This window comes from Blastococcus goldschmidtiae (assembly GCF_031845325.1).
Classification (GTDB): Bacteria; Actinomycetota; Actinomycetes; order Mycobacteriales; family Geodermatophilaceae; genus Blastococcus; species Blastococcus goldschmidtiae.
The window spans coordinates 56,457-112,114 of record NZ_JAVREI010000013.1 but is presented as its reverse complement, the minus strand read 5'-3'; the positions used below and the strand labels follow the sequence as shown (position 1 = coordinate 112,114).

Genomic DNA, 55,658 nt, shown 5'->3' with positions numbered 1-55,658 from the left:
AGCCGGTAGACGCCCGCGAAGGGCACGGCCGGCTTGGCCCGCCGATCGGTGAGCAGTTCGAGGCGGCCCCCCGCTCCTCCGGCCAGGACGAGGACGAGGATCCGGGGAAGCGCCATGTCCGGCCCCGTACCCGGCGGTCCCGCCCGCCACGCCCCGTCCCGACACGCGGCGGCGGGAATCGGCTCCCGGGCGCAGGCCTTCCTGTCTGTCGTGCCCGAGTCCCGCCGTCTGCCGAGGACCGCCGCCTTCTGGTCGGTGGCCGTCCTCCTGGTCCTCATGCTGGCTGCGTCGGGCGTGCCGTCCCCGCTGTACCGGGTCTACCAGGAGGAGTTCGGCTTCGGCCCCGGGGTGCTGACGACGGTGTTCGGCATCTACGCCTTCGCGCTGCTGGCCTCGCTGCTCGTGGTGGGCGGCCTGTCCGACCACGTGGGCCGGCGTCCGGTGCTGATCGCGGCGTTCCTCCTCGAGGCCGTCGCGATGGTGCTGTTCCTCGCCGCCGACGGCGTGGGGTGGCTGCTGGCCGCGCGGGTGGTCCAGGGTCTGGCCACCGGTGCCCTGACCAGCACGCTCGGCGCCGCCCTGTTGGACCTGCAGCGCCCCGAGCGACCGCACGGCGCCTTCATCAACAGCGCCTCCCCGGGCCTGGGTCTCTCGATCGGGGCGGTGGCAGCCGGGCTGCTGGTCCAGTTCGTCGCCGCACCGGACACGTGGGTGTTCGGCGTGCTCACCGTGGTCTTCGTGCTGGCCGCCCTCGGCGTGCTGTGGCTCCCGGAGACCTCGGCCCGGCGGCCCGGCGCCGCGGCGTCGCTGCGCCCGCGGGTGCACGTGCCGGCTGCGCACCGCCGGGCGTACGTCGTCGCGCTGCCGCTGCTGGTCGCCTGCTGGGCGCTCGGCGGCCTCTACGCCTCGCTCGGCCCGTCGCTGGTCGCCGACGTCTTCGCCATCGACAACCACCTGGTCGGCGGGCTGCTCATCATGGCGCTCAACGGCACCGGCATCGTCGGCTCGCTCGCGCTGCGCACCTCCCCGCCCGAGCGGGCGATGCTCGTCGGCGCGCTGGTGTTCACGGGAGGGGTGAGCGGCACGCTCGCCGCCCTGGCCACCACGTCGGCCCCCCTGCTGTTCGCCGCGGCGGTCGGCACCGGTTTCGGCTTCGGCGCCGCGTTCCTCGGCGCCGTCGCCACGATCACGCACGGCATCGAGCCGGGTCACCGGGCCGGCCTGATGGCCGCGATCTTCGTCGTCGGGTACCTGGCGTTCAGCCTGCCGGCGATCGCCGCGGGCGTCGCCGCCGGGTACGCCGGCCTGACGCGGACGACCACCGTCTACGGGATCGCGGTCGTCGTGCTCGCGCTGCTGGCCGTGATCGGCCTGCTCCGCGCCCGGCGGACCGCCGGGTCGCTCGTCCCCCTCGAGCGGCCCCAGCAGGTCCCCGCTCAGCTGCCCGGGTAGGGGCTCCCCTTCAGCGCGCGGGCCAGGTGCGCGGCGTTCTCGGCCAGCGTGGCGGTGGTCGAGGCGACCGCCTTCGGCGTCTCGTCCAGGTCCATGTAGTCGGTGCCACCCATGGCCTGGTCGTTCCAGTAGGTGCCGCCCTGCGAGGGGATCGTGAAGCCGATGTCGTCCAGGCCCTGGAAGAGGTCGGCGATGATCTTGTGCGCGCCGTCCTCGTTGCCGACGACGGCGGCGACGGCCACCTTCCCGGCGACCAGCGGCCGTCCCGAGTCGTCGGTCTCCGACAGCTCGGCGTCCAGGCGCTCGAGCACCCGCTGGGCGACGCTGCTCATGTGCCCGACCCAGGTGGGCGTGGAGACGATCAGGATGTCGGCGGCCATCATCTGCTCGCGGATGGACGGCCAGGCGTCGCCGGCGCCCATGTCGACCTCGACGCCCGGCTTCACGTCGTGGTCGACGACGCGGACGACGTCGCCGGTCACCCCGTGCTTGGCCAGCTCCCCGAGGACCTGACGGGCCATGAGGTCACTGCTGGACGGCGCGGGCGAGGGCTTGAGGCTGCAGACGAGCGCGAGTGCGCGGAGCGGTGTCGATTCGGTCATGCAGCGTCAGATGCCCCACCACCGGCCGTTGCCACACATCAGCGGCGAACCGTCTCGACGAAGTTCTGCACCCGCTGCCGCAGCTCGACGGCCCGTTCCGCGACGACCTCGTCCGGATTCCGGTCCTGCAACCACGGCGGGATCTCCGTGCGCACACGGTCGGCGCAGCCCAGATCGGCGCACATGTACGTGCCGACGGTGTTGCCGTTGCGGCCGGCCGCCCCGGTGCGCCGGGCGGTGAACAGGGAGACGGCGTCGGCGCTCTGCGCCGTCTGGCAGAGCAGGCACATCGCGGTCGTCCGGGCCGACATCCGGGACTCTGCCGCCCGCACCGCGATCCCGACCGGCCGCCCGACCTCCCCGTCCGGGTCCTCGACGACGAGGTAGCCGCGCAGCGGCGCCTTCGGGTCCCGCCAGCCGAGCAGCTCGAGGGCGGGCCAGTCCAGGTCGGCGAAGTCCTCGGGCAACGCCAGCCCCTTGGCCTCGCCCTGCGAGCAGTTGACGAACGAGCGGCGGACCTGCTGCTCGGTGAGGGCGTGCACGATCGAACTCCTAGCTGCGGGCGGCCGGCCCATGGTGCGTGCTGCCGGCGCGCGCCTCATCCCATTTTCCCGAGCAGGCCGGGCACGTCGGCGGGGACGGCGGCGATCGCGGCGGCCCCGGCGGCCGCCAGCTCGCCGTCCTCCGCCGGGCCCCAGCCCGCCCCGATGCACGGCAGGCCGTGGGCGGCCGCCCCCAGCACGTCGTGCGACCTGTCGCCGACGAGCACGGGTGCGCGCCCCCGGGGATGCGCGCCGAGCGCCGCGGCCACCACCTGGTCCTTGTGCCGGACGGTGCCGTCCAGAGTGGCGCCGTGGACGCTCGCGAACGCCGGGAGCAGGCCGGTGTGGTCGAGCACGCGCACGGCGAACGGTTCGGGCTTGCTGGTCGCGACGGCGAGCGTCGCCCCCGCCGCGCGGAGGTCGGCGAGCAGCCCCGGGATGCCGTCGTGCACCGTGACGTCGAGCAGCGCACCCGCCGCGTAGTGCGTCCGGAAGGCGGCGACGGCGCCCGGGACGTCGTCCACGCCCAGGCCGAGGACCAGCGCGAAGCCGTCCTGCAGCGGAGGCCCGACCATGCCGCGCAGCTGGTCCGGCGTCGGCTCCGGGATGCCGAGCGCGGCCGTGGCGTGCCGGACCGAGGCGTGGATGCCCGGCGCTGAGTCGACCAACGTGCCGTCCAGGTCGAACAGGACCAGGCGCCCGGTCAGCCCGCCGCTCACGCGGGCAGGTCGCCGCCGGGACCCGCCGCCTCGGCGAGCAGCCGCTCGCACACGTCCTCGGGCAGCCGGTCCACGTAGACGATCCCGTCCAGGTGGTCGACCTCGTGCTGCAGGCAGCGCGCGGCCATCCCGGTCGCCTCGATCGACACCGGGTCGCCGTGGACGTCGACGCCGTCCACCCGCGCCCGGAAGGCCCTCGGCAGCTCGGCGTACGGGCCGGGCACCGACAGACAGCCCTCCTCGGTGACCTCCTCGGCGGGGTCGTCCCCCTCGGCCGGGAGGATCGTCAGGGTCGGGTTGATCGCGTACCCGACCACGTCCTCACCGACGGCGTCGGGGCAGTCGATGACGAAGATCCGCGCGTCCACGCCGATCTGGTTGGCCGCCAGGCCCACGCCGTCGGCCGCCTCCATGGAGGCGAACATGTCGAGGAGCAGGTGGCGGAGGTCGCGGTCGAACTCGGTCACCGGGGTACACGGACGGTGCAGCACGGGGTTGCTGCCGTACGTGACGATGGGCCGGGCGACGCCGTCGTAACGGCCGGGCAGGCGCATGACGACCGATCCTAGGGAGGCCGCCCGCGGACGTGCGGGCACCATGACGCCCGTGGACGTCCCGCTCGCCGCCGGCCTGGCCCTCGGCTCCGCCGCCGACCTGCTCCTGGGCGACCCGATCCGCCGCCACCCGGTGGCCGGCTTCGGGTCGGCGGCCGCCGCGCTCGAACGCCGGCTGTGGCGGGACGACCGCCTGGCCGGCGCCGGGCACGTCCTGCTGCTGACGACGGCGGCGGCCGCGCTGGGGGCGGCGCTGGAGCGGGCGACCGGCTCCCGCCCGGGCGGGCGCGCGCTGGTCACCGCCGCGGCCGCGTGGACGGTGCTCGGCGGCACGTCGCTGTCCCGCACCGCGGAGCGGATGGCCGACGCCCTCGCCCGCGGCGACCTGCCTGGTGCGCGCGCGGTACTGCCCGCCCTCGCCGGCCGCGACCCGAGCGGGCTGGGCGCCGGGGAGCTGGCGCGGGCGACGGTCGAGTCGGTCGCGGAGAACACCTCCGATGCCGCCGTCGCCCCGCTGTTCTGGGGCGCCGTGGCCGGTGTGCCCGGTCTGCTCGCCTACCGGGCGGTGAACACGCTGGACGCGATGGTGGGCCACCGCTCGCCCCGGTACGAGCGCTTCGGCTGGGCGTCGGCCCGGCTGGACGACGTCGCCAACTGGGCGCCGGCGCGGATCACTGCAGCGGTGACCGTCGCCTGCGCCCCGCTGGTGGGCGGCTCGGCGTCCGGTGCATTGCGTGCCTGGCGCGCGGACGGCGCGGCGCACCCCAGCCCCAACGCGGGGCGGTGCGAGGCGGCGCTGGCCGGCGCCCTCGGGCTGCGCCTGGGTGGCCGCAACGTCTACGGCTCCCGGGTGGAGGACCGGCCGACGCTCGGCTCGGGCCGGCCGCCGGAGCCCGGCGACATCCGCCGGGCGGTGCGCCTGTCGCGCGCGGTGTGGGCGACGTCGGCCGCCCTCGCCGTCGCCGCCCGCCTGGTCCGCGCGAACCGGCGCCGCTGAGCCGGGCCTGCGCGCTGCCGCTCCGGGCGGTCCGGAACAATGCGGACGCCGCACGAGCCGTCGGTCCCGCCGACGGCGGGGCGGGCCGAGGAGGGAGCACCCGGTGTTCTACGTCATCGCCCGCTTGGTCATCCGCCCCGTGTTCTGGGTGCTGTTCCGCCCGCGGGTCACCGGCAAGGAGAACGTGCCGCCGACCGGGCCGGTGATCATCGCCAGCAACCACCTGTCGTTCATCGACAGCCTGGTGATCCCCACCGTCGCCCCGCGCCGGGTCCGGCTCCTGGCGAAGGCCGAGTACTTCACGGGCAGCGGGATCTCCGGCTGGTTCACCCGGGTGCTGTTCACCGCGCTCGGCGCGCACCCGGTCGAGCGGGAGACCCACCGCGCCGCGCAGGCCGCGCTGGACACCGCGCTGTCGGTGCTCCACCAGGGCGACGCCTTCGGGCTGTACCCGGAGGGCACGCGCTCGCGCGACGGCCGGCTGGCCCGGGGGAAGACCGGGGTCGCGTGGCTGGCGCTCACCGCCGACTGCCCGGTCGTGCCGGTCGCCGTCCACGGCACCGACCGGGTCCAGCCCGTCGGGGCCGGCTGGCCCCGGCCCGCCCGGGTATCGGTGACCTTCGGGAAGCCGCTGACCTTCCCCGAGCACCGCGGGCTGGCCGGCAAGGGCAAGGCCCGGCGCGAGGTGACCGACGCGATCATGGAGCAGATCGCGGCCCTCTCCGGCCAGGAGAAGGCCGGGTGGGGCGCCCCTCCCGAGGGGCCCGCGTGAGCGGAGCACTGCTGGTCGCCGGCACGACGTCGGACGCCGGCAAGTCCCTCGTCACCGCGGGGATCTGCCGCTGGCTGGTCCGGCAGGGCGTCTCGGTGGCGCCGTTCAAGGCGCAGAACATGAGCAACAACTCGATGGTCACCGCCGACGGCGCGGAGATCGGGCGCGCCCAGGTCGTGCAGGCGGCCGCCGCCCGGGTGGAGCCCGAGGCCGCGATGAACCCGGTGTTGCTCAAGCCGGGCGGGGAGAACTCCAGCCAGGTCGTCGTCCTGGGCCGTGCGGTGGGCGAGGTGACCGCGCTGTCCTACCGGCCGCGGAAGGCCGCCCTGATGGAGCAGGTGCTGGCCAGCCTGGCCGACCTGCGGTCGCGGTTCGACGTCGTCGTCTGCGAGGGTGCCGGCTCCCCGACCGAGATCAACCTGCGAACCGACGACATCGCCAACATGGGGCTGGCGACGGCGGCCCGGCTCCCCGTGGTGGTGGTCGGCGACATCGACCGCGGCGGGGTGTTCGCGGCGCTGCACGGCACCGTGGCGCTGATGCCACCGGAGGACCAGCGGCTGGTCGCGGGCTTCCTGGTCAACAAGTTCCGCGGCGACGTCCGGCTGCTGCGGCCCGGCCTGGACCAGCTGACCTCGCTCACCGGCCGCCCGACGCTCGGCGTGCTGCCCTGGCTGGCCGACCTCGAGGTCGACGTCGAGGATTCGCTGGGCCTGGACGCGCCGCGCTCCCGCACCGGCCCCGCGCACGGGGAGGAGGTCCTCCGGGTGGCGGTGGCGCGGCTACCGCGCATCTCGAACTTCACCGACCTCGACGCGCTCGCCGCCGAGCCGGGCGTGCTCCTCCGGTACGCCACCCGCCCCGAGGAGCTGGCGGACGCCGACCTCGTGGTCCTGCCCGGCACCCGCGCCACCGTCGCCGACCTGGCCTGGCTGCGCACGAGCGGGCTGGCCGAGGCGGTGGGCCGGCGGGCCGCGGCCGGGCTGCCGGTGCTGGGCATCTGCGGCGGGTTCCAGATGCTGGCGCGCACCATCCGCGACGACGTCGAGTCGCGTGCGGGCGTGGTGCCCGGGCTCGGGCTGCTGCCGACGGAGGTGCGGTTCGCACCGGAGAAGACCCTGGGCCGCCCCACCGGCTCCGCGCTGGGCGAGCCGGTCACCGGTTACGAGATCCACCACGGCGTCGCCACGGTGGACGAGGACGCGGAACCGTTCCTCGACGGGGCGCGGGCGGGATCGGTCTTCGGGACGACGTGGCACGGCGCGCTGGAGAACGACGGGTTCCGCCGGGCGTTCCTGCGCGAGACGGCCGCGCTGGCCGGACGCCGGTTCGTGCCCGCCCCGGACACCGACTTCGCCGGTGTCCGCGAGGCGCGGCTGGACCGGCTGGGCGACCTGGTCGCCGAGCACGCCGACACCGACGCGCTCTGGCGGCTGATCGAGCAGGGGCCGCCCGCCGGCCTCCCGCTGCTGCCGCCGGGGTCCGGGTTCGGGGCCGGTTCGCGGGTCACGGCGGGCTGATCGGCCTCAGCCGGCCAGGCACGCCCGCAGGTCGTCGGGCCAGGCCGTCGGTGCGCCACCGGTGAGACACACGTAGGTGGTCCGCACGGTGCAGCACGGCCGCTCGCCCACCCGGATCCCGAAGCGCACGGTCAGGCTGGTGCGGCCGAGCTTCTCCAGCTCGGCGTCCACCTCGACGGTGTCGCCGTGCCGGGCGGACGACGTCCACTCCAGCGTGCTGGCGACGACGACGTACTGGAAGCCCTCGGCCCCGAACCGGCCCCAGTCGACGCCCCTCTCGATCCACCACGGGGTCAGCGCCTCGTCGGCCCACACGAGGTAGTGGGCGTTGAAGACGATGCCCTGCATGTCGCACTCGGCGAACCGGACGGGGGCACTCCACACCTGGGACACGGAGGGCCACGGTATCCGCGTGGCCGGTTACGGTCGTCGGGTGGATCCCGTCGCCGCTCCGGCCCTCCCGCACCCTGACCCGGGCCTCTCGCACCTCGACCCGGGCCTCCCCATGTCCGACCCGGCCCGCCCTGTTGCCGACCCCGCCGGCCGGGACGTCGTCGCCGGATACCGGGCCCCCGGCGGGCTGGTCCTGGACAAGGTGATCGACCACCTCGACGCGCACTGCCGCGAGTTCATCGCCCACTCCCCCTTCGCCACGCTGGCCACCGCCGATGCCGAGGGCTGGCCGGAGATCTCGCCGCGCGGCGGCGACCGGGGCTTCGTGCACGTGCTGGACGACCACCGGCTGGCGCTGCCCGACCGCCCGGGGAACAACCGCGTCGACAGCCTGCGCAACCTGACGGCGAACCCGCGGGCGGCGCTGATGTTCTTCGTGCCGGGCGTCGACCAGACGCTGCGCGTCTACGGGGCCACCTCGCTGCTGCGGCCCGAGGAGCTCGACCTCGACCTGACCGAGTTCGGCCGGGCGCCGCTGTCGGTGCTGGTGCTGCAGGTCCGCAAGGCGTTCTTCCAGTGCCCGAAGTCGGTGATGCGCTCCGGGCTGTGGGACCCGGCGCAACGGCTGGAGCCCGGGACGCTCACCCCGTTCGGCCGCGTCATCAAGGACCACTGCGCCCTGGAGAGCGACCTCCCCGACGACGCGACGATCTGGGCGGACCTGGCCCAGGAGCTCTAGCCGGCGGGGTCGTCGGCGCCGGATCGTCGGTGCCCCGGCCTACGGTCCGGCCATGGCATTCGACATCCAGGTCGTCGTCGACTCCACCGCTCCCCACGAGCTCGCCGACTGGTGGGCCGAGGCGCTGGGCTGGCAGGTGGAGCCGCAGGACGAGTCGTTCATCGCCCGCATGGTGCAGGCGGGCGCGGCGAGCGAGGCCGACACGATGCGGCACCGCGGCGCACTCGTGTGGACACTGGGCGCGGCCCTCACCTCGCCCGAGCCGGGCCGGCCGCGTGTCCTCTTCCAGCGCGTCCCCGAGGAGAGGACGGTCAAGAACCGGTTGCACCTCGACGTCCGCGTGGGCCCGGAGCGCCGGGAGGCCGAGATCGCCCGGCTCGTCTCGCTCGGCGCGATCGAGCTCTGGCGCGGCTCGCAGGGCCCGATGGCGTGGGCGACCCTCGCCGACCCGCAGGGCAACGAGTTCTGCGTCGCCTGATTCAGTCGGAGGGCAGGTCACGCTTCAGCTTGCGATCGGCCACCGCCCGCTCGGCGAGGATGCGGGCCCGCTGGGCTCGCGGTCTGCGCCCGTTGCCCAGGTAGCGCGCATCCTCGACCAGCTGGAAGGCGGCCAGCACGCTGGCCTGCACCTCTCCGGCTCGCGGGACGGCGGGGCGCACCGGCTCGGCCGACGTCATGGGGACCCCTCTTCCCCGGAACCCGCCCTGACTGCCTGTCACGGCCGATCCCGTGCCGGAACGGTTTCCCCGCGATCGGGCGGGCTAACCACTCAGTGACGAGAGCGTGCCCATGTGTCACACAGGACACAGGCGCCCCAGCGGCGCCCGCGGCGCGGACCCGTAGCGTGCGGCGCATGGCAGCGCGGCGGAGGCTCCGATCAGCGGCGCGGTCGGTGCTCGACCTGGTGCTCAAGGCCGGCGGCCAGAGGCGCCCGACGCCGAGACGCGCGTCGCCCGACCGGTCCCGCCGTCGGGCCGCTGCCCCGTTCCCCGACGTCGAGTACCGGCCCCGGGACGACGACGCGGCGGATCCGGGCGAGATCGTCTGGGCGTGGGTGCCCTACGACGAGGGCGACGGGCGCGGCAAGGACCGCCCGGTGCTCGTCATCGGGCGACGGGGCGACGACCTGCTCGGCCTGATGCTGAGCAGCCAGGACCACGACCGCGACGCCGCGGACGAGGCGCGGCACGGGCGGGTGTGGACCGACCTGGGCACCGGCGCCTGGGACGCGCGCGGGCGCCCCAGCGAGGTCCGTCTGGACCGGTTGCTGCAGCTCGCGCCCCGCGACGTGCGTCGCGAGGGTGCCGCGCTGGACCGGGCGCGGTTCGACCGCGTCGTCGCCGAGGCCCGTCGCGTGCAGGGCTGGTGAGCGCGGCTCAGTCGGCGACGGACTCGTCGCGGGCAGCGGCATCGGCGCGCGGGCGCACGGTGTAGACACCGGCGCCGTCGGCGAGGGTCTCGAGGTCGTAGCGGTGCACGACCTTGGGCCCGCCGTGCAGGTGCACGTGCGTGACCGTGGGCAGCGGCTCGCCGTGGCAGGCCTTGCGGATCTCCACGCGACCGTCCAGCGGGCCGCCGACGTACAGCAGCACGGCGTCGTCGGCAGCCGACACGGCTCCGGTTCCAGCGTCCTCGGACAGGTCAGCGCTCCCTCGCTCGTTCCGCGACCAGCCAGGGTAGGCGCGGATGGCGTTCCGGGGCGAGGGGCGCGGGTCAGCCGCCGGTGATGCGCCACAGCCCGGCGAGGGTGCGTCGATGCAGTCCATCCCGGCCGGGGCGGCCGTGTCACCTGCGCGTCACACGGGCGTGGTCTCATGCGTCCCCTGCACCACCTGACGCCGGGTCCGGGCCCGCTGCGATCCTTGACCCCCACACCGCCGCTGCCGAGGAGTTCCGCTGAGCACCGAACCCGCCCCGTTCGCCGGCACCCTGCTCGGCGACACCATCGCCGCGATCCATCCCCGGGACGCCGGAGCCGAGCTCGCCGCCCGCGAGCGGCTGGACCGGATGACCAAGCCCCCGGGGTCGCTCGGCGTCCTGGAGGACGTCGCCGCGCAGCTCGCCGGCATCGCGGGTCGCTGCCCAGCACCGCTGCCCGAGCCGGCCACCGTCGCCGTCTTCGCCGGTGACCACGGCGTGCACGCCCAGGGGGTGACGCCGTGGCCGCAGGAGGTCACCGCGCAGATGGTGGCCAACTTCGTCGCCGGCGGCGCCGTGGTGAACGCCTTCGCCGCCGGGCTGGGCGCCCGGGTGGTCGTCGTGGACGTCGGCGTCGCCACCCCGCTGGACGCGATGCCGTCGCTGCTCGACCGGAAGGTGCGCGCGGGAACCGCCGACCTCGCCGTCGGCCCGGCCATGACGGTCGACGAGGCACGGCAGGCGCTCGAGGTCGGCATCGAGGTGGCGACGACGCTGGCCGCCGACAGCGGCTGCCTGATCACCGGCGACATGGGCATCGCGAACACCACCGCGTCCGCCGCCCTGGTGTGCGCCTTCACCGGTGCGACCCCGGCGGCGGCGACGGGGCGCGGCACCGGCATCGACGACCCGACGCTGGCCCGCAAGATCGAGGTGGTGAGCCGCGCGGTGTCCCGCGTGCCCTCGCGGCCGACGACGCCCGAGGCGGCCCTGGCCGTGCTCGCCGAAGTGGGCGGCCTGGAGCACGCAGGCCTGGCCGGTTTCGTGCTCGGCGCGGCGGCCGCGCGGGTGCCGGTGCTGCTGGACGGCGCGATCGCGGGCTCGGCGGCGCTGGTCGCCGCGGCGCTGTGCCCCACGGTGCTCGACTACGCGCTCGCGGGGCACACCTCGGTCGAGCCGGGGCACGCCGTCGCGCTCGACGCGCTCGGCCTGCGCCCGCTGCTCGGGCTCTACCTGCGGCTGGGTGAGGGCACCGGGGCGCTCTTGGCGCTGCCGCTCGTCACCAGCGCCGCGCGTGCGCTGCGGGACGTGGCCACCTTCGACTCCGCCGGCGTGACCGAGAAGAGCTGATGGCCACTCCTGCCGACCCCGCGCGGGCTCCCGGGCCCACGGATCCTGCCGATCCCGTACGGGCTCCCCGGCCCAGCGGTGCTGCCGACCCCGCGCGGGCCGCCGGGCCCAGCGGTCCGGGTGGCCCCGTCTATCCCGTCGGCCTGCGGCTGCTGGACCGTCGGGTGATCGTCGTCGGCGGCGGGCAGGTGGCGCACCGCCGGGTGGCCGGCCTGGTGGAGGCACGGGCGCACGTCACCGTCGTCAGCCCCGAGGTCACCCCCGCCCTCGAGGCGCTCGTCGCGCCCGGCTCCCTCACCTGGCTGCGCCGGCGCTACCAGCCCGGTGACCTCGACGGCGCCTGGTACGCCGTGGCGGCGACCGACGACGCGGATGTCAACGCGGCCGTCGCGGCGGAGGCCGAGAGCGCCCGCATCTTCTGCGCGCGCGCCGACGACCGCGCCTCCTCCAGCGTCTGGACACCCGCGACCGGGCGGCACGGCGACCTCGTCGTCGGCGTCCACGGCGGCGGCGACCCCCAGCGGGCGATCGCGGTCCGCGACGCCGTCGTCTCCGGGCTGACCGACGGCACGATCGCCGACCGCACCTCGCGCGACGTGATGACCGGCCGCGCCGGCGGCGTCGTGCTGGTGGGCGGGGGTCCGGGTGACCCGGCGCTGATCACCGTGCGCGGGCGGCAGGCGGTGGCTCAGGCCGACGTCGTCGTGGCCGACCACCTGGCGCCGCTGTCCCTGCTCGCGTCGCTACCGGACGAGGTGGAGGTCATCGATGCCTCCAAGCTGCCGCGCGGCCGCTCGATGGCCCAGGAGCAGATCAACGAGCTGTTGGTGGACCGCGCCCTGGCCGGCAAGCGGGTGGTGCGGCTCAAGGGCGGCGATCCGTTCGTGTTCGGCCGCGGCATGGAGGAGGTCGAGGCCTGCGTGGCCGCGGGCGTGCCCGTCGAGGTGGTGCCGGGGGTGACCAGCGCGATCGCCGTGCCCGCGCTCGCCGGCATCCCGGTCACCCACCGCGGGATGACCCACGAGTTCGTCGTGGTCTCCGGTCACCTGCCGCCCGGCCATCCCCAGTCGCTGGTCGACTGGTCGGCGATCGCGCGGTTGCGCGGCACCGTCGTGGTCCTGATGGGCGTGGACACCGCGCCGGCCATCGCCGCGGCGCTGGTCGAGCACGGCCGCGCGCCGTCGACGCCCGTCGCGATCGTCAGCGACGGCTCGACGCCGACGCAGCGCACCGTGCGGACGACCCTGGCCGAGCTGCCCGCCACCCTGGCGACGGCCGAGATCCGGCCGCCGGCCGTGTGGGTGGTCGGACCTGTCGTGTCGCTGTCACCGGACCTGAGCACGCCCAGCTGAGTTCCGCGCCACCTCTCGGCGAGGTGGCCTGGGGCGCCTCCTCGACTGGGCAGCACGGGGGCGCCGCCCCGGAAGCGTGGCGCGTGTCATCGACGTGCCGAGAGCGTCCCGCTGTGAAGGAAGTCGGCGACTTCCACCGTTCGAGGCGGCCGAAGGCCATGGGGTCTCAGAAGGGCGGCGGGGTGTCGTCGGCCGGTGTGGATGGCGGCGCCGGGAGCGCGCGTTGTGCGTGCACCAGGCCGGGTGGTCGGGTGGTCCGGGTGATGCCGGACGGGGTGGTCACGCTGAGCGTGCCGTCGGGGCGCATCTGGAAGCGCCAGCCGCGGGCGAAGGTCTTGAGCCGGTGGTGGGTGCGGCACAGGCAGCAGAGGTTCTGGCAGCTGGTGCGGCCGCCGCAGTCGTAGGGGAGGACGTGGTCGGCGTCGGTGCGTCCGGCGGGTTGCCCGCAGCCGGGGTGACGGCAGGTGCGGTCGCGCATGCGGATGAACCGTTCCTGCGCGGGGGTGTGTACGTAGCCGGTCGCTTCGGGCGGCGGCCCCAGCACCGGACACTCGCAGGCGACGTCCCGCCCGTGCATCCGGCAGCCGCGGGCCGCCAGCCGGGCGAGTTCAGTTGCGGTGGCGGTGGCCAGCAGTGCGCCGTCGTCGTCGGTGACGGCCACCGTCAGGCTGCCGCCGGGTGGCGCCTGCACGCCGAGTGCGCTGAGCTGGGTGAGCAGTTCGCGCAGGTGGGCGGCGGTGATCGGGGTGCCGTCCACGGCCGGCGTCGCCTCGCCTGCCGCCGCTCGATCCACCGCCTGACCACGGGCCCGTTCCGCCCCTCGGCTCCAGGCGCTGCCCACCGCATGCCCCTGGTCCGGTGTGCCCGGGCAGTCCGGGCAGTCCGGGCGGCGCAGGGCCGACAGCGGTGCGGTGATCGTGAGGTGGCCGGTCATCGCCGGGCGGGAGGTGTTCCAGGAGCGCAGCACCAGCGCGGCGTGCGCCTCGGCGCGCAGCACGCCGATCGGCCGGTCGTCCCCGCCGGTGGCGGCCAGCTGCGCGGCCTGATCGATCGTGGACCACATCGCCGCCGCCACCGGCGCGGGCAACTCACTGGCCAGCGCCGACATGCCGTCGGTCGGCGGGTACAGCCGCACCGCGGCGCGCTGCTCGGCGTCGATGCGGCGCTGCTCGGCGAACTCCTCATCCGCCGCCTCCGCCGCAGCGACCAGCCGGTTGCGCAGCTTTCCCGGCGACAGGCCCGCGGCCAGGGGCAGCACCGCGGGCACCACGGCCGCGAGGACCTCGTCCGAGGCCGTGGTGAGGACGTCGGCGAACACCCCGGCGCGGTACCGGTCCAGCCGGCCGGCCGTGCACTCGGCGTGCACCGCGGGCATGCGCTCCACCAGCTGATAGGCCTGCGCGGCCGTCCGGGAGGCGAACGACCGGGAGCAGTTCAGCACCATCCCCAGCTCGTCGGGGAAGAACTCCGAGGTGCCCGGCACCGGCGACCCGCCACCGCGCCGCCGCGCACCGGGATGCCCCGGCGGGGGATCATCGGTGTCGGGCCGGGCGGCGGCCAGCGCCATGACCAGTTCAGCCGCGTAGGCGGCGTCCATCGCCTTGCGGGCCTGCACCCGCTGCAGCTCCACGGCCACCTGCTCGGCCGAGAGCAGCTCGACCGGCAGCCGCTGCACCGACGGCGGACGCTGCATCAGCCAGCCGACCAGGACGCCCTCCACCACGGAGCGCTGCACCACGGTCGCCGACATGGACCGAACATACGTTCGAGGTACGACAGTTTCGGCGGCTCCAGGGCCAGGCGATCTCGATGCCTTCAGGGCGAGGGCTACCTCCATGCCTCGGTCATTCACGGCCCCAGGGCCCCAGGGCCCCAGGGCCTCAGCGCCTCAGCGCCTCAGCGGACGACGGTCGCGAACACCACCGTGTTGTCGGTGCTGGTGCCGGCGGCCTCGACGAACTCGCCCCCGCAGGTCACCAGCGCGACGTCGGCCTCCGGCGGGTGGCCGTTGAGCGTCTCGGCCAGGGCGGAGGTCGCCTTGTCCAGCCCGGTGACCGGCTCCCCCAGCACCTGCAGACGCAGCACGGCACCGTTCGCGTCCCGCAGGTTGATCTCATCCCCGGGGCGCAGGGTGTGCAGCCGGTCGAAGACCGCGCCGCCGGCGGCCTGCTGGTGGCCCAGGATGACCGCCATCTGCCCCGAACCGGGCAAGGGACCATCGGACCACCACGACGTGGTGCGCATCGACTCGGGAACCCCGTAGCCGTCGACCAGGGCGCCGGTGAAAGGGTTCTCGTACTGCACGGTGCCGCGGGTCTCCACGACCGTGTCCACGTCGATCGCCGGGATGCTCAGCGAGGCCGGCTGGATCGCGCCGGTGGCGACCATCTCGCCGGCCAGGGCCGGCGTCTCACCGGCGAGCGGCGCCGAGGCCCCGGGGGCCGGTCGCGGAGCGGTGTCCGCATCCGGCCGCCCGGAGACGACGAGCAGCAGTGCCAGTCCGGCCGCCAGCACCATCAAGAAGGCGCCGGCGGCGCGGAGATCAATCCCGCGTACGTACCGCACGGCCCCGCATCCCGTATCCAGCCGCACCGGCGGCCACGAGCACCAGCCCGCCACCCAGGGCGGTCAGCGGCACCGAGGTGTCGTCGGCCCGGGGCGCGTCGGCACCCGTGGGCGCGTAGCCCAGGTAGGCGACGGGCTGGGCCACCGGCTGAGGAGCGTGCGGCGCGGGCTGCTCGGGCGTGGGGTGGGCGACCGGCGACATCTCCGGCTCCGGCTCCTCACCGGACGGCAGCGTGGGAACGCACGTCTCGAGCGAGGCCAGCACGAGCTCGAGGCCACCGATGATGTCCTCGGACGGGCCCGCCTCCCCCTCGCTGGGGACGAAGCCGGTCAGCAGGTCTTCGATGAGCACCGGCAGCGCAGCCGGATCCGCTTCGCTCAGCTCCGTCAGGAAGGCCTCGAGCTCGGCCGCGTACTCCTCGAGGTCGAGCAGCGCCGCCAGTCCTGCCCCGAACTGCTCGAGCCCGGCGGACACGCCCTCGATGCACTCCTCCGAGAAGCCCGCCTGCGCGAACAGCGCCTGCAGTTCCGCAGGCACCTCGAACGGCGGCAGGGTTCCGTCACCCTCGGACTCCGTGCCCTCGGACTCCGTGCCCTCGGACTCCGTGCCCTCGGACTCCGTGCCCTCGGGATCCGTGCCCTCGGGGTCCGTGACCTCGGGCTCCTCGGTCCCCGGGTCCAGCGGGAGGTCGCTGACGACGGGGGTCTCGGCCGTCGCGTCGTCGAAGGCCTCGGTCACCGGATTGTCCGGGGTCTCCGGCGCGGCCCGGGCCATGCCTACCGGGACCAGGACCAGTGCGGCGGTCACGCCGGAGGCGACCAGGGCACGGCGGCCGTGCGGCGAGGAGGGACGGCGCTGAGACAAGTGTGACTCCCGGTTACGAACAGGTGGGTGAGCGCACTCACTGTCCGAAGGGCCACACCTGCACGCCAGTCCGACCCTCCGGCTTACCTGTTACCCCGCGTGCGTCGTAACTGACCGAAGACAGACCGAAACGGAACGTTTCCACTCCCAAGCCCCAACGCCACCCCTTCACCGCACGTAGAGGCCGCCGCGCAACGTGGTTGTGCTGTCGATGTAGTACTCCTCCTATCAGCGCCGTGCTGCACCACCGGGACGTCCGCATCCGGGAAGGCGTGCACCAGCACCCACCAGGCGCCGTGGTCGATCCCCCAACTGTCGACGTCGGCGCCCACCCACGTCGGGTGCACGACGTCGGCGATCTCGTCGTGGAGCTCCGGCAGGCCGGGCGGTTCGTAGCGGACCTCGAACAGCTCCGGCGGGAACCCGTAGAAGTCGTGGAGCATGCGCGGCCGCGGCATGGCGGTCACCGCGGTGGCCTGCACGTACCAGTGCGCAGAGACGACCAGGACCGCCCGCGGGCGGGGCACCGACCGGCCGAGGGCGCGCCAGGCCTCGGTGTAGCGGTTCCTCTCCAGGGCGTTCATCGGATTGCCGTGCCCGATGAACGCGGCGGGCAGCTCCGTCATGCGACTCCCCCCACCTCCAGCCCTATCGATCATCCTCCGCGCGGACCCCGCCCGCGAGACCCAGCGGACCCCGGGCGAGCGTCCGGTGGACCACGATCGCCGCCCCGAGGAGCTGGATGCCCCGGGCCGAGCGGGGGTCGACCCCGGTCAGCTCTCCCACCCGGTCCAGCCGGTTGTCGACGGTGTTGGCATGGACGCCCAGCGTCCGGGCGGCGTGCCGCCGGTTCAGGTCGGCGTCGAGGAAGGCGCTCAGGGTCGGCAGCAGCTCGGGGTGCCCGCTCAGCGGGGTGAGCACCGCCACCAGCTCCGCCGTGCTGTCCACCTGGTGGGTGAGGTGGTACTCCAGCAGCACGTCGGAGAGCCGGTGCGCCCCCGGCCGGCCGGCGACGGCGGCGATCCGGTCGGCCCGCGCCGCGGCCGCCGGCACGGCCTCCGGGAACGCCGCCGGCGCGATGCCCACGACCGGCGCGGCCGGCGCGACGGCCGGGATGACCACGTCCTCGACCGGGCAGGAGGCGGGCAGCAGCACGAAGCCGCCCAGGTCGTCGCGCAGGCTGAGCGCGCGACCGTCGGCGCAGGGGGCGGTCCGTGCCAGCACGAAACGAAGCGCCGCCCGGGCCGCGGCCGGGTCACCGCCGTGGGCGGTGCGCACGCGGAGCACCAGGTAGCCGGGCTCCAGCGCGAGTCCGTAGCGCGCGGCGACGTCCGCGGGCCGTTCCCCGCGGAGGAGCGCCCAGGTGAGCTCCCGGACCGCGACGTGCTGGTCGCCGGCACCCGCGACGTAGGCCTCGGTCACCTGGGCCACCGCCGCGCCCATCCCGCGCATCTGCTGGCGGGTCAGCCGCAGCAGGGCGGCCTCCTCGCCCGGCAGGGCAGCCTCGGCGAGGGCGTCGACGACCACCTCGGCGCCCACGGAGTACGTCTGCACGAGGGCGGCCAGCGGCACGCCCTCCTCCGCCCGCTGCACGGCCCGCTGCCGGGACAGATCGGCGCTGCCCCCGGGCAGCCCCTGCGCGTGCAGCAGGAACGCCCGGATCGCCGCTCGCGCGGTCGCGGCGACCTCCACGTCCTGCACGTCGCTGGGGAGCCGGTCGAAGCCGGGCACCTCGCTCCGGATCCGCTCGACCACCCGGCGGGCCAGCCGGGGCACCTGCGGGAGCAGCCGGGCCGCCAGCGCGGCCGCCTGCGGATCGCCCGCCGGTTGTGACATGTCACAACGATAGCGACGCCGGACTGGCTCTCCGGCCGGTTGCCCGCCCCGTTGGGAGACGCCACGGTGAACGGCATGACGCGCTCTCTGGTCGACTACGCCGACGACGTCTGGCGCGGGGCCGCCGACGACAACATCGCCCAGAGCGGATCCGGTGGAAGCGGGGTCCTCGACGTGGCCGAGGGCGTCGGGTTCCACCCCGGCTTCGGCAACGTGGTCACGTTCCGGGCCGGTGGCGAGCTGGTCCTGTTCGACAGCGGCAGCCCGATGGGTGCGCAGGGCCTGCACGCGGCGGTCCGGCAGTGGAGCGCGGACCCGGTGAGCACGGTGGTGTTCTCGCACGGGCACATCGACCACGTGTTCGGCGTCGGGCCCTTCGACGCCGAGGACTCCCCCCGTCCCACGGTCATCGCCCAGGAGCTCATCGGCGACCGGTTCGACCGCTACGTCCTCACCAACGGCTACAACGCGGTGATCAACCAGCGCCAGTTCCAGGCGCCGCAGCTGACCTGGCCCACCGAGTACCGCCGTCCCGACATCACCTACCGCGACGGCATGACCGTGACCCGCAACGGTCTGACGATGGAGCTCTTCCACGTCCAGGGGGAGACCGACGACGCCACGGTGGCGTGGCTGCCCGAGCAGCGCATCCTGTGCCCCGGCGACATGTTCATCTGGGTGACGCCGAACTGCGGCAACCCGCAGAAGGTGCAGCGCTACCCCCGCGAGTGGGCGATCGCGATGCGCCGGATGGCCGCACTGGACGCGGAGATCATGCTGCCCTCCCACGGGGCGCCGATCTTCGGCGCCGAGCGCATCCGGCAGGCGCTCACCGAGACCGCCGAGTGGCTGGAGAGCCTGGTCGAGCAGACCCTGGACGGGATGAACGCCGGGGCGCGGCTGGACGAGCTGGTGCACACGATCAGGCCCCCGGCGCACCTGGCCGACCGGCCCTACCTGCGGGCCAGGTACGACGAGCCGGAGTTCATCGTCCGCAACCTCTGGCGCCGGTACGCCGGCTGGTACGACGGCAACCCGGCCAACCTCAAGCCGGCCCCCGACCACCAGCTCGCCGCCGCCGTGGCCGAGCTGGCCGGTGGCACCACGGCGCTGGCCGACGCCGCCCGCCGCTACGCAGGGGCCGGGGAGCTGCGGCTGGCCGCACACTTCGCCGAGCTGGCCGTGCAGGCCGACGCCGACGACGCCACCGCCCACGCCGCCCGCGCCGAGGTCTACGCGGCCCGTGCCGCGGCGGAGGAGTCCCTGATGGCCCGCGGCATCTTCACCTGGGCCGCGGCCGAGTCGCGCAAGGTCACCGACGGGACCGGGCCGGAGGCCGGGCCCTCGGCCCGGCTGCTGGCGCCGAAGCAGGACTAGTGGGCCGCTGGCCGGGCAGCGTCTACCGCGAGGGCGTCGAGCCGGACCCGCGGTTCACCTTCGCCAACGAGCGGACCTTCCTGGCGTGGCTGCGGACGTCTCTCGCCCTCGTGGTCGCGGGCGTCGCGGTCGACGTCCTGGCCGAGTCGGGGGACGCCGACGCCGACGGCTACCGGCCGCTCGCGGCCGCCCTGATCGTCCTCGGCATGGCCGCCAGCGGGGCCGCCTTCACCCGCTGGATGGCCAACGAGCGGGCGATGCGGAGGCAGGAGCCGCTCCCCGGCCTCGGGCTGGGGACGGTCCTGGCCGGGGGCATCGGGGTCATCGCCCTCGGCCTGGTGCTCCTCATCCTGCTCTGATGGCACGTCTCGCCGGCCGGCTCCGTCCCCGGCTGCTCCGCTCGGGCCCGGCCCGGACGGCGCCGCCGGCCCCGTGGGACCCGGGACTGCAGCTGGAGCGCACGACGCTGGCCTGGCGCCGGACGGTGCTGTCGGGCTACGGCGCCTCGCTGCTCATCGGGCGGCTGCTGCTGGACCGCTCGCCGGTCGCGGCCATCGCCCTCGCCGCCAGCACCACCGTCCTCGTCGCCGTGATCGGTGCCCGTGCCGCGCTGCGCTCCCGCACCGCCGACGCCCGGCTGCGCCGGCAGGAGGAACTGCCGGACGCACGCCTCTACGCGGCGGTGACCGCACTGATCTTCCTGGTGGGGGTGATGGCGCTGGCCACGGTCCTCCTGCGTCGCTGACCCCGCCGAGCTGCCGCTACGGTCGGCCCGACGGGTCGACCGGGAGGACCACATGAGCAGCGACGACGAGCTCCGCGCCGAGGTCCGGGCCTGGCTGGCCGCCCACTGGGACCCGGCCGTCGACCGGGCGCGGTGGATGGCCGCGGTCGTGGACGCCGGGTACGCCGTTCCGCGCTGGCCCCGGTCCGCCTTCGGCGCGGCGCTGGGCGACGAGCAGGCCGGCATCGTCGAGGCCGAGTTCGCCCGGGCCGGCGCACCCGGCAGCGGCCAGGACCGGACCAACCTCTGGGCGAACACCGTGCTCACCCACGGCAGCACGGAACTGCGCGAGCGGCTGCTGCGGCCGCTGCTGGAGAACCGGCTGCGGATGTGCCTGCTCTACAGCGAGCCGGGGGCCGGCTCGGACCTGGCCGGGGTGCGCACGAGCGCGGCGCTCGAGGGCGACGAGTACGTCGTGGACGGGCAGAAGGTCTGGACGTCGAACGCGGCCGGTGCCGACTACGGGATGCTGCTGGCCCGCACCGATCCCGCCGTGCCCAAGCACCGGGGGCTGAGCTTCTTCTTCCTGCCCATGGACCAACCCGGGGTCGAGGTCCGGCCGCTGCGGCAGATCACCGGCGAGGCGCACTTCAACGAGGTGTTCCTCACCGGCGCCCGGGTGCCGCGGGCGTTCGTGCTGGGCGAGCCGGGGCAGGGCTGGCGGGTGCTGCAGACCGCGCTGGCCTACGAACGGGTGGCCCTCGGGCAGGCCAACCTCGGGGCGATGACCCGCGCGGCCGGCCGCGGGGAGGCCGACCTGGCCGAGCTGGCCCGGCGGTACGACCGGTCGGACGACGTGCTGCTCCGCCGGGAGATCGCCCGGGTGTTCGCCCTGCGCGCGGTCAACCGCTGGAACAACCAGCGCGCGCAGGCCCAGCTCGAGCAGGGCAGCTCCTCGCCGCTGGCCTCGCTGGGCAAGCTCTCGATGTCGCGGATCGTGCACGAGACCGGCCGCGTGCAGTCCGCGATCGTCGGTGCGCAGGCGCTGCTGGAGGGCCCGGACCACCCGGACGGCGACGACTCGAACTTCGCCTCGATGAACGCCTACTTCACCTCGATCGGCGGCGGCACCGACCAGATCCAGCGGAACATCATCGGCGAGCGGCTGCTCGGCCTGCCCCGTGAACCCGAGGTGGACCGGGACGTCCCGTTCCAGGACGTGCAGCACTCCTCCTGAGCGGCCGTGGGCCTCACCAGCGAGGACCTCACCAGTGGCGGGCGGCGCGCTCGAGCAGGGCGCGCCGCTCGGCCGGCGGTCGTCGGGGGCAGGAGGTGCACAGCGCTCCCGACGGCAGCTCGTGGAGCAGGCAGCACGACGCCCTGCGGGTGAACCGGGCACCCGCGACGTCCTCGTACCTCGGCACGGGGAGCGGAGCACCGATCGCCTCGGCCAGCGGGCGCGCGAGCGCCGTTCCCGCCGCCGGGTCGCCCACCGCCCGGCCCAGGTCGAGCAGCCGGTTGGCCAGCGAGTCGGTGGCGATCGCCCAGAGCGGCCGCTCGCGCACCCCGCCTGCCTCGGCGACGGCCGCGACGACCGCCGCCAGGGACGCCCGCAGGTCCGGCGCCGGCGTGGCGCTCCCCCCGGCCGCCACCGCCGCGATCGGCACGAGTCCGGGCAGCAGGGCCACGGTCAGGTCCTCCAGCCGGGCCGACAGCGGGATGCCGGCGACCAGCCCCGCGAGCGGCGGGGTGACCAGCACCGACGACGCGGAGTACCACCACGTCGTGGCCAGCACCCGGCGGTCCGTCGTCCGCTGCGACCGAGCCCGGCGGGCGAGCACCTGCGCCGTCCAGGCTGGATCGGCCAGCGCGGTGGCCGGCAGGATGGTGGCCCCTGCCGGGACGAGCAGTCCGAGGGCCCCGGCGCCGCGGATCCGCCGGGTCACGGCGTCCTGCTCCGGGGTCCTCACCAGGCCAGTCTGACCGGCCGTCGCACGGAACCGGCCGCCCGCCGTCCCGAGGCAGACGACGCCGCCGCGGAGCCCATACGGTGTGACCCGAGGCACGTCGCGTCGCCGGGCTCCGAGCGACGCCGGACACCGGAGGTACCGCATGACCGACACCCAGTCGTCGACCGGGGACCGGACCTTCGCCCCGCCCGAGGCGATCGCCTCCCGGGCCAACGTGGGGCCAGCGGTCTACGAGGAGGCGGCGGCCGACCGGCTGGCCTTCTGGGCGGAGCAGGCGGGCCGGTTGTCCTGGGACCGGCAGTGGGACGAGGTCCTGGACTGGAGCAACCCGCCCTTCGCGAAGTGGTTCGTGGGCGGCCGGCTCAACGTCGCCTACAACTGCGTCGACCGGCACGTCGAGGCCGGCCACGGCGAGCAGGTCGCCTACCACTGGGAGGGCGAGCCGGGCGACACCCGGACGATCAACTACGCCCAGCTCAAGGACGAGGTCAGCAAGGCGGCCAACGCCCTGACCGAGCTCGGGGTGCAGGCCGGCGACCGGGTCGCCATCTACCTGCCGATGATCCCGGAGGCCATCATCTCGATGCTGGCCTGCGCCCGCATCGGCGCCGTTCACATGGTCGTCTTCGGCGGCTTCTCCGCGGACGCCCTGGCCAGCCGGCTCGACGACGCCGGCGCCGTCCTGGTCATCACCGCCGACGGCGGCTACCGCCGCGGCGCACCCAGCGCCCTGAAGCCGGCCGTCGACGACGCCGTGAGCCGCTCCCCCGGCGTCCGCAACGTCCTGGTGGTCAAGCGGACCGAGCAGGACGTGGAGTGGACCGAGGGCCGCGACCTGTGGTGGGACGACGTCGTGGGCCGCCAGTCCCCCGAGCACACCTGCGAGTTCTTCGACGCCGAGCACCCGCTCTACATCATGTACACGTCGGGGACGACGGCGAAGCCGAAGGGCATCCTGCACACCTCGGGCGGCTACCTCACCCAGGTCAGCTTCACGCACTGGGCGAGCTTCGACCTCAAGCCCGACGAGGACGTCTTCTGGACCGCGGCCGACGTCGGCTGGGTCACCGGCCACAGCTACATCGTCTACGGCCCGCTCTCGAATCGGGCGACGTCGGTGATGTACGAGGGCACCCCCGAGACGCCGCACCGCGGGCGCTGGTGGGAGATCGTCCAGAAGTACGGGGTCACCATCCTGTACACCGCGCCGACGGTGATCCGGACCTTCATGAAGTGGGGCGAGGACGTCCCCGCCGGCTTCGACCTCTCCACCCTGCGGGTGCTCGGCTCGGTCGGTGAGCCGATCAACCCCGAGGCCTGGCTCTGGTACCACGCCAACATCGGCGGCGGGCGCTGCCCGATCGTCGACACCTGGTGGCAGACCGAGACCGGTGGCCACATGATCAACCCGCTGCCGGGCGTGACCTCGCTGGTCCCCGGCTCCGCCCAGGTGCCCTTCCCGGGCATCAAGGCCAAGGTCGTCGACGACGAGGGCAACGAGCTCTCCGACGACTCCACCGGCCTGCTCGTGCTCACCGAGCCGTGGCCGTCGATGCTGCGCACCATCTGGGGCGACGACGACCGCTACGTCGACACCTACTGGTCGCGGTTCGGGAAGAACGTCTACTTCGCCGGGGACGGCGCCAAGAAGGACGCCGACGGCAACATCTGGCTGCTCGGCCGGGTGGACGATGTCATGAACGTGTCCGGGCACCGCATCTCCACGACCGAGGTGGAGTCCTCCCTCGTGGGGCACCCGTCGGTCGCCGAGGCGGCGGTCGTGGGCGCCAGCGACCCGACCACCGGCCAGGGCATCGTCGCGTTCGTCATCCTGCGCGAGAGCGGCGTCGACTCCGGTGACGAGCTCGTGCAGACGCTGCGCAACCACGTCGCCCGGGACATCGGCCCCATCGCCAAGCCCCGCCAGATCATGGTGGTGCAGGAGCTGCCCAAGACCCGTTCGGGCAAGATCATGCGCCGGCTGCTCCGCGACATCGCCGAGAACCGCGAGCTCGGCGACGTCACCACGCTGACCGACTCCTCGGTGATGAACCTGATCAAGGAGAAGCTGCCCGCGGCTCCCTCGGAGGACTGAGGAAGGACCCCCTCCTCCCCGCACCTCGCAGGCTCGGCGCGGTGCCCTGGAGGGGGCCTTGCGCAGGTGGGCCGAGCGCCCCCGGCACCGATACGGCACGATTCCTCTGACCAGCACCGCAGTCGAAGAAGGAGCCACCCGTGGCACACAGTGTCTCCGGCACGCCCAGCTCGTCGTCCGCCGTCCGTCCCGCGGGGACGGAGGAGCCCTCTGTCGGGACCCTCGTGCAGAGCGCCATGGCCGACATCTCCACGCTGGTCCGCAGCGAGATCGAGCTGGCCAAGGCCGAGGTCGGCAGGTCGGCGAAGAAGGCCGGCATCAGCGTCGGCCTGTTCGGGGCGGCGGGCGTGCTGGCCGCGTTCGCCGGCATCTACCTGTTCGTCACGATCGCCGAGGCGCTGACGGCGCTGGGCCTCCCGCGCTGGGTGTCCTACGGCATAGTCACGCTGTTCCTGCTGATCCTGGCCGGCATCTGCGCCCTGATCGGGAAGCGGATGATCTCGAAGATCGAGAAGCCCGAGCGCACGCTCGAGACGCTGTCCGACCTGCCCGAGGTGCTGCACCGCGAGGCGCCGGGCCAGCGCCACCGGGCCGTTCCCGAGGTGAGCAACGGCAAGGTCGTGCTGCGCGGCAACGAGTCGTACAAGGTCTGAGCCGCCGGTGACCGTCCCTCCGGGCGGGCAGCCGGACGCGACCAGCGTCCTGCTGCCCGGGCCGTGGACCCACCGCGACATCTCGGCCAACGGCATCCGGCTGCACGCCGCGGAGGCCGGCGAGGGCCCGCTGGTGCTGCTGCTGCACGGGTTCCCGCAGTTCTGGTGGACCTGGCGGTCGCAGCTGACCGGCCTGGCCGACGCCGGGTTCCGCGTGGTCGCCCCCGACCTGCGGGGCTACGGCGCGAGCGACAAGCCGCCGCGCGGGTACGACCTGCCGACCGCGGCCGCCGACGTCGCCGCGCTGATCCGCGCCCTGGGTGAACGCGACGCGGTGCTGGTCGGCCACGACTGGGGCGCCCTCGTCGCCTGGACGATGGCCGCGCTGCACCCGCGCAGCGTCCGCCGTCTGGTCGTCCTCTCCATGGCGCACCCGCGGCGGTTGCGTGCGGCGATGACCGGCGCGGCACAGCGGCGGGCGTTCCGCTACTTCCTCGGTGCGCAGCTGCCCCGGTTGCCCGAGCGCCGGCTCACCCGGGACGACGACGACCCGGTGGCCGACCTGCTGCGCTCCTGGTCGGGCCCCGGGTGGACGCACACCGCGGACTTCGCCGAGGCCGTCGACCGGTACCGCGCCGCCGCCCGCATCCCGCAGGCCGCCTACGGCTCGATGGAGTACTTCCGCTGGGCCGGCCGCTCCCAGCTTCGCCCCGACGGCCTGCGCTTCGCGCGCCGGATGTCCGCGCCGATCACCGCCCCTACGCTGCAGCTGCACGGCGGGGCGGACGCGTGCGTGCTGCCTGGCAGCGCGCGCGGCTCGGGCCGCTACGTGGCCGGCGCCTACGAGTGGCAGGAACTGCCCGACCTCGGGCACTTCCTTCCCGAGGAGGCCCCCGCCCAGGTCACCGGGGCCATCGCCGACTGGGCCGCGTAGCGCAGCGGAGCGGCCCGTGGTGACCAGAAGGACCCCGTCCCCCTCACCGCTCGTTCCTCGCGGCGAGCCTCTGGACGGGGCCGTTACTCGCAGGGGCCGGTGTCGGCCGCGTCGCTGGCGGCGCTGCCGACCGTCGCGGCCTGCATGACCTCCGGACCAGTGAGCGCGTACCCGGTGTTCGGGTCGTCGATGGCCGAGGCGAAGACCACGCCCAGCACGCTGCCGTCCGGTGCGAGCAGCGGCCCGCCGGAGTTGCCGGCCCGCACGCTGCCGAACAACGCGTAGACATCGCGGACCACGGTCCCGGAGTTGCGGAAATCCGGCCCGCTGATCTCCCCCTCGTCGCGGATCCGCGCCGCCCCGACGAAGAAGTCACCACCGCCGGGGAAGCCCATGATGATCGCGTCGTCGCCGGCGTCGGCCAGCCTGGAAGTGAAGGTCAGCGGCACCTGCGGCAGCCCGGGGACGTGGAGGACGGCGACGTCGAGCGCCTCGTCGACGTACACCGGCGTCGCGTCGTACTCCTCGCCCTCGGCCTCGACCACGGGCTCGGTGACCCCCGCGAGCACGTGGGCGTTGGTCATGACCCGCTCCGGGGCGTAGACGAAGCCGGAGCCGTCGATCTGGCGCGAGCAGGACGGCGCCACTCCGGTGATCTTGACGACCGATCCCCGCACCGAGGCCACGACCGGGCTGCCCTCCAGCGCCGGGTCGGGCGCGGGCACGTCGCGGACCTGGGTCGGGGTGAGGGGGTCCAGGACGTCGGGCAGCCCGCGCCGGTCGATGGCCTCGCGGAGGTTGTCGTAGACCGCCCGCACCCCCGAGGGGACCGCGCTGTCGACGGCCTGCACCAGCGCCGACTGGCGCACCTGCCCCGACACCTCGGGGAAGGGGGAGGTGGCCAGCGGCGAGGCGACCATCCAGGCGACCAGCAGCACCGCGGCCGCCGACACGACCGCGCCGGCGACCGAGTCGAGCATCTTGGCCGGTTCCCACGTGACCGCCCGGCGCACGGCCCGGCCGACAGCGGCGGCCAGGATCTGGCCGAGCAGGGCGCCGGCCAGGACGACGACGAGCGCGGCGAACACGCGCGTGAGGCTGGAGCCGTCGATGCGCTCGGCGACCGGCTCGGACAGCTGCGCCCCGAGCACGGCACCGCCGAGGAAGCCGGCGATCGAGGTGGCCGAGACGAGCAGCCCCTGCCGGAAGCCCGACAGGGCGAAGGCGAGCGCCAGCACGATGAGCACCACGTCCACGAGCGACACGGTCAGCTCCCCGCGCTCACCGTCATCACGCCCACCTGGTTCAGCTGGGCGTGGAACGTGCAGGTGAAGGGATGGTCACCCGGCACGGTCACCTCGAAGTCGATGGTCATCTCCTGGCCGGGCGCCAGGAAGTCGATGCCCGCGCCGATCGGCTCGGGTCCCTCGCCCTCGTCGAACTCGAGGTTGTGCGTCATCTCCCGGGCTGCGTTGACCAGCGTCAGCCGCACCTTCCCGGGAGCGACGGTGAACCGGTCGGGCGTGAAGACGTAGTCGTCCTGGGTCCGGAGGGTGACCTCCTGGACGCCGTCCTCGGCGACGGTGACCGTCCCGAGGCCCTCGGTGGCGGGCGCCGACGTCCCGCCGGGGGACGAGCCGTCGCTGCCACACCCGGCCAGCACGCCGGCCGCGAGCACCGCGGCGGCGCACAGGGCCGCCGCCCCCCGCCTCGTCCTGCGCCTCATCGGGGGGGAACCGTACGCGTCGGCGCACCGTCCGGCGCGGGATCGGCCACCGTCGGCGCGGCGGCATCGCCGGCCGGGTCGTCGTCCCCGGAGCCGGGCAGGGTGTACGGGCTGAGCCGCGGCGGCCCCATCGGCCGGACGTCGGTCGGGTCCCAGGGCCGGGTCAGGCCGGCCGCCTCGAGGATCGCATCGACCAGACCCGCGGTGAAGCCCCAGATCTCCATGTCCGCCACCGCGAAGGCCGGGCCGATGTACCCCGCGGGGTGGCGCACCCGGTAGCGGTTCGCCGGATCGACCAGCTCGGCCAGCGGCACCCGGGCGACGCGGGCCACCTCGTGGGGATCGCCCACGGTGACGTCACGCGGGTCGTCCCACCAGCCGACGACCGGGACGACCAGCCGGTTGGACGGCGGCAGGTACAGCTCCTGCAGCGTGGCCAGCACCCGGACGCCGTCCGGGTCGATCCCGGCCTCCTCGTGGGCCTCCCGCAGGGCGGTGCCGATCGGGAAGTCGTCGCCGCTCTCCACCCCGCCACCGGGGAAGGCCGGCTGACCGGCGTGGCTGCGCAGGTGTGCCGACTTCTCGATGAACAGCAGGTCGGGGCCGGCCGGGCCCTCGCCGAACAGGATCAGCACGGCCGAGCGCCGGGCGGTCGCCGTCGCCTCCGGCATCCGCCTGGCCAGCGGCAGGTCGTGGGCACCGTCCAGCAGCCGGCGGAGGTACTCCGGCAGTCCCGCTCCATCGTCCGGCGCGGTCACAGCTGCACCCCCAGGTGCTCGGCGACCAGCCCGCGCAGCTCGTCGACGGAGCTGACCTCGCCCACCTCGGTGTGCACCAGCCCGCCGTCGGCGTCCAGGAAGTAGGTGAACGGCAGGACGTTGAGGCCGAGCTCGCCCATGAGCTCCCCGCTGCCGTCGAACGCGCTGGGGAACCCGATGCCGATCTCCTCGGCCAGGGACTCCGCCTGCGGCTGGCCGTCCTTGCTGATCACGCCGATGACCCGTACCCGGTCCCCGGCGTCCTCGGCGAACTCCTGCAGCAGCGGCAGCTCCGCGCGGCAGGGCGGGCACCAGGTCGCCCAGAGGTTCACCAGCGTGGGTACGCCCGGGGCGCGGCCCAGATCGAGGGTCCCCCCGGTCGGGCAGTCGAGGGTCACGGCCGGCATCAGCTCCGCACCGCGCGCTGCCGTGCCGGGCTGGTCCGGGCAGGGCACGAGGGCGCTCGCCCGCGGTTCGGCGGGGGGCTCCTCGGCGTCGCCGGTGCATCCCGCCAGGGCCAGCAGCGCCACGGCCGCGACGGCGCGGCGGCGCATCACTCGGTGTCCGAGGCGGCGGGGGTCTTCACCAGCTTCGCCGCCACCTCAGGGTCGACCGGACCGATCCCGTAGGAGGGGCACCACTTCGCCAGCCCGCAGGCACCGCACGCGGCCTTCTTGGCGTGGCACACCCGGCGGCCGTGGAAGATCACCCGGTGGGAGAAGTCGGTCCACTCCTTCTTCGGGATCAACTCGGCGATCTGCGCCTCGACCTTGACCGGGTCCTCCTCCTCGGTCCAGCCGAAGCGGCGGACCAGCCGGCCGAAGTGCGTGTCGACGGTCAGCCCCGGGACGCCGAACGCGTTGCCGAGGACCACGTTCGCCGTCTTGCGGCCGACCCCGGGGAGGGTGACCAGGTCCGCCATCCGACCCGGGACCTCGCCGTCGAACCGCTCGACCAGCGCCTGCGCCAGACCGAGCGCGGAATTGGCCTTCGCCCGGAAGAACCCGGTGGGCTTGAGGATCTCCTCCAGGTCGGCCCGGTCGGCGCCGGCCAGGGCCACGGCGTCGGGATAGCGGGCGAACAGCGTCGGGGTGACCTTGTTGACCGTCTTGTCCGTCGTCTGCGCGGACAGCACGGTGGCGACGAGCAGCTCGAAGGCGTTGGTGAAGTCCAGCTCGCAGTGCGCGTCCGGGTGGAGAACGGCCAGCTCGCGCGCCATGCGGCGGGCCCGGCGGGTGCGTCCGAGCGGGGTCTCACCGGGGTCGAACGGGGAGGCGCCCGTGCGGGCGGCCCGGGTGGCCCGGCGGACCGGGGCCGGGCGCGCGTAGACCGGCGGAGAAGCGGGGGCGGACACGCGACCGAGGGTAGGCGGACCTGCTGACAGCCACCGACCATGTCATCATCGGGGCTGCCGGAAGTTCGAGGAGGTCGCTGTGGTCGCACTGAGCGTCATCCTCTTCCCGCCTCTCCTGATCGCGTTCCTGCTCGTCATGGAGCGGGTCGAGGAGCCCTTGCGCCGTCCCGCCTCCCCGCGCGAGGTCGGCGAGTTCCTGGACACGGCGAACGCCGCGGAGGTCGACACCCTGGCCTCCTCCGGCATCCGGCGGGCGCTGTCCCGCTGGCGCCGGCGCCGCCGGGGCGGCAGCAGCACCACCAATCCCCCGATGGTCTGAAGAAGGACCTCCCTGCCCCCCACCGCTCGCATGCTCGCGGCGGGCCCCTGCAGGGAGGCCGTCTCGCTCGCAGGGGGGACGTCGTGGGCCACCGAACGGGTGACCCGGGGCACAGGCCCCTAGACTCGCTGCGGACACGGGAGCTCTGCGTCCCGTCATCAGCAGTGGGAAAGGACGTGCAGTGGACGAGGTGTTGGCCCAGTCGGGTCTCTTCCAGGGACTTTCGGAAGACGCGGTGGACCCCGTCCTCAGCCGCCTCGAGATCGTCACGCTCCCCCGCGGCCGCGTCGTCTTCAACGAGGGCGAGCCCGGCGACAGCCTCTACATCGTGATGACGGGCAAGATCAAGCTGTCCCGGCGCGCCCCCGACGGCCGCGAGAACGTGCTGGCCGTGATGGGCCCCTCCGACCAGTTCGGCGAGCTGTCGGTCTTCGACCCGGGTCCGCGGACGGCGACGGCGACCGCGGTCACCGATGTCCGGCTGGCCCGCATGCCGCAGTCGGTGCTGCGCCCCTGGATCGAGGCCCACCCGGAGATCGGCGAGCAGCTGCTCCGCGTGCTGGCCCGCCGCCTGCGCCGCACCAACGACTCCGTCGCCGACCTGATCTTCACCGACGTCCCCGGCCGCGTCGCCAAGGCGCTGCTGCAGATGGCCGACCGGTTCGGCAACCGCGAGAGCGACGGCCTCCGGGTCAAGCACGACCTGACGCAGGAGGAGCTGGCCCAGCTCGTCGGCGCCTCCCGCGAGACCGTGAACAAGGCGCTGGCCGACTTCGTGCACCGCGGCTGGATCCAACTGCAGGGCAAGTCGGTCGTCGTCCTGGACGAGGACCGCCTCCGCCGAAGGGCCCGCTAGGTCCTGTCGCGCCGAGTGGGCCCCGAAGGGGTCCGCGCAGGCGTGACGGTGGGGCTCCGCGCAGGTCGGGACGGCTCCTGGCCGCGGTGCGGCCCGGAGGGTCGCGAGGTAAACAGTGCTGAACGCGAGAGGCCCAGGACCGATCCGGTTCTGGGCCTCTCGCGTTCACTGCTTCCTGGGCGCGACCAGCGGCACCTTGTCGCCGTTGGGCAGGACGGCGAAGCGGCCGTCGGAGGTCTGCTCGAACCCGGGCATGATCGGCTCCAGCGGGTCCGGCGGCGACCCGGCCAGCACCCCGGCGACGTCGGCGAACCGGCCCAGCTGGGACAGCGTGTGCGACGTCGGCGGCAGCATCGGCCGGTCGCCGGCGTGGTGCTCGGCCAGCGCGGCGGCGGGCGCCAGCCACGCGGCCTCGTCCGCCTCGCCGGAGACGTCCCGCGCCTCCTGCCCCGCCGGCAGCGCCGCCGCGAAGAACTTGGTGTCGTAGCGGCGGGACTCCATGGGCGGGGTGATCCAGTGCGCGAAGGGCCGCAGCAGGTCCGACCGCAGCACCAGGCCCCGGCCGGCGAGCAGCTCCGTGAGCGACAGGTCGCGGCTGAGCAGCGCCTGGCGCTGCGCCTCCCAGTCGTCCCCGGACACGTCCGGCACGACCGCACCCTCCGCGGGGCCCGCGAGCAGGACGCCGGCCTCCTCGAAGGTCTCGCGCACCGCGGCGCAGACCAGCTCACGCGCCAGGCGCTCGTCGCAGCCGAAGGCCGCGGCCCACTCGGCGGGCGAGGGACCGGCCCAGCCGATCTCGGTGTCGGCGTCGCGCTCGTCGACCCCTCCGCCCGGATAGGCCGTCATACCGCCGGCGAACGGCATGCCCTTGGTCCGCCGCAGCAGGTACACCTCGAGGCCGGGGTCGCCGTCGCGGACCAGCAGCACGGTGGCCGCGTGCCGGATCTCCGTGGTCATCGGGCCAACCGCCGAAGGCGGCGGCGCCGGCGCGGGGGCCGGAGGCCTCCCGCCGGTGACGCGGGAGCACGCTCATCGCAGCCGGCACCGCACCTCGGCCGCGGTGCGATCCGGAGGATCGCGGTGTCCTGGCCGCGGTGCGGCCCGGAGGGTCGCTGTGTCATGGCCTGAGCTCGACCGTGAGCTCGACCTCCACCGGCGCGCCCAGCGGCAGCTCCGCGACGCCGATGGCGCTGCGGGCGTGCCGGCCGGCCTCACCGAAGATCGTGCCCAGCAGCTCGCTGGCGCCGTTGACCACGCGGGGCTGACCGGTGAAGCCCTCCGCGCTGGCCACGTACCCGACCACGCGCACGATGCGGGCCACCTGGTCCAGGCCGACCAGGTCGTCGACCGCGGCGAGGGCGTTGAGCGCGCAGACCTTGGCGTCCGCGGCCGCGGCCTCGACGTCCACGGAGCCGCCGACCTTGCCGGTGCGGCGCAGGCCGCCGTCGACGAAGGGCAGCTGACCCGACGTGAAGACCAGCGATCCGGTGCGGACCGCCGGGACGTAGGCGGCCACCGGTGCGGCCACCGGCGGCAGCCGGATGCCGAGCTCGGCCAGCCGCGCGTGCCAGCCCGCAGCCGGCGCGGTCACGCCGGGCGCTTGAGGTAGGCCACGAGCTGGTCGGCGCCGCTCGGGCCGGGGAGCACGGTCACCAGCTCCCAGCCGTCCACGCCCCAGGAGTCGAGGATCGCCTTGGTGTTGTGGATGAGCAGCGGGATGGTGGCGTACTCCCACCGCTGGCGTGCCGATTCCGTCATGCCTCGGACGCTAGCGCAGCCCGGCCCCGTCCCGGGGCCCGCCCTGAGCGTGCGAAGGGTGGGGAGGACGGGGTCCTTCCACGGGCGGCCCCGTGCAGGGGCCCGCTCCGAGCTCGCGAGGAGTGGGGGGCACGGGGTCCTTCTCCTACGCTGGAGCGGTGAGCCCCGCCCCGTCGTCCGCGCGCCTGCACGTCGTCACCGGCAAGGGCGGGACGGGGAAGACCACCGTGGCCGCCGCGCTCGCCCTCGCCCTGGCGGCCGACGGGCGCTCGGTGCTGCTGGTCGAGACCGAGGGCCGGCAGGGCATCGCCCAGCTGTTCGACACCGCGCCGCTGCCCTACGAGGAGCGGCGGGTCGCGGTGGCGCGCGGTGGCGGGGAGGTCAAGGCCCTGGCCATCGACGTCGAGGAGGCCCTGCTGGACTACCTCGACATGTTCTACAACCTGCGCCGCGCCGGCCGGGCGCTGCGCAAGATGGGCGCCATCGACTTCGCCACGGCCATCGCGCCGGGTCTCCGGGACGTGCTGATCACCGGGAAGATCAAGGAGGCGGTCACCCGCCGCCACGACGGGACGCACGTCTACGACGCCGTCGTCGTCGATGCGCCGCCCACCGGCCGGATCACCCGCTTCCTCAACGTCACGAACGAGATGGGCCAACTGGCGCGCTCGGGCCCCATCAAGACCCAGAGCGACGGCGTCATGGCGGTACTGCGCTCGCCGCAGACCGTGGTGCACCTGGTCACGATCCTCGAGGACATGCCCGTGCAGGAGACCGCCGACGCGATCGCCGAGCTGCAGGAGGCGGGTTTGCCGATCGGGTCGGTGATCGTGAACCTCGCCACCGACCCCGTGCTCGCGCCCGACGGCCTCGCCCGGGCCGCCTCCGCCGGGCTGACCGGCGCCGACCTCGCCCCCGCGCTGGCCGCGGCCCACCTGCCGGCGAACGGCGACGTCGCCGACGCCCTGGCCGCCCAGACCGTGGAGCACGCCCGCCGGTGGACGGCGCAGGACGCGCTGCGCGACGACGTCGAGGCGCTGGGCCGGCCGACCGTGGAGCTGCCGATGCTGACCGGCCCGGTCGACGTGGGCGCGCTGTTCGAGCTGGCCGGGCGGCTGGACGACCACCTGCGCGACGCCGAGGTGGCCGCGTGAGCGAGCGCGCCCGGCCGCAGGCCCCCGCCCTGGAGCTCGGCGCCCTGATCGCCGACCCGGAGACCCGGATCGTCGTGTGCTGCGGCGCCGGTGGGGTGGGCAAGACGACGACGTCGGCGGCGCTGGCCCTGGCCGCCGCCGAGGCCGGGCGCACCGTCGTCGTCCTCACCATCGACCCGGCCCGGCGGCTGGCCCAGTCCCTCGGCCTGACCGAGCTGGACAACGAGCCGCGGCAGGTTCACGTCCCGGGTGCCGAGGGCGAGCTGCACGCGATGATGCTGGACATGAAGCGGACGTTCGACGACGTCGTCGCCGCGCACTCGACCCCCGACCGGGCCCAGCAGATCCTGGACAACCCCTTCTACCAGACTCTGAGCTCGTCGTTCTCCGGGACGCAGGAGTACATGGCGATGGAGAAGCTCGGCCAGCTGCGGGCCAGCGACCAGTGGGACCTGATCATCGTCGACACCCCGCCCTCGCGGTCGGCGTTGGACTTCCTCGACGCCCCGAACCGGATGAGCCGCTTCCTCGACGGCACGATGATCCGGCTGCTCATGGCCCCCAGCCGGGCGGGCTTCAAGTTCGCCAGCGCGGGCTTCCTGCTGTTCAGCCGGATCGTGTCGAAGATCCTCGGCGGCCAGCTGCTGCGCGACATCTCCGCGTTCGTCGCCGCCCTGGACACGATGTTCGGCGGCTTCCGCGAGCGGGCCACCGCCACCTACGAGCTGCTCCGCCGTCCGGGGACCTCGTTCGTCGTCGTCGCCTCGCCCGAGCCCGACGCCCTGCGCGAGGCCTCCTACTTCGTCGACCGGCTCTCCGCCGACCACATGCCGTTGGCCGGCCTGGTCGTGAACCGGACCCATCCACCGGCGACTGCGGCGCTGTCGGCCACGCGTGCGGCCGCGGCCGCCGAGGAGGTGCTCGAGGCCGGCGGACCGGACGCGGAGCTCGCTGCCGCCGCGCTGCGCGTGCACGCCGAGCGGATGACGCTGGCCGCCCGGGAGCAGCACCTGGCCGACCGGTTCACCAGCGCCCACCCGGAGGTGGCGGTCCGCACCGTGCCCGCCGCGGCCGGTGACGTGCACGACCTCGACGGCCTGCGGACCATGGCCGCCGAGCTGACCGGCGCCGACGCGGACACGCCGACCGGCACGCCGCGCACGCGCATCCTCCCCGCGCGCCGCGGCTGACGCCGCCGCACAGGCGGGAACTCGCCGTACTCTTGGCCGCGATGTCGGACAACGCACGCCTTCGTTCCCGCCTGCTCGGGAAGCTCGCCCTGTCGATCGTCGTGGCCGGGGTGCTGGTCGCCGGTCTCCTGCTGCCCTGGGTCGGGGGGAGCGGGCTGGTCGCGCGCAACTCCGCCAGCCTGCTGGACGCGCTGCCGGTGGAGCTCACCGACGCGACGCCGCCAGGGATGACGCGGGTGGAGGCGGCCGACGGCACGCTGATCACGAACCTGTACGACAAGAACCGCACGCCGGTGGCCTCGGACCAGATCGCCGAGGTCATGAAGCAGGCGTTGGTGGCCATCGAGGACTCGCGGTTCTACGAGCACAACGGCCTCGACGTGCAGGGCACGATGCGCGCGCTGGTGAAGAACCTGGCGGCGGGCGAGGTGCAGGAGGGCGGCTCCACGCTCACGCAGCAGCTGGTGAAGCAGACGCTGCTGCAGACGGCGGACTCGTCCGAGGGCCGGGACGCCGCCACCGAGCAGACGCCGGCCCGCAAGGTGCGCGAGGCGCGGTTGGCGCTGGCTCTGGAGGAGACCTACTCCAAGGACGAGATCCTCACCCGCTACCTGAACCTGGTGTACTTCGGGAAGGGCGCCTACGGCGTCCAGGCCGCGGCCCAGCGCTACTTCAGCGTCGACGCCGCCGAGCTCGACCTGGCCCAGGCGGCCATGCTGGCCGGTCTGGTGCAGCGTCCCTTCTACGACGACCCGATCGACAACCCGGAGAACGCCCAGGTGCGGCGCAACACGGTGCTGCAGCGGATGGCCGCCCTCGGGTACATCACCCCGGAGCAGCTCGCCGAGATCGCGCCGACGCCGGTCGCGGTGGCGCCGGGGATCCCCCCGGCCAACGACTGCATCGACGCCGCCATCGGCGGGTTCTTCTGCGCCTACGCCAAGGACTACCTCGTCAGGGAGCTGAAGCTCACCCAGGCCCAGCTCCGCACCGGCGGGCTCACCATCCGGACCACGCTGCGGCCGGACATGCAGCTCGCCGGCGACCAGGCGGTGCTCAACACGCTGGCGATGGGCGACCCGCTGGCCGGCATGTACACCGCCGTGGAACCCGGTACCGGGAACCTGCTCGCGATGAGCGTCAACCGGCGTTTCGGCTGCGACGGCATCGAGTGCGAGTCGGTCATCCTCAACGCCCGGGCCAGCCAGGGGGCGGGCTCCACGTACAAGGTCTTCGTCGCAGCCGCGGCGATGGCCCAGGGCATCCCGGCGAACCACGTGATCACGACCCCCAACACCTACGTCTCGCGGGTGTTCAAGGACTGGGATCCCGACGCGGGCGTCGCCATCCCCTACGACGTCTCGAACGTGGGCACCCGCTATCCCCGGACGCTGGACATGCGCGAGGCGCTCGTCCGATCGTCCAACACCTACTTCCTCGCTCTGCTGGACCAGCTGGGCAGCCTCGAGCAGCCGGTGCGGATGGCCCAGGCCATGGGGCTGCGTTCCCTCGACCCGGTCGCCGACGCGATCATCGAGCAGCGCAAGCCCGCCTTCGTGCTGGGACCGGACGCCACCAGCCCGCTCGACCTGGCCAGCGCCTACAGCACCCTGGCTGCCAACGGCACCGCGTGCGCCCCGGTCCCGGTTGCGGAGGTGCTGGACCGGAACGGGGAGCCGCTGGAGAACGAGGACGGCACGCCCGTGGTGACCGGGAGCGACTGCACCCCGGAGGCGATCCCGGAGGGCGTGGCCACGACGCTCAACCAGGTGCTCATCGGCGACGTCAGCAGCCCGCAGGGCACCGGCACCCGGGCGGCCGTCCCCGGGCACGAGATCGCCGGCAAGACCGGGACGTCGCAGAGCAACTACTCGGTGACCTTCGTTGGTTACACGCCGCAGTACTCGGCGAGCGTGATGGTGCTCAACCCCAAGCAGAACCAGGAGATCGACGGCTTCGGCGGCGGCATGCCGGCGACGATCTGGCACGACGCGATGGCGCCGATCCTCACCGCCCAGCCGGCGGTCGCGTTCCCACCGGCGGACCCGCAGATCCTGAACGGCCGGAGCCTGCCCGTACCCGGCTGCCTGTCGGTCCGCGACTGCGAGCAGGTGCTCCGCGAGGCCGGTTTCACGACGCGCACCGAGTCGGTCGACAGCCCCCTGCGGCGAGGCTCCTTCCTGCGCACCAACCCGCCGGCCGGCGCCGAGGCGCCGGTCAGCGAGCCGGTGTCCATCGTGGTGAGCGACGGTTCCCAGGCCGGGCGCCGAACCGCCCCGCCGCCCGCACCCGCACCCCGGGCGCCGGTGCCCCCGGCACCGGAGGCACCGGAGGCACCGGAGGCATCCCCCGCCCCAGCCCCCGGGCCCGAGCCCGAGCCGGGCGGCTGAGCAGGACGGTTCAGCCGAGCTGGCGGCGGACCTCGGCGGCCACCCGCGAGCCTTCGGCGCGGCCGGCGACGACGCCGTTCGCGGCGCCCATCACCTTGCCCATGTCCTGCATGCCGGACGCGCCGGTGCGGGTGATGACGTCGGCGACGATCGCCGCCAGGTCCGCGTCCTCCAGCTGGGCCGGCAGGTAGACGGCGAGGACCTCGCCCTCGGCCCGCTCCCGCTCGGCCTGCTCGGCCCGGCCCGCTCCGCCGAACGCCTCGGCGGCCTCGCGGCGCTTCTTCGCCTCCCGGCGCAGGACCGCCTGGACCTCGTCGTCGGACAGCTCCCGGGACTCCTTGCCGGAGACCTCCTCGGCGCTGACCGCGGTGAGGACCATGCGCAGCGTCGCCGTGCGCAGCTCGTCCCGGGCCTTCATGGCGGTGGTCAGGTCGTCGCGCAGCTTCTTCTTCAGGTCGGGCACGGACCCAGCCTGGCACGACGCTCCCCGGGGCCGCGCCCGTAGGCTCCCGGTGTGCGCTGGACCACCGCCGTTCCGACCGCCACCCTCGCCTCGGGCGCGGGTGCGCTCGCCTACGCGAGCCTGTACGAGCGCACCCGCTGGACGCTGCGCCGGTTCGACGTGCCGGTCCTCGCCCCCGGCTCCGCGCCGCTGACCGTCCTGCACGTCTCGGACCTGCACATGACCGCCGGGCAGCGGTCGAAGCAGGAGTGGGTGGCCGGCCTGGCCGCGCTGGAGCCGGACCTGGTCATCGACACCGGCGACAACCTCGCCGGCTTCGACGCCGTCCCCCCGACGCTGCGGGCGCTCGAGCCGCTGATGGAGCGGCCCGGCGCGTTCGTGCTGGCCAGCAACGACTACTACGCACCGCGACCGAAGAACCCGCTCAAGTACTTCTTCCCCGGGCACAAGCGGGTGCACGGGGACGAGCTGCCCTGGCGGGACCTGCGGGACGGGATGCTGGACCGCGGCTGGCTCGACCTCACCAACGCCGCCGGCGAGCTGGTCGTGGACGGACGGCGGATCGTGTTCGCCGGCGTCGACGACTCGCATCTGAAGCAGGACCGGTACGACGTCGTCGCCGGGCGGGCCGACCCGTCCGCCGACCTGCGCCTGGGCCTGGCCCACTCCCCCGAGCCCCGGGTGCTCGACCGGTTCGCCGACGACGGCTACGACTTGCTGCTGTGCGGGCACACCCACGGCGGCCAGCTGCGGGTGCCGTTCTACGGGGCGCTGGTCACCAACTGCGGCATCGACCGCGAGCGGGTGCGCTGGCTGCACCGCTGGGCCGAGCCCCGCGCGGACCACCCCACCGGCACCTGGCTGCACGTCTCGGCCGGGCTGGGCACCAGCCCCTACGCCCCGGCCCGGTTCGCCTGCCCGCCCGAGGCCACCCTGCTCACGCTCACCGCGCGGGACGGCTGAACCGGCCGCTCCCCCGCCGGAGGACTCCGCCGCGGGGAGCGCTAGACTCGACCAGCGCACCTCGGGGTGTGGCGCAGCTTGGTAGCGCGCGTCGTTCGGGACGACGAGGCCGCAGGTTCAAATCCTGTCACCCCGACAGTTGCTCAGGGGCCGCCGATGGCGGCCCCTGAGTCGTTCGCGGGTGCTGGCACGATGGTCTGGTGAGCGAGCTTGCGAGCACACCCGGAGACAGAGCACCGCGCGGCACGCGTTCGACGAGCGCCAGCGAGGAGACCGCGTGACCGCCGAGCCGACCGCCCCCGCCCTTCCTCCCGAGGTCACCGCCCGCTGGCAGGCGCGGTTCCGCGCACCGCGGGTCTCGCTGCCCGACTGGGCGTTCGACGCCCCGCACCGCAACCTGTACGCCTCCGATCTCAGCGGCGTGATCGAGCAGTACGCGTGGGACCGCTCGACGGGCACGCACCGCCAGGTCACCGACCGGCCCAACGGCACGCTGATCGGCACGCTGAGCCCCGACGGCGAGACCATCTGGTGGTTCGCCGACACCGACGGGGACGAGTTCGGCGTCTGGATGACCCAGCCCTTCGGCGGCGGGGAGGACACGGTCGCGGTGGCCGAGGTGGGCCCTGCCTACCCGGCCGGTCTGGAGATCGGCGACGAGCTGGTCGCCATCGGCCGCTCGACCGACGACGGCAGCGAGCTGTGGCTCTGCCCCCGCGGCTCGGCCCCGCGGGTCGTCTACCGGCACTCCGACCCCGCGTCGGTGGACGCGCTGACCCACGACGGCGACCTGCTGGTCATCTCGCACTCCGAGCACGGCGACCCCCGCTACCCGGCGCTGCGGGTCCTCCGGACCTCCGACACCACCGAGGACGCGCCCGCCGTCGTCGCGGAGAAGTGGGATGGCGAGGGCCGCGGGCTGCACGCCTCGGAGTTCGCACCGCTGCCCGGCGACACCCGGCTGCTGGTCGGGCACGAGCGCCGCGGCCGCGAGGAGCTGCTGATCTGGGACGTCGCGGCCGACACCGAGACCGAGATCGTGCTGGACCTGCCCGGTGACGTCTCGGCCGGCTGGTATCCCGACGGGACGGCGCTGCTGGTGGGCCACGACCACGCCGCCCGCACCGAGCTCTACCGGTACGACCTGGCCGGTGGCGCGCTGGAGAAGCTGGACACCCCGACCGGCGTCGTCCGGGGCGCGACCGCACGGCCCGACGGCACCGTGGAGCTGGCCTGGTCCAACGCCGAGCTGCCGCCGGTCATCCGCCGCGCCGACGGCCCGGTCGTCCTGTCGGTGAGCGAGGAGGAGCCGCCGGCCGCCTACCCGGTCGAGGACCGCTGGGTCCCCGGCCCGGGCGGCGACGTGCACGCCTTGCTGGTGCGGCCCGCCGGTGAGGGCCCGTACGCGACGGCGTTCCTGGTGCACGGTGGCCCGGAGTCGGCCGACGACGACTCCTACCGCGCGCGGCGGGCGGCCTACGTGGACGCGGGCTACGCCGTGGTGCACGTGAACTACCGGGGGTCCACCGGCTACGGCTCCGCCTGGCGCGACGCGCTCACCGGCCGGCCGGGGCTGACCGAGCTGGAGGACATCGGCGCCGTCTACGACGCGCTGGTCGCCGAGGGGATCGTCGACCCGGCCCGGGCGCTGCTGACCGGCGGCTCGTGGGGCGGCTTCCTCACCCTGCTCGGGCTCGGCACCCAGCCCGAGCGCTGGGCGGCCGGCATCGCCGAGGTGCCGGTGGCCGACTACCTCGCCGCCTACGAGGACGAGATGGAGGGCCTGCGCGCCTACGACCGGGCGCTGTTCGGCGGCTCTCCGGAGGATGTCCGCGACGTCTACGTGCGCTCCTCGCCGATCACCTACGTCGACGCCGTCGCCGCGCCGGTGCTCGTGGTCGCGGGCGCGAACGACCCGCGCTGCCCGATCCGGCAGATCGACAACTACCTGACCCGCCTCGAGGAGCTGGGCAAGCCGCACGAGGTGTACCGGTTCGACGCCGGCCACGGCTCGCTGGTCATCGAGGAGACGATCCGCCAGGTCGAGGTCGCGCTCGCCTTCGCCCTGCGGCACGTGGGCCCGTAAGCCCCGCTCCCCCCATCGAGGGGACCGCCGGCCGCGCGTAACCCCGCGGCAGGGTGGATCGATAACCGCGGTGTCACCAACGACAAGGGCGACCTGCCGGCGACGGCAGTCAGCAAAGCAACCGGCCCCTCCGGGGCATCGGGGCTACCGAAGGGAAGGCACCACCATGAACCTGCTCGCTCTCCTGCTCGCCAAGGCCGGCGCAGCGACCGCCACCGCCAAGGTCGCCGTCGCCGGGGCCGTGTCCGCCGCCGCGATCGGCACCGCCGGGGCGACCGGGGTGGTGCCGGTCGAGGCGCTGCTCCCCGGCGACACCTCGACGACCGTCGAGGAGGAGGCCGGCGTCCCGGCCGAGGAGACGGCCCCGCCCGCCGACACGGACGGCGACGAGGTCGAGGCGCCGGAAGGGGACCCGGCCCCGGAGGACGAGACCCCCGAGGACGGGACCCCCGACGAGGGGGCGCCCGTGGAGGAGGGAACCCCCGACGAGGAGGCCCCCGTGGAGGAGGCCCCCGAGGCGGACGCCGGGAAGTCCGCCGCTCTGGAGGCGCTCGACGCCGCGCAGAGCAAGGCCCCCGCGCAGGCCGATGCGGGCCTGGACCGTGCCCGCGCGGCCGTCTCGGGCACCCACGAGCGGGGGCCGGGAGCGGCCCGTACCGCGCCTGAGAAGTCCCCGCGCGCCATGCCCACGCAGGCGCAGCGTCCCACCGAGAAGGCCGGGCGCGGGGCCGGTTCGGCCGACCGGGCCGACGAGGAGCCGGCCGAGGCCGGCGCCGGGCGGGACTGACCGGCGCGGACCGATCCTCGACGGATCGACCGACGGCGGGCGGGCCGGAGCGTCCGGTTCGCCCGCCGTCATGCCGATGACATGCACATGGCTTCCGACCCGAGCACCTGGCTCGAGGACGCCCTGACCGCGGCCCGGAGCGGCCAGCCGTGGGCGTTGCGAGCGGTGTACGAGGAGCTGGCGCCCCGGGTGCACGGCTACCTGCGAGCCCGAGGCGCTTCCGAGCCCGAGGACCTGACGAGTGAGGTGTTCCTGACCGTGTTCTCCAAGCTCGGCACGGTGACCGGCGGCGCCGCAGGTCTGCGCACGCTGGTGTTCTCGATCGCCCACGCCCGGCTGGTCGACGACCTGCGCCGACGGTCCCGGCGGGGGGACGATGTCTCCTACGAGAGCTGGCACGACGACCGGACGACGACATCCACCGAGGACGAGGCGGTCGACCGCCTGGGCACGGCGGAGGTCCGGGCACTGCTCGACGAGCTGCCCGCCGACCAGCGCGACGTGCTGCTGATGCGGCTCGTCGGTGACCTGAGCCTCGAGCAGACCGCGCAGGCGATCGGCCGGAGCACCGGGGCGGTCAAGCAGCTCCAGCGCCGCGGGCTGCTCGTCCTGCGCGCACGGCTGCAGGAGTCCGGCCGCTCCGTCGGTGCCCTGGAGGCGACCCCGTGAGCACCGGGCGACCTCCCGTCCTCGACGACCGGACGGTCGAGCGGCTGCTCACCGGGCGATCCGCCCCGGCGGACCCGGAACTGGAGCACGTCCTGGGTCTCGTGCGCTCGATGGGCTCGGGGCCGGCTCCCCGGCCCACGGCGGCACTGGCCGAGCTGCTCGTCACGGGCTTCGAGCCTCAGGCCGCGCCGATCCGCCGCCCCGCTTCCCGGCGGCGGTGGTCGGTCCGCGCCGCCGCGGGGCTGACGGCTGCGGCGGCCTCCCTCCTCGTGGCCGGGACGGCACAGGCGCTGCCCGCGCCCCTGCAGGACGGGCTGGCGGGCGTGGTGCGGGCGCTGACCCCCTTCGAGCTGCCGAGCGCCGCCCCGGCGGACGGCAGCTCCACGCCACCGCCGGGACCGGCCACCGGGAACGGGCGGACGTCGGACGAGCCGGCGCCCGCCCGGGCTCCCTCCGAGCCCGACAGCGGAACGCCGGCGCCCCTGCCCGCTCCTCCTCCCGACGCCGCCAACGGCGGTGGGACAGGCGAGGGACCCCGGGGCCAGGGGCGCGGGTCCGCTGCGCCGACACCGGGACCGGACGTTCCTCGACCGCCTGCCTCCGAGGTCACCCGGGAGAACCCGCGGCCCGCCGCACCGGAGGCCCCGGTGGCGCGTCCGGAGGTGGGCGGCCCGCCCGCCACGGGCGGATCTCCGAAGACCACCGCGGCGCGACCGGTCGATCCCCGGGGCACAGCTCCGGCAGGATCAGCGCAGACGGAGGACACGCCTACGGCCGGCGCTCCACCAGCCCCCGCACGTCAGCCGTGATCATCGAGTTGTTGCCGCCGACACGCGCCGACACGCCACGTCGGCCGGCGACAACCCGATGATCAGCGCGACGCGGCGATGAGCTCCGCGATCTGGATGGTGTTGAGCGCGGCGCCCTTGCGCAGGTTGTCGTTGCTGACGAACAGCACCAGCCCGCGACCGCCGTCCACGCTCTGGTCCTGGCGGATGCGCCCGACGTAGCTGGGGTCGCGTCCGGCGGCGTGCAGCGGGGTGGGAACGTCGGAGAGCTCCACGCCCGGAGCCGCCGCGAGCAGCTCGGTGGCCCGCTCCGGCCGGATCTCACGCTCGAATTCGAGGTTCAGCGACAGCGAGTGGCCGGTGAACACCGGCACGCGCACGCAGGTGCCCGAGACCCGCAGGTCCGGCAGCCCGAGGATCTTGCGGCTCTCATTGCGGAGCTTCTGCTCCTCGTCGGTCTCGAACGTGCCGTCGTCGACGACCGAGCCGGCCATGGGCAGCACGTTGAACGCGATCGGCGCGACGTACTTGACCGGGTCGGGGAAGGTCACCGCCGAGCCGTCGTAGGCGAGCTCGTCGGCCTTCTCGACGACGGCCTTGGCCTGCGAGTGCAGCTCCTGCACGCCGGCGATCCCCGAGCCGGACACGGCCTGGTAGGTGCTGGCGACGATGCGGACGAGGCCGGCCTCGTCGTGCAGCGGCTTGAGCACCGGCATCGCGGCCATGGTGGTGCAGTTCGGGTTGGCGATGATCCGGCCCGACGCCTTCGCGATGTCGCCGGGGTTCACCTCGCTGCAGACCAGCGGGATCTCCGGGTCGCGCCGGAACGCGGAGCTGTTGTCGATGACGACGACGCCGGCCTCGGCGAAGCGCGGGGCCTGCGCGCGCGAGGTGGTGGCACCGGCGGAGAACAGCGCCACGTCCAGACCGGTGGGGTCGGCGGTGGCGGCGTCCTCGACGGTGATCTCGCCGTCGCCCCAGGGCAGGGTGCTGCCGGCGGAGCGGGCGGAGGCGAAGAACCTCAGCTCGGCGAGGGGGAAGTCGCGCTCGGCGAGGATCGAGCGCATCGCTGCCCCGACCTGGCCGGTCGCGCCGACGATGCCGACCCGCAGGCCGCTGTCACTGAACGAGCTCATCGTCCGGTCCCTCCGTAGACGACGGCCTCGACGTCGGAGCCGAGGTCGAACGCGTCGTGCACCGCGCGGACGGCGATGTCGACGTCGGTGTCGCGGCAGACCACGGAGATGCGGATCTCCGAGGTGCTGATGAGCTCGAGGTTCACGCCGGCGTCGGCCAGGGCGCCGAAGAACTTGGCGGAGACGCCCGGGTGCGACCGCATGCCGGCGCCGACCAGCGACACCTTGCCGATGTGCTGGTCGAAGCTCACGTCGGTGTAACCCACCGTGTGCTTGACACGTTCCAGCGCCGCCAGGGCGGTCGGGCCGTCGCTCTTGGGCAGGGTGAAGGAGATGTCGGCGAGCTTGCTGGCCTCGGCCGACACGTTCTGCACGATCATGTCGATGTTGATCTCGGCGTCGGCCAGGACCCGGAAGAGCTGGGCGGCCTCGCCCGGCCGGTCCGGCACCCCGAAGACGGTGATCTTGCCCTCGGAGCGGTCGTGCGCGACGCCCGTGATGATCGCCTGTTCCACCGGGAGGTCCTCCATCGAGCCGGACACGATCGTGCCGGGGAGCTGTGAGTAGGAGCTGCGGACGTGCACGGGGATGCCGTAGCGGCGGGCGTACTCGACGCAGCGGAGCATGAGCACCTTGGCCCCGGACGCGGCCAGCTCGAGCATCTCCTCGTAGGTGATGGTGTCGAGCCGCTGGGCGTTCGGGACGATGCGCGGGTCGGCGGTGAAGACGCCGTCGACGTCGGTGTAGATCTCGCAGACGTCGGCGCGCAGGGCCGCGGCCACGGCGACCGCGGTCGTGTCCGAGCCACCGCGGCCGAGCGTGGTGATGTCCTTGGTGTCCTGGCTGACGCCCTGGAACCCGGCGACGATGACGATCGACCCGTCGTCCAGCGCCGAGCGCAGCCGGCCGGGCGTGACGTCGATGATCCGGGCCTTGCCGTGGCTGCCCGTGGTGATGACGCCGGCCTGCGAGCCGGTGAACGAGCGCGCCTCGTAGCCGTGCGTGGAGATGGCGATGGCCAGCAGCGCCATCGAGATCCGCTCGCCGGCGGTGAGCAGCATGTCCAGCTCGCGACCGGGTGGCTCGTCGGTGATCTGGCCGGCCAGGTCGAGCAGCTCGTCGGTGCTGTCACCCATGGCGGACACGACGACGACGACGTCGTCGCCGTTCTTCTTGGCGGCGACGATCCGCTCGGCGACACGCTTCATGTGTGCTGCGGAGGCGACGGAGGAGCCGCCGTACTTCTGGACGACGAGGGCCACGGGTCAAGAGGCTACCGATGCGGGCCGTCGCACCGGCGCTTGCGTCCGGCAGACGGGTCGGATGTGATCATCGGATGGACGACCCCTCGCAGTGGCTGCTGACCTCCGGGGAGCGCGGCAACTCCGGCAGCGCCCTCCCTGCGTGGACGGCCGGGAACCTGGTCCGGTCCCTGGTGCACGGCGCCGCCTACTTCGACCGGCTGGTGGACGTGGTCGAGCAGCTCGGCGAGGGCGACCGGCTGTGGTTCACCGACTGGCGCGGCGATCCGGACCAGCGGCTGCGTCCCGACGGACCCACGGTGAACGAGCTCCTCAGCGCCGCCGCGCACCGCGGCGTGGACGTCCGTGGCCTGGTCTGGCGCTCGCACACCGACGCGCTCTCCTACAGCAAGGAGCAGAACCGGGCCCTGGACCGGGAGATCGAGGAGGACGGCGGACGCGTCGTGCTCGACCAGCGGGTGCGCCGCGTGGGCAGCCACCACCAGAAGCTCGTGCTGATCCGCTGCCCGGCGGACCCCTCCCGCGACGTCGCCTTCGCCGGCGGCATCGACCTGTGCCACAGCCGTCGCGACGACGCCACGCACGGTGGCGACCCGCAGGCGGTGGACATGGCGTCGGCGTACGGCCCGACACCGCCCTGGCACGACATCCAGGCCGAGATCCGCGGCCCGGCCGTCGCCGTCCTCGACACGACGTTCCGCGAGCGGTGGGACGACCCGACCAGCCCGGTGCAGGGCAACCCGATCGCCTACGTCATCGACCGGTTCCGGCGAGCGCGGCTGGACCCCTCACCGCTGCCGCCCGAACTGCCCCCGCCGCCGCCGGCCGGCCCGCACCTGGTGCAGACGCTGCGCACCTACCCCAAGCTCCGGCCGAGCTACGACTTCGCCCCCGAGGGGGAGCGGTCGATCGCCCGCGGCTACACGAAGGCGGTCAAGAGGGCCCGGCGGTTGATCTACCTCGAGGACCAGTACCTGTGGTCGTCGGAGGTCGCGCAACTGTTCGCCGATGCGCTGACGGACAACCCCGATCTGCACCTGGTGGTCGTCGTCCCGCGCATCCCCGACCAGGAGGGGGCCTTCAACGCGACGCCGCAGTACGTCGGCCGCCGCCAGGCCATCGACCTGTGCGTCCAGGCCGGCGGTGAGGACCGGGTGCACGTCTTCGACGTGGAGAACCACGAGAGCACCCCGGTCTACGTGCACGCCAAGGTCTGCGTGGTGGACGACGTGTGGGCCAGCATCGGCAGCGACAACTTCAACCGCCGCTCCTGGACCCACGACAGCGAGCTGTCCACCGCGGTCCTCGACACCACGCTGGACCCTCGCGAGCCCCGGGACCCGGCCGGGACGGGCGACTGCGCACGCACCTTCGCGCGCGACCTGCGGCTGGAGCTGGCCCGCGAGCACCTGGACCTGGATCCCGATGGCAGCGAGGACGAACTGGTCGTCGACCCGGAGCGCTTCGTCGCGACGCTCGAGTCCCGCGCGGCGGCGCTGGCCGAGTGGCACGAGGGCGGGTGCAGCGGACCACGGCCACCGGGCCGCCTCCGACCACACCGCCCGGAGAAGCTCTCCCGGCTCACCCGGCTGTGGGCCACGCCGGTCTACCGGCTGCTGGTCGACCCCGACGGCCGCCCCCTCCGCCTGCGCCTCCGCAAGGAGTTCTGAGCCCGCGGACCGGCCGGCGACGGGCCCCTGGGGCGGGTCACGTCCGGCGGGACGCCCCGCGGTAGAGGAGGAACCCGAGCAGGGCGATACCCAGCACGGTGAGCACCACGGCCCAGAGCGCGAACTCGAGCAGCGTGCCGAGGAAACCACCGACGAGCGCGAGCAGCAGGATGAGCACGATCCACAACACAGGAACTCCTTCGACGACGACGTGACCTGGATGGCTTCCTGCCCGGCCGGCGCCCGTCCACCCCGGGGCGTCCGGGCAGCTCCGCCGCGCCGCGGTTGCCGGGTCGTGGCAGGGAGTCAGTCGTGGATCAGGGGCCGGTGCGGCCAGTCGAGCAGCCGGGCGCCGGTGACCGCGACGAGGAGGGACAGCTGGTCGGCCGGGTCCGTGACCGAGTAGCCGGTGAGCTCGCGGATCCGCTGCAGGCGGTAGGTGAGAGCCCGGACGCTGACGTGCAGCTGCCGCGCGGCGCCCGCTGCGTTCTGTCCGGCCGCGAAGTAGGCCTCGAGCGTGTGGACGAGCACCTCGGCACCACCGCGCGCCGCGCTCAGGGGCTCCAGGACGGCGCGGACCAGGTCGGTGATCGCGGTCTCGTCCCGGGCGAGCACGCGGTACACGAGGAGGTCGGCGGCGTGCACCACCTGCTGGGGGAGGTCGAGACGGCGGGCCATCTCGAGCGCCTCCACGGCCTCCTGCGCGGAGCGCTGCACTCCGCGCGGTCCGGCGTGCGGACGGCCCACCCCGGCGCGCCAGCGCCCGCCCGCCGTGTGGCCGGCGAGCACCGACCCCGCGACCTCGGCCAGCGAGCGGCCGAGGTCACCGCTCTGGCGGGCGGACGAGGTCGCCGGGCAGGACAGGACGGACACCACCCGGCCGTCCTTGGCCGCGACGAGCAACCCGTGCCCTCCGAACCGGGCGCGCGCGGCATCCTCGACGCCTGCCGGGATGCCCGTGCCGGCATCGATCGGCCGGTCGGACTCCGTCACCACCACGACGTTGCCCGCGGCCAGCCGGAGGCCGTAGACCTCGGCGCGCTCGATCAGCGGGGCGACGTCGGACCGCCCGGTCAGCAGGTCGTCCACGAACTCGCGGCGGGATGCCTCCTCCCGCCGGACCAGCAGGCGCTGCGCCTCGACGTTGCCGGCGCTCAGCGCGGCCAGCGCGGCGTCGGCGGCCTGCCACACCGCCTCTCCGATCCCGAGCAGCTCGGCTGCGTGCACCTGCCTGCCCCGGACGGCGCCGACCAGCTCGGGCAGCTGCGACCACAGCCGCCGGGACGCGCTCATGTACACGTCGACGAGCTCGGGCAGACCGACCCCCAGGGCGACGGCCTCGGCGCCCAGGGAGCGGCAGGCGGACTCCTCCACCGCGCTCAGCCGGCGCCCGGTCCGCGCCACGTCCAGGAGCGCGGGCAGGTAGCCCTCCAGCAGGAGGCCGGGCACGCCGTGGCGGGCGGTGGCCGCGACGGCCACCTCGGTCAGGGCGCGCCGGACGTCGACGCCGCCGGCCACCGCCTTCTCCGCACCGCTCACGCGCGCCACTCTGCCTGCCGGACGGCGCCCCCGGCCAGCCGCCGCCACGCGGCCCTCCACCGGCCGGATTCGCACGCCCGGCACCGGAGCGCTGCTACCGTGGGCGCGTGCGCGGCAGCCTCCTGCTTACCCGCCGCGGCGAGGCCCTCTCCTAGGTCGGCCCCCTCGCCGCGGTGTCCCGCCGTGACCGCCCCACCGGCGCCTGCTGACCGCCCCACCGGAGCTGAGTCCAGCCCGCGCCAGAGGAGCACTTCCCGTGAGCACGAACCCCCACCCCGCCCATCCCCACGCGCGCCATCCGCAGCAGCCCTCGCGGATGCCGATCCACCGCTACGCCCCCTTCACCCCCGTCGTCCTGGCCGACCGCACGTGGCCCGACGCGGTCACCACCCAGGCCCCGCGCTGGTGCGCGGTCGACCTGCGCGACGGCAACCAGGCGCTGATCGACCCGATGACCCCCGACCGCAAGCGGCGGATGTTCCAGCTGCTGGTCGGCATGGGCTACAAGGAGATCGAGGTCGGCTTCCCGGCGGCCAGCCAGACCGACTTCGACTTCGTCCGGCAGCTGATCGAGGACGATCTCGTCCCCGACGACGTCACCATCCAGGTGCTGACCCAGGCCCGGGACGAGCTCATCGAGCGGACCTTCGAGTCCCTGCGCGGGGCGAAGCAGGCGATCGTCCACCTGTACAACTCGACGTCCACCCTGCAGCGGCGCGTGGTCTTCGACTCCGACCGCGCCGGCATCGTCGACATCGCCGTGCACGGCGCCCGGGTGGTGCGGAAGTTCGCCGAGCAGATGGGCGACACCGACATCCGCTTCGAGTACTCCCCCGAGTCCTTCACCGGCACCGAGCTCGACTTCGCCGTCGAGATCTGCGACGCCGTCACCGACGTCTGGGAGCCCACCCCCGACCGGCCGACGATCCTGAACCTGCCGGCGACGGTCGAGATGGCCGAGCCGACCGTCTACGCCGACCAGATCGAGTGGATGCACCGCAACCTGGGCCGGCGGGACTCCGTCGTCCTGTCCCTGCACCCGCACAACGACCGGGGCACCGCCGTGGCCGCCGCCGAGCTGGGCTACCGGGCGGGCGCGGACCGCATCGAGGGCTGTCTGTTCGGCAACGGCGAGCGCACGGGCAACGTCGACCTGGTCACCCTGGGCCTGAACCTGTTCAGCCAGGGCATCGACCCGCAGATCGACTTCTCCGACATCGACGAGATCCGCCGCACGGTCGAGTACTGCAACCAGCTGGGCGTCCACGAGCGGCACCCCTACGGCGGCGACCTGGTCTACACCGCCTTCTCCGGCTCCCACCAGGACGCCATCAACAAGGGCTTCAAGGCGCTGGACGCCGACGCCGCGGCCGCCGGCACCACCGTCGACCGGATGCCGTGGGCCGTGCCGTACCTGCCGATCGACCCCAAGGACGTCGGCCGCAGCTACGAGGCCGTCATCCGGGTGAACAGCCAGTCCGGCAAGGGCGGCGTCGCCTACATCATGAAGACCGAGAACCACCTCGACCTGCCCCGGCGGCTGCAGATCGAGTTCAGCGCCGTCATCCAGCAGCACACCGACGACGAGGGTGGCGAGGTCACCGCCGGGCAGATGTGGGCGGCGTTCTCCAGCGAGTACCTGCCCGACCCCGACGCCCCGTGGGGCCGGTTCGGGCTGGCCGGTCACCGGCACACCGCCAACGGCGACGGGTCCGACGAGATGGTCGTGGAGCTGGTCGACGCCGGGGTGCCCGTGACCCTCGAGGGCCGCGGCAACGGGCCGATCGCCGCGTTCGTCGACGCCCTGCACAGCGTCGACGTCGACGTCCGGGTGCTCGACTACGCAGAGCACGCCCTGTCCGCCGGCGGGGACGCCCGCGCCGCCGCCTACGTCGAGTGCGCCGTCGGCGACCGCGTCCTGTGGGGCGTGGGCATCGACGCCAACATCGTCACCGCGTCGCTGCGCGCCGTCGTCTCGGCGGTCAACCGGGCACAGCGGTAGCGGAAGAACCCCTCCGCCCCCTACCCCTGGCACGCTCGGGGCAGGATCCTGCGGAGGGGCCGTCGGAAAGCGGGCGCCCCGGACGACGGAGGGGCATGAGCAGCCCGGGATCGCGCGCGGTGGGACCACCGCCCGATCCCGGGCTGCTGTCGCTCTACGACTCCGCCCTCCCCGAGGTCTACGGCTACCTGCTCGCCCGGTGCGGCCGCCGCGCGCTGGCCGAGGACCTCACCGCCGAGACCTTCCTCGCCGCCGTCCGCGCGGAGCGGGACGGCGGCGGGCCCACCACCGTGGCCTGGCTGATCGGCACCGCGCGGCACAAGCTCGTCGACCACTGGCGCCGGCTGGAGCGCGAGGAGCGCGGACTGCGGTTGCTCGAGGGCGGCACCGACGCCGCCGACGACCCCTGGGACGACGAGCTCGACGCGCTGCGCGCCCAGCAGGTGCTCGAGCAGCTCTCCCCCGCCCACCGGGCCGCGCTCACCCTCCGGTACCTCGACGACCTCCCCGTCCCCCGGGTCGCCGCCCTGCTGGACCGCACGCTGCACGCCACCGAGGCCCTGCTCGTCCGCGCCCGCGCCGCGTTCCGCCGCCAGTACGAGTCCACCGAGCAGCCGGGAGGTGCCCCGTGACCGATCCCGAGCGGCCGTTCCGGGCCCTGGCCCGCCCCACGACTCCCGTCGACCCCGATCCCGCCTACGCCGCCGCGCTGCGCGACCGGCTCCGCCGCGAGCTGCTCGAGCAGGCGCCCGCTGTCCCCACCGCTGTGCCGGCCACCCGCCCCACCACCGCTGTGCCGGCCACCCGCCCCACCACCCCGACGAGGAGGACCACCATGTCCGCGATCACCCCGTACCTGGTCGTGCGGAACGCCCGTGCCGCCATCAGCTGGTACGCCGAGGCCTTCGGCGCCCGTCCGGTCGGCGACCCCTACCTCGACGGCGACCGCGTCGGGCACGCCGAGCTGGAGCTCGCCGGCGCCACCCTCTACCTCGCCGACGAGTACCCGGAGTACGGCCTGAGCGGGCCGGGGGACGGCAAGCCGCCGGTCTCCCTGCACCTGTCGGTGCCCGACGTCGACGCCGCCATGAGCCGCGCCGAGAGCGCGGGGGCGGCGGTCGAGCGGCCCGCCACCGACGAGCCCTACGGCCGCGGCGGCCGGCTCATCGATCCCTACGGCCACCGCTGGATGCTGCAGAGCTCCCCGGCCGCCCCGCCCGCACCCACCCCGGCCCCCAGGCCCGGGGACGCGGTCTACCTGACCCTCCACGTGCCCGACGGCCGGCGGGCGCTGGACTTCTACGGCGCCGTCCTCGGGTGGACCGCGGTGCCGGGCAGGGTGCCCGACGGCTGGCAGGTCGAGGGGCCCACGCCCATGGTGGGCATCGGCGGTGGCAGCAGCGAGCCGGGCACGGTGCCGATGTACGCGGTCGACGACATCGACGCCGCGGTCGCCGCCGTCCGGACCGCCGGCGGCGAGGCCGGGGAGATCGAGCGGCAGTCCTACGGGCTGGGGGCCCTGTGCCGGGACGACCAGGGTCTGCCCTTCTGGCTGGGCCAGCTGGGGTGAGGACCCCGTTCCTCCCACCCCTCGCACGCTCGGGGCGAGCCTCCGAACGGGGCCTACCGGAGCTCGCCGTCCTCGCGCCGGCTCCGGGCGAGCGCGTCTCCGGGCGCCTGCGGCGGCGCATCGGCCGGCTCGTCGCCGCGGTGCACCTGGTCGGGGCGCACGTCGGTGCGCAGCTCGTCCACCAGCAGCCGGTCGCGGCGCACGTGCCGACGCCGGTACGCCACCCGGCTGATCATGTGCGCGCTCACGGGTGCGGTGAGCATCTGGAAGACCGCGACCAGCAGCAGCATCCAGGTGGCCGACCAGCCCTGGAGCCGGATGGCGGCACCCACCATGATCAGCAGGACGCCGAGCACCTGCGGCTTGGTGCCCGCGTGCATCCGGGTGAGGACGTCGGGGAAGCGCAGCAGGCCCAGCCCCGCGGTGAGGCACAGGAACGACCCGAGCAGCAGCAGGACGACCGCCAGGACGTCGGGCACCGAGTCGATGTCGTTCACCGGTCCGCCTCCTGGCTCCGGGCGAGCCGTTCCTCGGCCGCCTCGGGCAGACCGACGTCCTGGCCGTCGTCGGAGGAGCGGATCAGCATGCCGCCGATGTACCGGGCGACCGACACCGATCCGACGAAGGCCAGCAGCGAGACCACCACGAGCACCGGGACCACGGTCGGGTCCCGGTCCAGCCCGGCGTGGACCGCGAGCCCGGCGGCGATGATCACCAGGAGCGTGTCGGTGGCGACGACGCGGTCCAGCAGGGACGGCCCCCGGCCCAGCCGGACGAGGGCGAGCAGCGCCCCGATGCCGAGCATCCCGTAGGCCAGCCAGTAGACGACGGTCACGGCGTCCTCCTCCCGTCGCCCGAGACGCGGGTCCCGGGCGGGGTGTCGAGCGCCGCGACCTCGTCCGGGGAGCCGAAGGCCCGCACCACGCGCTCCTCCTCGGCCAGCACCGAGGCGCGCTGGCGCTCCACGTCGCTCTCGTCACCGACGTGCAGGATGTGCAGCGCCAGGGTGCGTTCGTCCCGGTCCAGGTCGATCACCATCGAGCCGGGCACCAGCGTGAGCGACTCGGACAGGATGGTGAGCAGCAGGTCGGAGTCGGTGCGCAGCTGCACGGTGATGATCGCGCTCCGGTCGATGCCCGAGGGCCGCACGGTCTGCCAGGCCACCTGCGCGCCGGAGCTGATCAGGTCGCCCACGAAGTGCCCCACGAAGCGCACCAGGGCCACGGGGCGCAGGCGCGCGCCGCCGACGACGGGCGGCAGGGGCAGCAGCAGCGTCACGGCGAGCGCGACGACCATGCCGCCGAGCAGGTTCGCCCACGACCACGTGCCCCACAGCAGGTTCCAGACCAGCACGAGCCAGACCAGCAGCGGCAGCTGGTGCCGCAGCCGGTGTCCGGTGCCGATGGCCGCCTCGGTCACGGCGCGTCCTCCAGACCGACGACCGCGGAGATGTAGGGCGTCCGGTCCAGCAGGTCACCGGCCGCCCGCTGGGCCACCCCGTACAGCGGCCCGGCCAGCGCCGTCAGCGCGACCGTCACCACCACCATCACCGCGGTCGACCCGACCATCACGCGCGGCAGCGGCTCCAGCGACGGCCCGCGCGGGTCGTCCTGACCGAGGCCGTCGGTGACCGGCGAGGTGGCCATGGCGACGGCGGTGTGCCGCTCCCACGCCGCACGCCGGGCCAGGGCACGTCCACCGGAGGGGCTGCTGTCGGGCTCCTTCTCCCCCGCGGGCTCGGCCTGCTCCTGCACCTCGGGCAGGGGCGCGGGCGCGAGCTCGGGCCCGGAGTCCTGCGCCGCGGCCTCGAACGTGTCGCCCTCCGGCGCCTGCGCCGGGGGCCGCCAGAAGGCGCGCGTCCACACCCGGGAGATGGCCAGCAGGGTCAGGAGGCTGGTCACGGCACCGCCGGCCACGAGGACGACCGGCAGCCAGCCGCCGTCGGAGATCCCCGCCTCCATCAGCCCCAGCTTCCCGATGAAGCCGGAGAAGGGCGGGATCCCGGCGAGGTTCATCGCCGGGACGAAGTACAGGATCGCCAGCACCGGGGACGCCGTCGCCAGTCCGCCGAGCCGGTCGACCGAGGTGGAACCGCCCTGCCGCTCGACCAGCCCCGCGACGAGGAAGAGCGTCGTCTGGATGGCGATGTGGTGGACGACGTAGAAGATCGCCCCGGCCAGGCCCGCCTGCGAGGCCAGCGAGATGCCGAAGATCATGTAGCCGATGTGGCTGACCAGCGTGAAGGACAGGATCCGGCGGATGTCGGTCTGGGCGACCGCGCCGAGGATGCCGATCAGCATCGTCGCCAGCGCCGCCCACATCAGCACGCCGTCCAGCGCGCCCCCGGGGAACAGCAGCGTCTGGGTCCGGATCACCGCGTAGACCCCGACCTTCGTCAGCAGGCCGGCGAACACCGCGGTGACCGGCGCCGGGGCGGTCGGGTAGCTGTCGGGGAGCCAGGCCGACAGCGGGAAGACCGCCGCCTTGATGGAGAAGGCGATCAGCAGCACCGACTGCAGCAGCAGCTGGGTGCCCTCGGGCAGCTCCGCCAGGCGCACGGCCAGCTGGGCCAGGTTCACCGTGCCGGTGGCCGCGTACACGAGCGCGATCGCGGCGAGGAAGAGGAGCGAGCTCAGCAGGCTCACGACGATGTAGGTGATGCCGGCGCGGATCCGTGGCGCCGACCCGCCCAGGGTGAGCAGGACGTAGCTCGCGGTCAGCAGGATCTCGAAGCCGACGTAGAGGTTGAACAGGTCGCCGGCCAGGAAGGCGTTGGCGACGCCGGCGATCAGCACCAGGAACGTCGGGTGGAAGATCGAGATCGGCGTCTCCTCGTCGCCGTCGGCAGCGCCCTGCCCCACGGCGAAGATCAGCACCCCGAGCGCCACCGTCGCCGCGACCACGAGCATCAGCGCGGACAACCGGTCGACGACCAGCACGATGCCCAGGGGCACCGGCCAGCCGCCGACGGAGATCGCCTCCGCGCCGTCGGCGTCCGCCAGGACGAGCAGCGCCACCGACACGGCCAGCACCGAGCCCAGCACCAGGATGCTGAGCGTCCGCTGGGTCCGCGGGTGCCGGCCGCCGACGAGCAGGGCCGCTGCCGCGCCGAGCAGCGGCAACAGGACCGGCAGGGGCGTGAGGACGCTGATCACCGGTTCCTCCCCCGCGTCGGGGGCAGGTCGACGTCGTCGGAGGGGATGCCCGCGTAGTTCTCGGCCAGGCCGCGCTCCACGTCGGCGTCGGCCGCGAAGGTGTCCTCGTGCATGGCCGGCCGGTCCTCGGGAGCCAGGTCGTCGGGGTCGATGTCGTCGGCGTCGGTGGCCGACCGGCGGGCGATGCGGCGGTCCTCCTCGTCGATCTCGACCACCTCCTGCCGCACCAGCCGCCACGACCGGTAGATGAGCGCCAGCAGGAAGGCCGCGATCCCGAAGGTGATCACGATGGCGGTCAGGATCAGCGCCTGCGGCAGCGGATCGCCTATCTCGTCGGCCTCGGCGTACCCGAGGATCGGGGCCAGGCCGGAGGGCCCGCCGGCGGACAGCAGGAGCAGGTTGGTCGCGTTGCCG

At 74.3% G+C, this 55,658-nt stretch carries 62 protein-coding genes and 1 tRNA gene (2 of these 63 cut by a window edge); 31 read left to right on the top strand and 32 right to left on the bottom strand.

The genetic code is table 11. The annotated features are described in order from the left end of the window. Positions 1-116 carry the beginning of a glucose-1-phosphate adenylyltransferase family protein gene (locus tag RM425_RS16570; RefSeq protein ID WP_311346319.1) on the bottom strand. The gene continues 1,066 nt to the left of window position 1, outside the view, so the window shows 116 of its 1,182 coding nt (coding positions 1-116); the start codon lies at positions 114-116; its stop codon lies off the left edge, out of view. A gap of 94 nt (positions 117-210) precedes the next feature. Here RM425_RS16570 and RM425_RS16565 point away from each other — a divergent pair, with 94 nt between their 5' ends. After that, positions 211-1,452 (top strand): MFS transporter, encoded by a 1,242-nt coding sequence (locus tag RM425_RS16565; protein WP_311346318.1) that lies wholly within the window; start codon positions 211-213, stop codon positions 1,450-1,452. Here RM425_RS16565 and RM425_RS16560 read toward each other — a convergent pair. The 4 genes from RM425_RS16560 to def are packed head-to-tail and all read right to left on the bottom strand — an operon-like array spanning position 1,437 to position 3,869. Continuing rightward, a complete protein-coding gene (locus RM425_RS16560; RefSeq protein ID WP_311346317.1) occupies positions 1,437-2,054 on the bottom strand; it encodes a flavodoxin family protein in 618 nt (205 codons plus the stop codon). The genes RM425_RS16565 and RM425_RS16560 overlap by 16 nt on opposite strands. A 38-nt stretch (positions 2,055-2,092) precedes the next feature. Next, the gene (locus tag RM425_RS16555; RefSeq protein ID WP_311346316.1) at positions 2,093-2,596 is read right to left on the bottom strand and encodes an FBP domain-containing protein; all 504 of its coding nucleotides are present in this window, start codon (positions 2,594-2,596) and stop codon (positions 2,093-2,095) included. A gap of 56 nt (positions 2,597-2,652) precedes the next feature. Beyond that, positions 2,653-3,315, bottom strand: a complete 663-nt coding sequence (locus RM425_RS16550) for an HAD hydrolase-like protein (protein ID WP_311346315.1) — start codon at positions 3,313-3,315, stop codon at positions 2,653-2,655. After that, on the bottom strand, positions 3,312-3,869 hold the full coding sequence (gene def, locus RM425_RS16545) for a peptide deformylase (protein ID WP_311346314.1): 558 nt from the start codon (positions 3,867-3,869) through the stop codon (positions 3,312-3,314). Before def ends, RM425_RS16550 begins: the two co-directional genes overlap by 4 nt. Positions 3,870-3,912: 43 nt before the next feature. Between def and RM425_RS16540 the strand changes: the two genes are divergently transcribed. The 3 genes from RM425_RS16540 to RM425_RS16530 all read left to right on the top strand — a co-directional run bounded on the left by RM425_RS16540 (position 3,913) and on the right by RM425_RS16530 (position 7,158). Then, positions 3,913-4,866: a cobalamin biosynthesis protein gene (locus RM425_RS16540; RefSeq protein WP_311346313.1), complete on the top strand. Its 954-nt coding sequence runs from the start codon at positions 3,913-3,915 to the stop codon at positions 4,864-4,866. Positions 4,867-4,969: 103 nt separating this feature from the next. After that, on the top strand, positions 4,970-5,638 hold the full coding sequence (locus RM425_RS16535) for a lysophospholipid acyltransferase family protein (RefSeq protein ID WP_311346312.1): 669 nt from the start codon (positions 4,970-4,972) through the stop codon (positions 5,636-5,638). Continuing rightward, entirely contained in the window at positions 5,635-7,158 is a 1,524-nt protein-coding gene (locus RM425_RS16530; protein ID WP_311346311.1) for a cobyric acid synthase, read from the top strand. Before RM425_RS16535 ends, RM425_RS16530 begins: the two co-directional genes overlap by 4 nt. A 6-nt stretch (positions 7,159-7,164) precedes the next feature. Here RM425_RS16530 and RM425_RS16525 read toward each other — a convergent pair whose 3' ends face one another. Continuing rightward, entirely contained in the window at positions 7,165-7,551 is a 387-nt protein-coding gene (locus RM425_RS16525; protein ID WP_311346310.1) for an acyl-CoA thioesterase, read from the bottom strand. A gap of 40 nt (positions 7,552-7,591) precedes the next feature. Between RM425_RS16525 and RM425_RS16520 the strand changes: the two genes are divergently transcribed. Next, the gene (locus RM425_RS16520) at positions 7,592-8,290 is read left to right on the top strand and encodes an MSMEG_1061 family FMN-dependent PPOX-type flavoprotein (RefSeq protein WP_311346309.1); all 699 of its coding nucleotides are present in this window, start codon (positions 7,592-7,594) and stop codon (positions 8,288-8,290) included. Positions 8,291-8,342: 52 nt separating this feature from the next. Next, on the top strand, positions 8,343-8,768 hold the full coding sequence (locus RM425_RS16515; RefSeq protein ID WP_311346308.1) for a VOC family protein: 426 nt from the start codon (positions 8,343-8,345) through the stop codon (positions 8,766-8,768). 1 nt (position 8,769) lies between these two features. On the opposite strand, the gene RM425_RS16510 is transcribed toward RM425_RS16515, so the two are convergent. Then, the gene (locus RM425_RS16510; protein ID WP_311346307.1) at positions 8,770-8,967 is read right to left on the bottom strand and encodes a hypothetical protein; all 198 of its coding nucleotides are present in this window, start codon (positions 8,965-8,967) and stop codon (positions 8,770-8,772) included. Positions 8,968-9,143: 176 nt separating this feature from the next. Between RM425_RS16510 and RM425_RS16505 the strand changes: the two genes are divergently transcribed. Next, positions 9,144-9,659, top strand: coding sequence for a type II toxin-antitoxin system PemK/MazF family toxin (locus RM425_RS16505; RefSeq protein ID WP_311346306.1), 516 nt, complete (start codon positions 9,144-9,146; stop codon positions 9,657-9,659). Positions 9,660-9,666: 7 nt separating this feature from the next. On the opposite strand, the gene RM425_RS16500 is transcribed toward RM425_RS16505, so the two are convergent. Further along, positions 9,667-9,903 (bottom strand): hypothetical protein, encoded by a 237-nt coding sequence (locus RM425_RS16500; RefSeq protein ID WP_311346305.1) that lies wholly within the window; start codon positions 9,901-9,903, stop codon positions 9,667-9,669. A gap of 283 nt (positions 9,904-10,186) precedes the next feature. Between RM425_RS16500 and cobT the strand changes: the two genes are divergently transcribed. Beyond that, entirely contained in the window at positions 10,187-11,278 is a 1,092-nt protein-coding gene (gene cobT / locus RM425_RS16495; RefSeq protein WP_311346336.1) for a nicotinate-nucleotide--dimethylbenzimidazole phosphoribosyltransferase, read from the top strand. Then, complete coding sequence (gene cobA, locus RM425_RS16490) at positions 11,278-12,630, top strand: uroporphyrinogen-III C-methyltransferase (protein WP_311346304.1); 1,353 nt, start codon at positions 11,278-11,280, stop codon at positions 12,628-12,630. Before cobT ends, cobA begins: the two co-directional genes overlap by 1 nt. A 166-nt stretch (positions 12,631-12,796) precedes the next feature. On the opposite strand, the gene RM425_RS16485 is transcribed toward cobA, so the two are convergent. From RM425_RS16485 to RM425_RS16465, 5 genes are all read right to left on the bottom strand, one after another. Further along, on the bottom strand, positions 12,797-14,380 hold the full coding sequence (locus tag RM425_RS16485; protein WP_311346303.1) for an HNH endonuclease signature motif containing protein: 1,584 nt from the start codon (positions 14,378-14,380) through the stop codon (positions 12,797-12,799). Between the two features lie 146 nt (positions 14,381-14,526). After that, positions 14,527-15,195, bottom strand: coding sequence for a class F sortase (locus tag RM425_RS16480; RefSeq protein WP_311346302.1), 669 nt, complete (start codon positions 15,193-15,195; stop codon positions 14,527-14,529). Continuing rightward, positions 15,173-16,060, bottom strand: a complete 888-nt coding sequence (locus RM425_RS16475) for a hypothetical protein (protein ID WP_311346301.1) — start codon at positions 16,058-16,060, stop codon at positions 15,173-15,175. Before RM425_RS16475 ends, RM425_RS16480 begins: the two co-directional genes overlap by 23 nt. Before the next feature lie 83 nt (positions 16,061-16,143). Continuing rightward, positions 16,144-16,686, bottom strand: coding sequence for a dioxygenase family protein (locus RM425_RS16470; RefSeq protein ID WP_311346300.1), 543 nt, complete (start codon positions 16,684-16,686; stop codon positions 16,144-16,146). 22 nt (positions 16,687-16,708) lie between these two features. After that, positions 16,709-17,896 (bottom strand): PucR family transcriptional regulator, encoded by a 1,188-nt coding sequence (locus RM425_RS16465; protein ID WP_311346299.1) that lies wholly within the window; start codon positions 17,894-17,896, stop codon positions 16,709-16,711. 75 nt (positions 17,897-17,971) lie between these two features. Between RM425_RS16465 and RM425_RS16460 the strand changes: the two genes are divergently transcribed. From RM425_RS16460 to RM425_RS16445, 4 genes are read left to right on the top strand one after another with little or no spacing between them, the layout of a single operon-like run. Continuing rightward, positions 17,972-19,273 (top strand): alkyl sulfatase dimerization domain-containing protein, encoded by a 1,302-nt coding sequence (locus RM425_RS16460; protein WP_311346298.1) that lies wholly within the window; start codon positions 17,972-17,974, stop codon positions 19,271-19,273. Continuing rightward, positions 19,273-19,632 (top strand): YidH family protein, encoded by a 360-nt coding sequence (locus RM425_RS16455; protein WP_311346297.1) that lies wholly within the window; start codon positions 19,273-19,275, stop codon positions 19,630-19,632. The genes RM425_RS16460 and RM425_RS16455 overlap by 1 nt, the downstream gene beginning before the upstream one ends. Then, entirely contained in the window at positions 19,632-20,018 is a 387-nt protein-coding gene (locus RM425_RS16450; RefSeq protein WP_311346296.1) for a DUF202 domain-containing protein, read from the top strand. Before RM425_RS16455 ends, RM425_RS16450 begins: the two co-directional genes overlap by 1 nt. Positions 20,019-20,070: 52 nt before the next feature. Next, the gene (locus RM425_RS16445) at positions 20,071-21,234 is read left to right on the top strand and encodes an acyl-CoA dehydrogenase family protein (protein ID WP_311346295.1); all 1,164 of its coding nucleotides are present in this window, start codon (positions 20,071-20,073) and stop codon (positions 21,232-21,234) included. 28 nt (positions 21,235-21,262) lie between these two features. Here the strand turns inward: RM425_RS16445 and RM425_RS16440 are convergent, their stop codons facing one another. Beyond that, positions 21,263-21,967, bottom strand: coding sequence for a (2Fe-2S)-binding protein (locus RM425_RS16440; protein WP_311346294.1), 705 nt, complete (start codon positions 21,965-21,967; stop codon positions 21,263-21,265). Between the two features lie 142 nt (positions 21,968-22,109). Between RM425_RS16440 and acs the strand changes: the two genes are divergently transcribed. From acs to RM425_RS16425, 3 genes are all read left to right on the top strand, one after another. After that, positions 22,110-24,062 carry an acetate--CoA ligase gene (gene acs / locus RM425_RS16435; RefSeq protein ID WP_311346293.1) on the top strand — a complete coding sequence of 651 codons (1,953 nt, stop codon included), beginning with the start codon at positions 22,110-22,112 and terminating at the stop codon, positions 24,060-24,062. 140 nt (positions 24,063-24,202) lie between these two features. Then, positions 24,203-24,715 (top strand): phage holin family protein, encoded by a 513-nt coding sequence (locus tag RM425_RS16430; RefSeq protein ID WP_311346292.1) that lies wholly within the window; start codon positions 24,203-24,205, stop codon positions 24,713-24,715. A 7-nt stretch (positions 24,716-24,722) separates the two neighbouring features. Then, positions 24,723-25,649 carry an alpha/beta fold hydrolase gene (locus RM425_RS16425; protein WP_311346291.1) on the top strand — a complete coding sequence of 309 codons (927 nt, stop codon included), beginning with the start codon at positions 24,723-24,725 and terminating at the stop codon, positions 25,647-25,649. Between the two features lie 83 nt (positions 25,650-25,732). Here the strand turns inward: RM425_RS16425 and RM425_RS16420 are convergent, their stop codons facing one another. Genes RM425_RS16420 through nth form a run of 5 tightly spaced genes read right to left on the bottom strand, consistent with a single transcriptional unit; the run spans position 25,733 to position 29,487 of the window. Then, on the bottom strand, positions 25,733-26,914 hold the full coding sequence (locus tag RM425_RS16420) for a MarP family serine protease (RefSeq protein WP_311346290.1): 1,182 nt from the start codon (positions 26,912-26,914) through the stop codon (positions 25,733-25,735). A gap of 2 nt (positions 26,915-26,916) precedes the next feature. Then, positions 26,917-27,375 carry a cupredoxin domain-containing protein gene (locus RM425_RS16415; protein ID WP_311346289.1) on the bottom strand — a complete coding sequence of 153 codons (459 nt, stop codon included), beginning with the start codon at positions 27,373-27,375 and terminating at the stop codon, positions 26,917-26,919. Further along, the gene (locus RM425_RS16410; RefSeq protein ID WP_311346288.1) at positions 27,372-28,133 is read right to left on the bottom strand and encodes an NUDIX hydrolase; all 762 of its coding nucleotides are present in this window, start codon (positions 28,131-28,133) and stop codon (positions 27,372-27,374) included. Before RM425_RS16410 ends, RM425_RS16415 begins: the two co-directional genes overlap by 4 nt. After that, complete coding sequence (locus tag RM425_RS16405; protein WP_311346335.1) at positions 28,130-28,687, bottom strand: TlpA family protein disulfide reductase; 558 nt, start codon at positions 28,685-28,687, stop codon at positions 28,130-28,132. The genes RM425_RS16410 and RM425_RS16405 overlap by 4 nt, the downstream gene beginning before the upstream one ends. Further along, complete coding sequence (nth, locus tag RM425_RS16400) at positions 28,687-29,487, bottom strand: endonuclease III (protein ID WP_311346287.1); 801 nt, start codon at positions 29,485-29,487, stop codon at positions 28,687-28,689. Before nth ends, RM425_RS16405 begins: the two co-directional genes overlap by 1 nt. A 79-nt stretch (positions 29,488-29,566) precedes the next feature. Between nth and RM425_RS16395 the strand changes: the two genes are divergently transcribed. Further along, positions 29,567-29,806 carry a hypothetical protein gene (locus RM425_RS16395; protein ID WP_311346286.1) on the top strand — a complete coding sequence of 80 codons (240 nt, stop codon included), beginning with the start codon at positions 29,567-29,569 and terminating at the stop codon, positions 29,804-29,806. 181 nt (positions 29,807-29,987) lie between these two features. Next, a complete protein-coding gene (locus tag RM425_RS16390) occupies positions 29,988-30,662 on the top strand; it encodes a Crp/Fnr family transcriptional regulator (RefSeq protein WP_091767653.1) in 675 nt (224 codons plus the stop codon). 165 nt (positions 30,663-30,827) lie between these two features. Here RM425_RS16390 and RM425_RS16385 read toward each other — a convergent pair whose 3' ends face one another. From RM425_RS16385 to RM425_RS16375, 3 genes are all read right to left on the bottom strand, one after another. Further along, the gene (locus RM425_RS16385) at positions 30,828-31,619 is read right to left on the bottom strand and encodes an NUDIX hydrolase (RefSeq protein ID WP_311346285.1); all 792 of its coding nucleotides are present in this window, start codon (positions 31,617-31,619) and stop codon (positions 30,828-30,830) included. A 160-nt stretch (positions 31,620-31,779) separates the two neighbouring features. Further along, positions 31,780-32,253 carry a RidA family protein gene (locus RM425_RS16380; RefSeq protein WP_311346284.1) on the bottom strand — a complete coding sequence of 158 codons (474 nt, stop codon included), beginning with the start codon at positions 32,251-32,253 and terminating at the stop codon, positions 31,780-31,782. Continuing rightward, positions 32,250-32,420 carry a hypothetical protein gene (locus RM425_RS16375; RefSeq protein WP_311346283.1) on the bottom strand — a complete coding sequence of 57 codons (171 nt, stop codon included), beginning with the start codon at positions 32,418-32,420 and terminating at the stop codon, positions 32,250-32,252. The genes RM425_RS16380 and RM425_RS16375 overlap by 4 nt, the downstream gene beginning before the upstream one ends. 158 nt (positions 32,421-32,578) lie before the next feature. Here RM425_RS16375 and RM425_RS16370 point away from each other — a divergent pair, with 158 nt between their 5' ends. Genes RM425_RS16370 through RM425_RS16360 form a run of 3 tightly spaced genes read left to right on the top strand, consistent with a single transcriptional unit; the run spans position 32,579 to position 37,154 of the window. Further along, complete coding sequence (locus tag RM425_RS16370) at positions 32,579-33,574, top strand: ArsA-related P-loop ATPase (RefSeq protein ID WP_311346282.1); 996 nt, start codon at positions 32,579-32,581, stop codon at positions 33,572-33,574. Further along, positions 33,571-34,764, top strand: coding sequence for an ArsA family ATPase (locus tag RM425_RS16365; RefSeq protein WP_311346281.1), 1,194 nt, complete (start codon positions 33,571-33,573; stop codon positions 34,762-34,764). Before RM425_RS16370 ends, RM425_RS16365 begins: the two co-directional genes overlap by 4 nt. A gap of 41 nt (positions 34,765-34,805) precedes the next feature. Continuing rightward, a complete protein-coding gene (locus tag RM425_RS16360; protein ID WP_311346280.1) occupies positions 34,806-37,154 on the top strand; it encodes a penicillin-binding protein in 2,349 nt (782 codons plus the stop codon). Positions 37,155-37,164: 10 nt separating this feature from the next. On the opposite strand, the gene RM425_RS16355 is transcribed toward RM425_RS16360, so the two are convergent. Then, positions 37,165-37,617, bottom strand: a complete 453-nt coding sequence (locus tag RM425_RS16355) for a GatB/YqeY domain-containing protein (RefSeq protein WP_311346279.1) — start codon at positions 37,615-37,617, stop codon at positions 37,165-37,167. Between the two features lie 51 nt (positions 37,618-37,668). Here RM425_RS16355 and RM425_RS16350 point away from each other — a divergent pair, with 51 nt between their 5' ends. The 6 genes from RM425_RS16350 (at position 37,669) to RM425_RS16325 (ending at position 42,931) form a co-directional block, all read left to right on the top strand. Then, positions 37,669-38,580 (top strand): metallophosphoesterase, encoded by a 912-nt coding sequence (locus RM425_RS16350; protein WP_311346278.1) that lies wholly within the window; start codon positions 37,669-37,671, stop codon positions 38,578-38,580. A 62-nt stretch (positions 38,581-38,642) separates the two neighbouring features. Continuing rightward, a tRNA-Pro gene (locus RM425_RS16345) sits at positions 38,643-38,716 on the top strand. A 141-nt stretch (positions 38,717-38,857) separates the two neighbouring features. After that, positions 38,858-40,666 carry a S9 family peptidase gene (locus RM425_RS16340; protein ID WP_311346277.1) on the top strand — a complete coding sequence of 603 codons (1,809 nt, stop codon included), beginning with the start codon at positions 38,858-38,860 and terminating at the stop codon, positions 40,664-40,666. A 166-nt stretch (positions 40,667-40,832) separates the two neighbouring features. Further along, entirely contained in the window at positions 40,833-41,453 is a 621-nt protein-coding gene (locus tag RM425_RS16335) for a hypothetical protein (RefSeq protein WP_311346276.1), read from the top strand. 87 nt (positions 41,454-41,540) lie between these two features. Beyond that, on the top strand, positions 41,541-42,122 hold the full coding sequence (locus RM425_RS16330) for an RNA polymerase sigma factor (protein WP_311346275.1): 582 nt from the start codon (positions 41,541-41,543) through the stop codon (positions 42,120-42,122). Continuing rightward, entirely contained in the window at positions 42,119-42,931 is an 813-nt protein-coding gene (locus RM425_RS16325) for a hypothetical protein (RefSeq protein WP_311346274.1), read from the top strand. The genes RM425_RS16330 and RM425_RS16325 overlap by 4 nt, the downstream gene beginning before the upstream one ends. Before the next feature lie 62 nt (positions 42,932-42,993). Here the strand turns inward: RM425_RS16325 and RM425_RS16320 are convergent, their stop codons facing one another. Both RM425_RS16320 and RM425_RS16315 read right to left on the bottom strand, forming a co-directional pair. Beyond that, positions 42,994-44,046 carry an aspartate-semialdehyde dehydrogenase gene (locus RM425_RS16320; RefSeq protein ID WP_311346273.1) on the bottom strand — a complete coding sequence of 351 codons (1,053 nt, stop codon included), beginning with the start codon at positions 44,044-44,046 and terminating at the stop codon, positions 42,994-42,996. After that, entirely contained in the window at positions 44,043-45,308 is a 1,266-nt protein-coding gene (locus tag RM425_RS16315) for an aspartate kinase (protein WP_311346272.1), read from the bottom strand. Before RM425_RS16315 ends, RM425_RS16320 begins: the two co-directional genes overlap by 4 nt. 74 nt (positions 45,309-45,382) lie before the next feature. On the opposite strand from RM425_RS16315, the gene RM425_RS16310 reads away from it, so the two are divergent. Beyond that, the gene (locus RM425_RS16310) at positions 45,383-46,978 is read left to right on the top strand and encodes a phospholipase D family protein (RefSeq protein ID WP_311346271.1); all 1,596 of its coding nucleotides are present in this window, start codon (positions 45,383-45,385) and stop codon (positions 46,976-46,978) included. A 37-nt stretch (positions 46,979-47,015) separates the two neighbouring features. Here the strand turns inward: RM425_RS16310 and RM425_RS16305 are convergent, their stop codons facing one another. Further along, complete coding sequence (locus tag RM425_RS16305; protein ID WP_311346270.1) at positions 47,016-47,168, bottom strand: hypothetical protein; 153 nt, start codon at positions 47,166-47,168, stop codon at positions 47,016-47,018. Positions 47,169-47,284: 116 nt separating this feature from the next. Beyond that, positions 47,285-48,517, bottom strand: coding sequence for a PucR family transcriptional regulator (locus tag RM425_RS16300; RefSeq protein WP_311346269.1), 1,233 nt, complete (start codon positions 48,515-48,517; stop codon positions 47,285-47,287). Between the two features lie 256 nt (positions 48,518-48,773). Between RM425_RS16300 and leuA the strand changes: the two genes are divergently transcribed. The 3 genes from leuA (at position 48,774) to RM425_RS16285 (ending at position 52,089) form a co-directional block, all read left to right on the top strand. Continuing rightward, positions 48,774-50,519, top strand: coding sequence for a 2-isopropylmalate synthase (gene leuA / locus RM425_RS16295; protein ID WP_311346268.1), 1,746 nt, complete (start codon positions 48,774-48,776; stop codon positions 50,517-50,519). 95 nt (positions 50,520-50,614) lie between these two features. Continuing rightward, the gene (locus tag RM425_RS16290; RefSeq protein WP_311346267.1) at positions 50,615-51,151 is read left to right on the top strand and encodes an RNA polymerase sigma factor; all 537 of its coding nucleotides are present in this window, start codon (positions 50,615-50,617) and stop codon (positions 51,149-51,151) included. Beyond that, positions 51,148-52,089 (top strand): VOC family protein, encoded by a 942-nt coding sequence (locus RM425_RS16285; protein WP_311346266.1) that lies wholly within the window; start codon positions 51,148-51,150, stop codon positions 52,087-52,089. The genes RM425_RS16290 and RM425_RS16285 overlap by 4 nt, the downstream gene beginning before the upstream one ends. A 53-nt stretch (positions 52,090-52,142) precedes the next feature. Here RM425_RS16285 and mnhG read toward each other — a convergent pair whose 3' ends face one another. The 5 genes in view from mnhG to RM425_RS16260 are tightly spaced (each overlapping or abutting the next) and all read right to left on the bottom strand, a layout consistent with a single transcriptional unit that may run on beyond the window. Continuing rightward, positions 52,143-52,586, bottom strand: a complete 444-nt coding sequence (gene mnhG, locus RM425_RS16280) for a monovalent cation/H(+) antiporter subunit G (protein WP_311346265.1) — start codon at positions 52,584-52,586, stop codon at positions 52,143-52,145. Continuing rightward, positions 52,583-52,924, bottom strand: a complete 342-nt coding sequence (locus RM425_RS16275) for a monovalent cation/H+ antiporter complex subunit F (protein WP_311346264.1) — start codon at positions 52,922-52,924, stop codon at positions 52,583-52,585. The genes mnhG and RM425_RS16275 overlap by 4 nt, the downstream gene beginning before the upstream one ends. Then, the gene (locus tag RM425_RS16270; protein ID WP_311346263.1) at positions 52,921-53,508 is read right to left on the bottom strand and encodes a Na+/H+ antiporter subunit E; all 588 of its coding nucleotides are present in this window, start codon (positions 53,506-53,508) and stop codon (positions 52,921-52,923) included. The genes RM425_RS16275 and RM425_RS16270 overlap by 4 nt, the downstream gene beginning before the upstream one ends. Next, positions 53,505-55,244, bottom strand: coding sequence for a Na+/H+ antiporter subunit D (locus RM425_RS16265; protein WP_311346262.1), 1,740 nt, complete (start codon positions 55,242-55,244; stop codon positions 53,505-53,507). Before RM425_RS16265 ends, RM425_RS16270 begins: the two co-directional genes overlap by 4 nt. Beyond that, positions 55,241-55,658, bottom strand: partial view of a Na(+)/H(+) antiporter subunit C gene (locus tag RM425_RS16260; RefSeq protein ID WP_311346261.1) — the 3' portion only. It continues 110 nt past the right edge of the window; 418 of the gene's 528 nt are visible here — the last part of the coding sequence; its start codon lies off the right edge, out of view; its stop codon occupies positions 55,241-55,243. The genes RM425_RS16265 and RM425_RS16260 overlap by 4 nt, the downstream gene beginning before the upstream one ends.

Coding starts and splice junctions, on each gene's coding strand:
- RM425_RS16540 (WP_311346313.1), top strand. CDS start 3,913: ATGACGCCCGTGGACGTCCCGCTCGCCGCCGGCCTGGCCCTCGGCTCC.
- RM425_RS16515 (WP_311346308.1), top strand. CDS start 8,343: ATGGCATTCGACATCCAGGTCGTCGTCGACTCCACCGCTCCCCACGAG.
- RM425_RS16460 (WP_311346298.1), top strand. CDS start 17,972: ATGACGCGCTCTCTGGTCGACTACGCCGACGACGTCTGGCGCGGGGCC.
- RM425_RS16415 (WP_311346289.1), bottom strand. CDS start 27,375: ATGAGGCGCAGGACGAGGCGGGGGGCGGCGGCCCTGTGCGCCGCCGCG.
- RM425_RS16470 (WP_311346300.1), bottom strand. CDS start 16,686: ATGACGGAGCTGCCCGCCGCGTTCATCGGGCACGGCAATCCGATGAAC.
- RM425_RS16405 (WP_311346335.1), bottom strand. CDS start 28,687: ATGCGCCGCCGCGCCGTCGCGGCCGTGGCGCTGCTGGCCCTGGCGGGA.
- RM425_RS16335 (WP_311346276.1), top strand. CDS start 40,833: ATGAACCTGCTCGCTCTCCTGCTCGCCAAGGCCGGCGCAGCGACCGCC.
- RM425_RS16310 (WP_311346271.1), top strand. CDS start 45,383: ATGGACGACCCCTCGCAGTGGCTGCTGACCTCCGGGGAGCGCGGCAAC.
- RM425_RS16510 (WP_311346307.1), bottom strand. CDS start 8,967: ATGACGTCGGCCGAGCCGGTGCGCCCCGCCGTCCCGCGAGCCGGAGAG.
- RM425_RS16385 (WP_311346285.1), bottom strand. CDS start 31,619: ATGACCACGGAGATCCGGCACGCGGCCACCGTGCTGCTGGTCCGCGAC.
- RM425_RS16465 (WP_311346299.1), bottom strand. CDS start 17,896: ATGTCACAACCGGCGGGCGATCCGCAGGCGGCCGCGCTGGCGGCCCGG.
- RM425_RS16485 (WP_311346303.1), bottom strand. CDS start 14,380: ATGTCGGCGACCGTGGTGCAGCGCTCCGTGGTGGAGGGCGTCCTGGTC.
- RM425_RS16290 (WP_311346267.1), top strand. CDS start 50,615: ATGAGCAGCCCGGGATCGCGCGCGGTGGGACCACCGCCCGATCCCGGG.
- acs (WP_311346293.1), top strand. CDS start 22,110: ATGACCGACACCCAGTCGTCGACCGGGGACCGGACCTTCGCCCCGCCC.
- RM425_RS16330 (WP_311346275.1), top strand. CDS start 41,541: ATGGCTTCCGACCCGAGCACCTGGCTCGAGGACGCCCTGACCGCGGCC.
- def (WP_311346314.1), bottom strand. CDS start 3,869: ATGCGCCTGCCCGGCCGTTACGACGGCGTCGCCCGGCCCATCGTCACG.
- RM425_RS16505 (WP_311346306.1), top strand. CDS start 9,144: ATGGCAGCGCGGCGGAGGCTCCGATCAGCGGCGCGGTCGGTGCTCGAC.
- RM425_RS16320 (WP_311346273.1), bottom strand. CDS start 44,046: ATGAGCTCGTTCAGTGACAGCGGCCTGCGGGTCGGCATCGTCGGCGCG.
- RM425_RS16360 (WP_311346280.1), top strand. CDS start 34,806: ATGTCGGACAACGCACGCCTTCGTTCCCGCCTGCTCGGGAAGCTCGCC.
- cobA (WP_311346304.1), top strand. CDS start 11,278: ATGGCCACTCCTGCCGACCCCGCGCGGGCTCCCGGGCCCACGGATCCT.
- RM425_RS16450 (WP_311346296.1), top strand. CDS start 19,632: ATGGCACGTCTCGCCGGCCGGCTCCGTCCCCGGCTGCTCCGCTCGGGC.
- RM425_RS16375 (WP_311346283.1), bottom strand. CDS start 32,420: ATGACGGAATCGGCACGCCAGCGGTGGGAGTACGCCACCATCCCGCTG.
- RM425_RS16445 (WP_311346295.1), top strand. CDS start 20,071: ATGAGCAGCGACGACGAGCTCCGCGCCGAGGTCCGGGCCTGGCTGGCC.
- RM425_RS16560 (WP_311346317.1), bottom strand. CDS start 2,054: ATGACCGAATCGACACCGCTCCGCGCACTCGCGCTCGTCTGCAGCCTC.